Source organism: Kocuria rosea subsp. polaris, assembly GCF_001483755.1.
GTDB lineage: Bacteria > Actinomycetota > Actinomycetes > Actinomycetales > Micrococcaceae > Kocuria > Kocuria cellulosilytica.
Genome location: NZ_LQBK01000040.1, coordinates 1 through 56,607 on the forward strand (window position 1 = coordinate 1; position 56,607 = coordinate 56,607).

47 protein-coding genes, 1 tRNA gene and 1 pseudogene (1 of these 49 only partly in view) are annotated in these 56,607 nt (G+C 74.5%); 18 read left to right on the forward strand and 31 right to left on the reverse strand.

What is annotated here, in order from left to right:
- Positions 1-39: 39 nt before the first annotated feature.
- The 3 genes from AVL61_RS15170 to AVL61_RS15180 form a co-directional block, all read right to left on the reverse strand.
- On the reverse strand, positions 40-2,076 hold the full coding sequence (locus tag AVL61_RS15170) for an NADPH-dependent 2,4-dienoyl-CoA reductase (protein ID WP_058875166.1): 2,037 nt from the start codon (positions 2,074-2,076) through the stop codon (positions 40-42).
- A 73-nt stretch (positions 2,077-2,149) separates the two neighbouring features.
- Complete coding sequence (locus AVL61_RS15175; protein WP_058875167.1) at positions 2,150-2,698, reverse strand: hypothetical protein; 549 nt, start codon at positions 2,696-2,698, stop codon at positions 2,150-2,152.
- 25 nt (positions 2,699-2,723) lie between these two features.
- On the reverse strand, positions 2,724-2,948 hold the full coding sequence (locus AVL61_RS15180; protein WP_058875168.1) for a hypothetical protein: 225 nt from the start codon (positions 2,946-2,948) through the stop codon (positions 2,724-2,726).
- 245 nt (positions 2,949-3,193) lie between these two features.
- On the opposite strand from AVL61_RS15180, the gene AVL61_RS15185 reads away from it, so the two are divergent.
- Positions 3,194-3,757 (forward strand): Dps family protein, encoded by a 564-nt coding sequence (locus AVL61_RS15185; RefSeq protein ID WP_058875169.1) that lies wholly within the window; start codon positions 3,194-3,196, stop codon positions 3,755-3,757.
- Between the two features lie 83 nt (positions 3,758-3,840).
- Positions 3,841-4,608 carry an endonuclease/exonuclease/phosphatase family protein gene (locus AVL61_RS15190; RefSeq protein ID WP_058875170.1) on the forward strand — a complete coding sequence of 256 codons (768 nt, stop codon included), beginning with the start codon at positions 3,841-3,843 and terminating at the stop codon, positions 4,606-4,608.
- Positions 4,609-4,635: 27 nt separating this feature from the next.
- Here the strand turns inward: AVL61_RS15190 and AVL61_RS15195 are convergent, their stop codons facing one another.
- Genes AVL61_RS15195 through AVL61_RS15220 form a run of 6 tightly spaced genes read right to left on the reverse strand, consistent with a single transcriptional unit; the run spans position 4,636 to position 11,905 of the window.
- Positions 4,636-6,264 (reverse strand): SLC13 family permease, encoded by a 1,629-nt coding sequence (locus AVL61_RS15195; protein ID WP_058875171.1) that lies wholly within the window; start codon positions 6,262-6,264, stop codon positions 4,636-4,638.
- A gap of 38 nt (positions 6,265-6,302) precedes the next feature.
- A complete protein-coding gene (locus AVL61_RS15200; RefSeq protein ID WP_058875172.1) occupies positions 6,303-7,415 on the reverse strand; it encodes an ABC transporter ATP-binding protein in 1,113 nt (370 codons plus the stop codon).
- Positions 7,412-8,449, reverse strand: a complete 1,038-nt coding sequence (locus tag AVL61_RS15205) for an ABC transporter ATP-binding protein (RefSeq protein WP_058875173.1) — start codon at positions 8,447-8,449, stop codon at positions 7,412-7,414. Before AVL61_RS15205 ends, AVL61_RS15200 begins: the two co-directional genes overlap by 4 nt.
- Complete coding sequence (locus tag AVL61_RS15210) at positions 8,449-9,417, reverse strand: ABC transporter permease (protein WP_082697221.1); 969 nt, start codon at positions 9,415-9,417, stop codon at positions 8,449-8,451. Before AVL61_RS15210 ends, AVL61_RS15205 begins: the two co-directional genes overlap by 1 nt.
- The gene (locus tag AVL61_RS15215) at positions 9,414-10,370 is read right to left on the reverse strand and encodes an ABC transporter permease (protein WP_058875174.1); all 957 of its coding nucleotides are present in this window, start codon (positions 10,368-10,370) and stop codon (positions 9,414-9,416) included. The genes AVL61_RS15210 and AVL61_RS15215 overlap by 4 nt, the downstream gene beginning before the upstream one ends.
- Positions 10,367-11,905 (reverse strand): ABC transporter substrate-binding protein, encoded by a 1,539-nt coding sequence (locus AVL61_RS15220; RefSeq protein ID WP_058875175.1) that lies wholly within the window; start codon positions 11,903-11,905, stop codon positions 10,367-10,369. The genes AVL61_RS15215 and AVL61_RS15220 overlap by 4 nt, the downstream gene beginning before the upstream one ends.
- Before the next feature lie 241 nt (positions 11,906-12,146).
- On the opposite strand from AVL61_RS15220, the gene AVL61_RS15225 reads away from it, so the two are divergent.
- Positions 12,147-12,872, forward strand: coding sequence for a DUF1028 domain-containing protein (locus AVL61_RS15225; RefSeq protein WP_082697242.1), 726 nt, complete (start codon positions 12,147-12,149; stop codon positions 12,870-12,872).
- A 46-nt stretch (positions 12,873-12,918) separates the two neighbouring features.
- Positions 12,919-14,184 (forward strand): CapA family protein, encoded by a 1,266-nt coding sequence (locus AVL61_RS15235; RefSeq protein WP_231738442.1) that lies wholly within the window; start codon positions 12,919-12,921, stop codon positions 14,182-14,184.
- Between the two features lie 93 nt (positions 14,185-14,277).
- Here AVL61_RS15235 and AVL61_RS15240 read toward each other — a convergent pair whose 3' ends face one another.
- The 3 genes from AVL61_RS15240 to serA form a co-directional block, all read right to left on the reverse strand.
- A complete protein-coding gene (locus AVL61_RS15240) occupies positions 14,278-15,165 on the reverse strand; it encodes an endonuclease/exonuclease/phosphatase family protein (RefSeq protein WP_058875179.1) in 888 nt (295 codons plus the stop codon).
- A gap of 157 nt (positions 15,166-15,322) precedes the next feature.
- Positions 15,323-18,331 (reverse strand): glycosyl hydrolase family 65 domain-containing protein, encoded by a 3,009-nt coding sequence (locus tag AVL61_RS15245; protein ID WP_058875180.1) that lies wholly within the window; start codon positions 18,329-18,331, stop codon positions 15,323-15,325.
- Between the two features lie 54 nt (positions 18,332-18,385).
- A complete protein-coding gene (serA, locus tag AVL61_RS15250) occupies positions 18,386-19,582 on the reverse strand; it encodes a phosphoglycerate dehydrogenase (protein ID WP_058875181.1) in 1,197 nt (398 codons plus the stop codon).
- Positions 19,583-19,881: 299 nt separating this feature from the next.
- Between serA and AVL61_RS15255 the strand changes: the two genes are divergently transcribed.
- Positions 19,882-21,069, forward strand: coding sequence for a M14 family zinc carboxypeptidase (locus AVL61_RS15255; RefSeq protein ID WP_058875182.1), 1,188 nt, complete (start codon positions 19,882-19,884; stop codon positions 21,067-21,069).
- Positions 21,070-21,133: 64 nt separating this feature from the next.
- Here AVL61_RS15255 and AVL61_RS15260 read toward each other — a convergent pair.
- A tRNA-Leu gene (locus AVL61_RS15260) sits at positions 21,134-21,220 on the reverse strand.
- A 148-nt stretch (positions 21,221-21,368) separates the two neighbouring features.
- Here AVL61_RS15260 and AVL61_RS15265 point away from each other — a divergent pair.
- Positions 21,369-22,226 carry a formate/nitrite transporter family protein gene (locus AVL61_RS15265; RefSeq protein ID WP_058875183.1) on the forward strand — a complete coding sequence of 286 codons (858 nt, stop codon included), beginning with the start codon at positions 21,369-21,371 and terminating at the stop codon, positions 22,224-22,226.
- A 4-nt stretch (positions 22,227-22,230) separates the two neighbouring features.
- On the opposite strand, the gene AVL61_RS15270 is transcribed toward AVL61_RS15265, so the two are convergent.
- Positions 22,231-23,013: a metal-dependent hydrolase gene (locus AVL61_RS15270; RefSeq protein ID WP_058875184.1), complete on the reverse strand. Its 783-nt coding sequence runs from the start codon at positions 23,011-23,013 to the stop codon at positions 22,231-22,233.
- 164 nt (positions 23,014-23,177) lie between these two features.
- Complete coding sequence (locus tag AVL61_RS15275) at positions 23,178-23,465, reverse strand: hypothetical protein (RefSeq protein WP_058875185.1); 288 nt, start codon at positions 23,463-23,465, stop codon at positions 23,178-23,180.
- A gap of 45 nt (positions 23,466-23,510) precedes the next feature.
- Between AVL61_RS15275 and AVL61_RS15280 the strand changes: the two genes are divergently transcribed.
- A complete protein-coding gene (locus AVL61_RS15280) occupies positions 23,511-23,762 on the forward strand; it encodes a hypothetical protein (RefSeq protein ID WP_058875186.1) in 252 nt (83 codons plus the stop codon).
- A gap of 15 nt (positions 23,763-23,777) precedes the next feature.
- On the opposite strand, the gene AVL61_RS15285 is transcribed toward AVL61_RS15280, so the two are convergent.
- The gene (locus AVL61_RS15285) at positions 23,778-24,413 is read right to left on the reverse strand and encodes a YdcF family protein (RefSeq protein WP_058875187.1); all 636 of its coding nucleotides are present in this window, start codon (positions 24,411-24,413) and stop codon (positions 23,778-23,780) included.
- 180 nt (positions 24,414-24,593) lie between these two features.
- On the opposite strand from AVL61_RS15285, the gene AVL61_RS15290 reads away from it, so the two are divergent.
- Positions 24,594-25,067, forward strand: a complete 474-nt coding sequence (locus AVL61_RS15290; RefSeq protein WP_058875188.1) for an acyl-CoA thioesterase — start codon at positions 24,594-24,596, stop codon at positions 25,065-25,067.
- 27 nt (positions 25,068-25,094) lie between these two features.
- Here AVL61_RS15290 and AVL61_RS15295 read toward each other — a convergent pair whose 3' ends face one another.
- Both AVL61_RS15295 and AVL61_RS15300 read right to left on the reverse strand, forming a co-directional pair.
- On the reverse strand, positions 25,095-26,960 hold the full coding sequence (locus tag AVL61_RS15295; protein WP_058875189.1) for a bifunctional sugar phosphate isomerase/epimerase/4-hydroxyphenylpyruvate dioxygenase family protein: 1,866 nt from the start codon (positions 26,958-26,960) through the stop codon (positions 25,095-25,097).
- A complete protein-coding gene (locus tag AVL61_RS15300; protein ID WP_058875190.1) occupies positions 26,960-28,432 on the reverse strand; it encodes an MFS transporter in 1,473 nt (490 codons plus the stop codon). Before AVL61_RS15300 ends, AVL61_RS15295 begins: the two co-directional genes overlap by 1 nt.
- Before the next feature lie 172 nt (positions 28,433-28,604).
- Here AVL61_RS15300 and AVL61_RS15305 point away from each other — a divergent pair, with 172 nt between their 5' ends.
- Entirely contained in the window at positions 28,605-29,375 is a 771-nt protein-coding gene (locus AVL61_RS15305; RefSeq protein WP_231738443.1) for an IclR family transcriptional regulator, read from the forward strand.
- Positions 29,376-29,390: 15 nt separating this feature from the next.
- Here the strand turns inward: AVL61_RS15305 and AVL61_RS15310 are convergent, their stop codons facing one another.
- The 3 genes from AVL61_RS15310 to AVL61_RS15320 are packed head-to-tail and all read right to left on the reverse strand — an operon-like array spanning position 29,391 to position 31,379.
- Complete coding sequence (locus AVL61_RS15310; RefSeq protein ID WP_231738444.1) at positions 29,391-30,347, reverse strand: aldo/keto reductase; 957 nt, start codon at positions 30,345-30,347, stop codon at positions 29,391-29,393.
- Positions 30,344-31,072 carry a tetratricopeptide repeat protein gene (locus tag AVL61_RS15315; protein WP_058875191.1) on the reverse strand — a complete coding sequence of 243 codons (729 nt, stop codon included), beginning with the start codon at positions 31,070-31,072 and terminating at the stop codon, positions 30,344-30,346. Before AVL61_RS15315 ends, AVL61_RS15310 begins: the two co-directional genes overlap by 4 nt.
- Before the next feature lie 43 nt (positions 31,073-31,115).
- The gene (locus AVL61_RS15320) at positions 31,116-31,379 is read right to left on the reverse strand and encodes a PLDc N-terminal domain-containing protein (RefSeq protein WP_082697224.1); all 264 of its coding nucleotides are present in this window, start codon (positions 31,377-31,379) and stop codon (positions 31,116-31,118) included.
- Positions 31,380-31,525: 146 nt separating this feature from the next.
- Between AVL61_RS15320 and AVL61_RS18525 the strand changes: the two genes are divergently transcribed.
- Together AVL61_RS18525 and AVL61_RS15330 are read left to right on the forward strand one after the other, a co-directional pair.
- The gene (locus AVL61_RS18525; RefSeq protein ID WP_082697225.1) at positions 31,526-32,590 is read left to right on the forward strand and encodes a DUF2382 domain-containing protein; all 1,065 of its coding nucleotides are present in this window, start codon (positions 31,526-31,528) and stop codon (positions 32,588-32,590) included.
- Between the two features lie 207 nt (positions 32,591-32,797).
- Positions 32,798-35,044 (forward strand): catalase, encoded by a 2,247-nt coding sequence (locus AVL61_RS15330; RefSeq protein ID WP_231738445.1) that lies wholly within the window; start codon positions 32,798-32,800, stop codon positions 35,042-35,044.
- A gap of 99 nt (positions 35,045-35,143) precedes the next feature.
- On the opposite strand, the gene AVL61_RS15335 is transcribed toward AVL61_RS15330, so the two are convergent.
- On the reverse strand, positions 35,144-36,526 hold the full coding sequence (locus AVL61_RS15335; RefSeq protein ID WP_058875194.1) for a TIGR01777 family oxidoreductase: 1,383 nt from the start codon (positions 36,524-36,526) through the stop codon (positions 35,144-35,146).
- 152 nt (positions 36,527-36,678) lie between these two features.
- Here AVL61_RS15335 and AVL61_RS15340 point away from each other — a divergent pair, with 152 nt between their 5' ends.
- The 3 genes from AVL61_RS15340 to AVL61_RS15350 all read left to right on the forward strand — a co-directional run bounded on the left by AVL61_RS15340 (position 36,679) and on the right by AVL61_RS15350 (position 43,765).
- Positions 36,679-37,257 (forward strand): histidine phosphatase family protein, encoded by a 579-nt coding sequence (locus AVL61_RS15340; protein ID WP_058875195.1) that lies wholly within the window; start codon positions 36,679-36,681, stop codon positions 37,255-37,257.
- Between the two features lie 134 nt (positions 37,258-37,391).
- Positions 37,392-42,314 (forward strand): NAD-glutamate dehydrogenase, encoded by a 4,923-nt coding sequence (locus AVL61_RS15345; RefSeq protein ID WP_197412736.1) that lies wholly within the window; start codon positions 37,392-37,394, stop codon positions 42,312-42,314.
- Between the two features lie 8 nt (positions 42,315-42,322).
- Complete coding sequence (locus tag AVL61_RS15350; protein WP_058875196.1) at positions 42,323-43,765, forward strand: phytoene desaturase family protein; 1,443 nt, start codon at positions 42,323-42,325, stop codon at positions 43,763-43,765.
- Between the two features lie 7 nt (positions 43,766-43,772).
- On the opposite strand, the gene AVL61_RS15355 is transcribed toward AVL61_RS15350, so the two are convergent.
- Entirely contained in the window at positions 43,773-44,456 is a 684-nt protein-coding gene (locus tag AVL61_RS15355) for a lytic transglycosylase domain-containing protein (protein WP_082697226.1), read from the reverse strand.
- Between the two features lie 85 nt (positions 44,457-44,541).
- Positions 44,542-47,247 (reverse strand): multicopper oxidase domain-containing protein, encoded by a 2,706-nt coding sequence (locus AVL61_RS15360; protein ID WP_231738446.1) that lies wholly within the window; start codon positions 47,245-47,247, stop codon positions 44,542-44,544.
- A gap of 84 nt (positions 47,248-47,331) precedes the next feature.
- On the opposite strand from AVL61_RS15360, the gene AVL61_RS15365 reads away from it, so the two are divergent.
- Positions 47,332-47,832: a DUF456 domain-containing protein gene (locus tag AVL61_RS15365; RefSeq protein ID WP_058875197.1), complete on the forward strand. Its 501-nt coding sequence runs from the start codon at positions 47,332-47,334 to the stop codon at positions 47,830-47,832.
- Positions 47,833-47,935: 103 nt separating this feature from the next.
- Here AVL61_RS15365 and AVL61_RS15370 read toward each other — a convergent pair whose 3' ends face one another.
- From AVL61_RS15370 to AVL61_RS15395, 6 genes are all read right to left on the reverse strand, one after another.
- Positions 47,936-49,303, reverse strand: a complete 1,368-nt coding sequence (locus AVL61_RS15370) for a molybdopterin molybdotransferase MoeA (RefSeq protein ID WP_082697227.1) — start codon at positions 49,301-49,303, stop codon at positions 47,936-47,938.
- Positions 49,303-49,599, reverse strand: coding sequence for a DUF6457 domain-containing protein (locus AVL61_RS15375; protein ID WP_058875198.1), 297 nt, complete (start codon positions 49,597-49,599; stop codon positions 49,303-49,305). Before AVL61_RS15375 ends, AVL61_RS15370 begins: the two co-directional genes overlap by 1 nt.
- 38 nt (positions 49,600-49,637) lie before the next feature.
- Positions 49,638-50,231, reverse strand: a complete 594-nt coding sequence (gene mobA / locus AVL61_RS15380) for a molybdenum cofactor guanylyltransferase (RefSeq protein ID WP_058875199.1) — start codon at positions 50,229-50,231, stop codon at positions 49,638-49,640.
- Between the two features lie 4 nt (positions 50,232-50,235).
- A complete protein-coding gene (locus AVL61_RS15385) occupies positions 50,236-50,502 on the reverse strand; it encodes a MoaD/ThiS family protein (RefSeq protein WP_058875200.1) in 267 nt (88 codons plus the stop codon).
- Between the two features lie 6 nt (positions 50,503-50,508).
- Entirely contained in the window at positions 50,509-51,645 is a 1,137-nt protein-coding gene (gene moaA / locus AVL61_RS15390) for a GTP 3',8-cyclase MoaA (protein WP_058875201.1), read from the reverse strand.
- A gap of 125 nt (positions 51,646-51,770) precedes the next feature.
- A complete protein-coding gene (locus AVL61_RS15395; protein WP_058875202.1) occupies positions 51,771-52,106 on the reverse strand; it encodes a hypothetical protein in 336 nt (111 codons plus the stop codon).
- A gap of 62 nt (positions 52,107-52,168) precedes the next feature.
- Here AVL61_RS15395 and AVL61_RS15400 point away from each other — a divergent pair, with 62 nt between their 5' ends.
- Together AVL61_RS15400 and AVL61_RS15405 are read left to right on the forward strand one after the other, a co-directional pair.
- Positions 52,169-53,389, forward strand: a complete 1,221-nt coding sequence (locus tag AVL61_RS15400) for a molybdopterin molybdotransferase MoeA (protein ID WP_231738447.1) — start codon at positions 52,169-52,171, stop codon at positions 53,387-53,389.
- A 116-nt stretch (positions 53,390-53,505) separates the two neighbouring features.
- Positions 53,506-53,892, forward strand: a complete 387-nt coding sequence (locus tag AVL61_RS15405; RefSeq protein WP_058875204.1) for a hypothetical protein — start codon at positions 53,506-53,508, stop codon at positions 53,890-53,892.
- Between the two features lie 63 nt (positions 53,893-53,955).
- Here the strand turns inward: AVL61_RS15405 and AVL61_RS15410 are convergent, their stop codons facing one another.
- Positions 53,956-54,789, reverse strand: coding sequence for an alpha/beta fold hydrolase (locus AVL61_RS15410; protein WP_058875205.1), 834 nt, complete (start codon positions 54,787-54,789; stop codon positions 53,956-53,958).
- 204 nt (positions 54,790-54,993) lie between these two features.
- On the opposite strand from AVL61_RS15410, the pseudogene AVL61_RS17640 reads away from it, so the two are divergent.
- Positions 54,994-56,607 (forward strand): annotated as a pseudogene (locus tag AVL61_RS17640) (nitrate reductase subunit alpha); its annotated part runs 2,016 nt beyond the window's last position; the annotation flags it as partial.

The window sequence follows — 56,607 nt, forward strand, 5'->3', positions numbered from 1 at the left end:
CAGCCCAGCACCATCAGGCTGCAAAAGGAATCCTCACAGTCAGCCCAGGGCGGCGACGAGCTCCGTGGCCTGCCGGATCGCCCGCTTGGCGTCCAGCTCGGCGGCCACGTCGGCCCCGCCGATGAGGTGCACCGGGACGGCGCCGGTGTCGTGGCCGGCGTCGAGCAGCGCGTCGTGCAGCTCCCGCAGCGGCTCCTGGCCGGTGCACAGCACCACGGTGTCGACCGGCAGGACCCGCTCGGCCGGCTCCGTGCCGTCGGCTCCCGGCACGGTGAGGTGCAGCCCGTCGTCGTCGATCCGCCGGTACGCCACCCCGCTCAGGGTGCGGACGCCCCCGGCCCGGAGCGAGGCCCGGTGGATCCAGCCGGTCGTGCGGCCCAGCCCGGCCCCGAGCTTGCCGGGGGAGCGCTGCAGCAGCGTCACCTCGCGCGCGGGCCGGTCGGGGCACGGCGCGGCCAGGCCGCCCCGGGCGGACAGCGTCGTGTCGACCCCCCACGCGCGGTAGAAGTCCGCGCCCGGGGAGTGCAGGAGGAACTCGGCGACGTCGAAGCCGATGCCCCCGGCCCCGAGGACGGCCACCCGGCGGCCCACGGGCGCCCCGTGGTGCAGGACGTCCCGGTAGCCCACGACCGACGGGTGGTCGACCCCCTCGATCGCGGGCACGCGGGGCTGCACGCCCGTGGCGAGCACGAGCCGGTCGAAGCCGCCCAGGTGCCCGGGCCCGGCCGGCGTCCCGAGCCGCACGTCCACGCCCAGCTCGGCGAGCCGCACGCCGTAGTAGCGCAGCGTCTCCGCGTACTCCTCCTTGCCGGGGATGCGCAGGGCCATGAGGAACTGCCCGCCGATCCGGTCCTCCGCCTCGAAGAGGGTCACGGCGTGCCCGGCCTCCGCGGCGTTGACGGCGAAGGCCAGCCCGGCGGGGCCCGCGCCGACCACGCCGATCCGCTCGGCGCGGCGGGTGGGGCCCAGGCGCAGCAGGGTCTCGTGCCCGGCCCGGGGGTTGACCAGGCAGGACGCGGTCCGGCCCGCGAAGGTGTGGTCCAGGCACGCCTGGTTGCACGCGATGCACGTGTTGATCGTGTCCGGCCGGCCGCCCGCGGCCTTGGCCACGAAGTCCGGGTCCGCGAGCAGGGGCCGGGCCAGGGAGACCATGTCCGCGTCCCCGTCCGCCAGGATCCGCTCCGCGGTCTCCGGGGTGCTGATGCGGTTGACGGCGACCAGGGGGATCGAGACCTCGCCCTTGAGCCGGCGCGTCACCCACGAGAAGCCGCCGCGGGGGACCACCGTGGCGATGGTGGGGATGCGCGCCTCGTGCCAGCCGATGCCGGTGTTGAGCAGGGTGGCGCCGGCGGCCTCGACCGCCCGGGCCAGCGTCACGACCTCCTCCAGCGTGGAGCCGCCCGGGACCAGGTCCAGCATGGAGAGGCGGTAGACCAGGATGAACTCCGGACCGGTGCGCTCCCGCACGCGGCGGACGATCTCCACGGGCAGGCGCATCCGGTTCTCGAAGGACCCGCCCCACCGGTCGGTGCGGTGGTTGGTCTCGGCGGCGACGAACTCGTTGATGAGGTAGCCCTCGGAGCCCATCACCTCCACGCCGTCGTAGCCGGCCTCCCGGGCGAGCGCGGCGGTGCGGGCGAAGTCCTCGACGGTCCGCTCGATCTCCTCCGGGCTCAGCTCGTGCGGGACCACGGGGCTGATGGGGGCGCGCAGCGGGCTCGGCGCCACGGCGTCGGGCGTCCTCGCGTAGCGGCCGGCGTGCAGGATCTGCAGGGCGATCCTCCCGCCCTCGGCGTGCACGGCATCCGTGACCGTGCGGTGCCGGGCCACCTCCTCGGGCGTGCTCAGCACGGCCCCGCCGGCGTGCGTGGCGCCCTCGGGGTTCGGTCCGATGCCGCCGGTGACGATGAGCCCCACTCCGCCGCGCACCCGCTCCGCGTAGAACTCCGCGAGGCGCTCGAACCCTCCGGGCAGCTCCTCGAGGCCGGTGTGCATCGACCCCATGAGCACCCGGTTGGGCAGGGTGGTGAAGCCCAGGTCCAGGGGCGCGAGCAGGCGCGGATAGGGCACGGTCATGTGATACTCCTCGTCTCAGGTACTTGGGTCACCGTAGGCGAGGAGTGAGCCGCCTCACAAGCGCGGCGCGGCCTCAGAGGCGGGCCAGCAGGTCCTTCCAGGTCGTGCGCCACCGCGCGACGTCGTCGGCGGAGGCCAGCCCCTGGTGCGTGAGGGCCACCGTGGCGCGGCCGTTCCCCCTGGCGCCGATGGTCGCGGCGACCCGGGTCCCGTCGGCGAGCCGCACGCGCCAGTAGCGCCACCTCTCGGTCGCGGCGGTGGTGGGCGGCTGCCGGAACGGGACGCCGCGGACCTCCGTGCGCCCCGCCATGAGCTCGGCCCACCGGGCGAGCGCCTCGTCCGGGGTGCCGGCCACCGTGCGGCTCGCGCTCAGCCCGAAGCTGCCGTCCGCGGCCTGGCCGGGGCGGCGGGCTCCCGTGTGCTGCTCCCAGGCCACCGCGACGGACTGGCCCCACCACTCGTGGTTCTCGACGACGCCGTCCAGCTGCTCCGCCACGCGGCGGGCGACCTCGGCGTGGCTCATCTCCCGGGCGCCGAGCTCCTCGAGCCGCGCCGTCCAGGTCTCCCACGGGACGCCGGTGGCCCGGGCGATCCCCTCCGTGCTGATGCCGCGGGTGCTCACGGGGCCGTGGCGCCGCCGCGCCGGGTCAGTCCCCGGCCGTGGGGCCGGGGCCGCCCGCCCCGGCGCCGAAGTCCGGGTCGGCGGGGTCGGCGGCGTCGCCCGCGCTCGGGACGCGCTGGCCGGCGTTGGTCTGGCCCAGCGGGTCCTGCGCCGTGTCGAGGTCGCGGGCCGGGGTGTCCGGCACGCCGACGTCGTCGGCCAGGTGCGGGTCGTCGGGGAGCTGGTCGCCGGATCCGGGAGTCGTGTCCATGGCCCCAGCCAACCAGCGGCTCCCGGTCCTGGCAAGGGCCGCCGCGGCGGTGCCGGCACCGGTGCGGCCCCGGCCGGCGACGCCGGCGGGCCGGGACGCGGATATCGCGCTCAGCGAATCAACAGGGTGCTGACAGTCTGGGGGTGTCGTGCCATAGTGGGACGCAGAGGCCCGCTCCGGCGGGGCATTCATCGTTGTCGATCAAGGCCGCCGCCCGGCGGCGGCCGGAAGCAGGAGACGAACCCATGGCCACCCCGAACCAGCGCACCGCCCCCTACACCGTGCCCGGTCTGTCCACCGAGAACGGTCACGAGGTCGCCCAGACGCTGCAGCAGCGCCTGCACGCCCTCAACGACCTCCAGCTCACGCTCAAGCACGCCCACTGGAACGTGGTGGGCCCCAACTTCATCTCCGTCCACGAGATGCTGGACCCGCAGATCGAGCTCGTGCGCGGCTTCGTGGACGAGCTCGCCGAGCGCATGGCGACCATGGGCGTGGGCCCCAGCGGCCTGCCCGGCGACCTCGTCCGGGCCCGCACCTGGGATGACTACTCGGTCCACCGCGCCACCGGCGTGGAGCACCTCGCCGCCCTCGACCTCGTCTACAACGGCGTGATCGAGGACCACCGCGACGCGATCCAGAAGGTCGGCGAGCTCGACCCGATCACCGAGGACATGCTCATCGGCCAGGTCCGGGAGCTCGAGCTCTTCCAGTGGTTCATGCGCGCGCACCTCGAGAACAGCGGTGGCGACCTCCAGCACGGCGGCGCCCGCACGGAGCGGGGCGCGGCGGAGTCCGCCGCGCAGTAGCCCGCCCCGCGATCGTGGCAGCCCCCGCCCGTCCCGGCCCCGTGGACCCCCGTGGTCCGCGGGGCCGGGGCGCGTTCACGGCCATGACCTTCAACGTCCGCCGTCCCCTGGAGAGGTACCGGCGGGTGGCGCCGGACGCGTGGTTCACCCGGGCGCCCGCGGTGCGCGCGGTGCTCCGGACCCACCGGCCGGAGCTGGCCGCCCTCCAGGAGGTCCACCCGCAGCAGCTGCACCACCTGCAGCAGGCCCTGGGGGCGGACCACGTCCTGCTGGGGGGAGGGCGGGACGCCGACGGCCGCGGTGAGCGGTGCCTGCTGGCCGTGGACACGGCGCGCTTCGGCATCGAGCACTGGGAGCAGCGGTGGCTGTCCCCGCAGCCGGAGCTCCCCGGGTCGAAGTGGCCGGGCGACCTCTTCCCCCGCACCCTGGTGCTGGCCGAGCTCACGGACCGGCGCACGGGGGTGGCCTGGCGGGCGGTCGCGACCCACCTCGACCCGTGGCCGGAGCACAGCCGGCTGCGCCAGCTCGCCGCGCTGCAGCGCCGGCTCGTCGGCGGGGACGGGCCCCTGCTGGTCCTCGGGGACATGAACGCGGCCGCCGGCCGGTCCCGCACCTGGGACGCCGCGCTCGCCGGCGGGCTGCGGGACACCCTGCCGGCCGACGCCGCGGGGACCTTCCACCGCTACCGGCGGCCCCGTGCCCGGACCCCGCGCCTGGACTGGATCCTGTACGGCGGCCGGGTCCGCGTCCTCGACTCCCGTGTCCTGGCCGAGCGCCCGCGCGGGGTCTGGGCCTCGGACCACTTCCCGGTGCTGGCCGAGCTCGAGCACGACGACGGCCCCGCCGGCTGAGGACGGGGCCGCCGGTGCGCGGGCCGGTCAGTACACGATGCCGAACACCCACAGGCCGAGGGTCATCGTCACGAGGGTGATCAGGACGACGCCCACGACGTTCAGCCACAGCCCGCCCCGGATCATCTGGCCGATCGTCACGTAGCCGGAGCCGAAGGCGATGGCGTTGGGCGGGGTGGCCACCGGCAGCATGAACGCGCACGTCGCCGCCAGGGCCACCGGGATGGCCAGCAGCATCGGGTCCATGTCCAGGCCGAGGGCCACGCCCCCGGCCACCGGCAGGAACGTGGCCGCCGTGGCCGTGTTGCTGGTGAGCTCCGTCAGGAAGATCACGCCGGCGGCCACGACCAGGACCAGCACCAGGACGGGCACGGCGCCCAGCGCCTCGACCTGGGCGCCGATCCACTCGGTGAGCCCGGAGCCCGAGAACTGGGAGGACAGCGCCAGCCCGCCGCCGAACAGGAGCAGCACGCCCCAGGGCAGCTTGACCGCGGACTCCCAGTCCAGCAGCCGGACGCCGCGCTCGGCGCCGGCGGGCAGCAGGAACAGCAGCAGCCCCACGACCATGGCGATCCCGGCGTCGCTGATCGGCGGGGAGTCGAAGATCACGGGCACGAACACCCAGCTGAAGGCCGCCAGCGCGAAGATCGCCAGCACGAGCTTCTCGCCGGTCGACATGGGTCCGAGCTTGTGCAGCTCGTTGTCGATCAGCTTCCGGCCGCCGGGGATCTCGTCGATCTCCGGCTTGAACAGCACCTTGGTGAGCAGGAACCAGGCGATCGCGAGCATGACCACGGACAGCGGCACGCCCACGAGCATCCACTGGCCGAAGCCCACGGTGATGTCGTGGGCCTCCTGGAGGTAGCCGACCATCAGGGTGTTCGGCGGGGTGCCGATGATCGTGCCGAGGGAGCCGATGGACGCGGCGTAGGCGATGCCGAGCATCAGGGCGGTGCCGAAGTTCGAGGCGATGACGGCCTCCTTCACCTCCGCGCTCTGCGGGTCGGCGCCCGCCAGGTCGGTGTCGGCGGCGCCGGCCTCGGCGGCGGCGTCGGCCATCAGGTTGGGCAGCAGCAGCAGGACGGACACGCCGATGGGGATCATCATGACGGCCGTGGCGGTGTTGGAGACCCACATGCTGAGGAAGCCGGTCGCGATCATGAAGCCGGCCACCATCTGGGCCGGCTTGGTGCCCATGACCCGCACGGTGCGCAGGGCGATCCGCCGGTGCAGGTTCCAGCGCTGCATCGCCAGGGCCAGGAGGAACCCGCCCATGAAGAGGAAGATGATGTTGCTCCCGTAGGAGGCGCCGACGTCGTCCACGGCCACGTCCGGCGCGAGCACGGGGAAGATGATCAGCGGCAGCAGGGCGGTGGCCGGGATCGGGATGGCCTCCGTCATCCACCACACGCCCATGAGCCCGGCGGTGGCGGCCGTGAGCCGGGCGTGCTGGGCCAGGTCCGCGGGCAGGAGCACGTAGATCAGCAGCGCCAGGACCAGTCCTGCGACGAGCCCGCTCCACTTGATCCGGTGGGTCTTGTGGTGCTCCGCGGGGGCCCGTTCTCCCGGCGACCGGTGGTCGCTCTCCTGCGCGTGGCCGGGTCCCGGGGCGTCGTCCTCCAGGCGGGGTCCGCCGGCCGATGGCGTGCTGCCCATGTCTCCTCCAGGTGTGCTCGTGGTGGGTGCGCGGTGCGTCATGTTCCGGACGTCCCGCCGGCCCACGGCGCGGTGCGCCGGGAGCCCGTGCGGCTGCCGGCCGCGGCTGGGGTCTCTCCGCTGGTGGCCTGCACCACCGGCAGCCGGATGCAGGCGGCGAGGTGCTCCCGTGAGGTCTGCCGCCCCGCCGGGGGGCTGCTGCCGGTGCCCGGTGGCGGGACGGGCGGCGGGACGGTCTCCGCGCACTCGTCGGCCGCCCACGGGCACCGCGTGCGGAACACGCACCCGGACGGCGGGTCGAGGGGGGAGGGCACCTCGCCCTCGAGCGGGGCGGTCCGGCGGCGGCGCTCCGCCACGGGGTCGGCGGACGGGGCGGAGGCCATCAGCGCCTTGGTGTAGGGGTGGGCGGGGGCGTCGAAGAGGTCCCGGACGTCCCCGTCCTCCATGAGCCGGCCGAGGTACATCACGAGGACGTGGTCGCTCATGTGCTCCACGACGGCGAGGTCGTGGGCGATGAACAGGTACGTGAGCCCCAGCTCGTCCTGCAGCCGGTTGAGCAGGTTCATGATCTGCGCCTGGACGGAGACGTCCAGGGAGGCGGTCGCCTCGTCGAGGATGACGAGGTCCGGTTCTCCCGCGAGCGCCCGGGCGATGGACACGCGCTGGCGCTGCCCGCCCGAGAGCTCGTGCGGGTACCGGTCCAGGAAGCGCCGGGAGAGGCCCACGAGCTCGAACAGCTCCGCGACCCGGCGGCGGCGCCCCTCCCTGTCCCCGCCGAGGCCGTGCACCTCGAGGGGCTCCGACACGGCCCGGGAGACGTGCTGGCGGGGGTCCAGGGACGCGAACGGGTCCTGGAAGACCATGGCGATCCGCCGCCGCAGGGCCTTGAGCTCACGGCCCCGCACGGAGGTGATGTCCTGGCCGTCGAGCAGCACGGTCCCCGCGCTGGGCTCCACCAGGTGCATCAGCGCGTTGGCCACGGTGGACTTGCCGGAGCCGGACTCGCCCACCAGGGAGACCGTCTGCCCCCGGTGGACGTCGAAGTCGATCCCGGCCACCGCCTGCACCACGCCCTTGCCGCGGTCGGTGGTGACGGGGAAGCGGACCTGCAGGTCCCGCACGCTGAGCAGCGGCCCGTGGTCGTCGGTCATCGGGGGCCTCCTCGCCGGTCGGTGCCGTCCGCGCTCCCGCCGTAGAAGGTGCGGACCACGTGCTCCGGGCCCACCGGGGTCTCCGGCGGGCGCTCCGTCTCGCAGCGGGGGTCCCCGCGCACGGGGCAGCGGTCCCAGAACAGGCAGCCCTGGGGCAGGTGCTTCGGGTCCGGCGGGCTGCCGGGGATCACGGCGAGCTCGCCCTTGCTGCCGGCCGTCTGCGGCCGGGAGGCCATGAGGCCCCGGGTGTAGGGGTGGCGGGGGTCGGTGAAGAGCTCCTCGAGGGGCGCGGACTCCACGATCTGCCCGCCGTAGAGCACGGCCACCCGGTCCGCGATGCCCGAGACCACACCGAGGTCGTGGCTGATCCAGATCACGCTCATGCCGCGGGACTCCTGCAGCTCCTTGACCCGCTCGAGGATCTGGGCCTGCGTCGTGACGTCGAGCGCGGTCGTGGGCTCGTCCGCCACGAGCAGCTCGGGGCCGCAGGCCAGGGCCACGGCGATCATCACGCGCTGCTTCATCCCGCCCGAGAGCTGGTGGGGGTAGGAGGAGAGGCGGGTCGGGGGGTCGGGGATGCCGACGGCCTCGAGCAGCTCGAGCGCCCGCCGCCGCGCGTCGCGGCGGGTGAGGCCCAGGTGGAAGCGCGGGGCCTCCGTGAGCTGCTGCTCCACGGTCAGCACCGGGTTCAGGGACGTGGAGGGGTCCTGGAAGATGAAGCCCACCCGCCTGCCGTGGACGCCGCGCAGCTGCCGGGGAGCCATCGTCACGATGTCCTGTCCGTCCAGCAGGGACCGTCCGCCCACCCGGGCGGGCGGGGAGTCGATCAGGCCGGTGGCCGCGAGCACCGTCATGGACTTGCCGGACCCGGACTCGCCCACGATGCCCAGGGTCCCGCCCCGGGGCACGGTGAAGGACACGCCGTTGACGATCTCCGCGGGGCCGATCCGGACGGTGAGGTCCTGGACGTCGAGCAGCACGTCCGGGTCGGCGGCGGCCGGGTCGGTGGGGCGGCGGTGCTCGGTCGTGCGCATCAGGCGCTCCTGCGGATCTCGTCGGCGGTCCGCTGGCGCGGGTCGAGGACGTCGCGCATGCCGTCGCCCACCAGGTTGAACGCCAGCACGGTGAGGAAGATGGCCAGGCCCGGGAACACGCTCATCCACCAGGCGTCGTAGATGAAGGCCTGGGCGTCGTAGAGCATCCGCCCCCACGAGGGCTCGGGCGGCTGGACGCCCAGGCCCAGGAAGGACAGCGCGGCCTCGGAGAGGATCGCGAAGGCCAGCGAGAGGGAGGTCTGGACGGTGATGGGCCCCATGATGTTCGGCAGCACGTGCCGGCGCAGGATGAGACCGTCGGACGCCCCGACGGCCTGGGAGGCCTTGACGTAGAGCTCCTCGCGCACGGCGAGCGTGGAGGCCCGGGTGATGCGGGCGAAGATGGGCGTGTAGACCACGCCGATCGCGATCATCGCCGTGGTCAGCCCGGGGCCCAGGACGGCCACGATGGCCATGGCCAGCAACAGGATGGGGAACGCGAAGAGCACGTCCGCGCTGCGCATGATCACCGTGTCCGTCCAGCCGCCGAAGAAGCCGGCCACGAGGCCCAGGGCCACCCCGACCACCAGGGCGATGCCCACGGCCACGAGCCCCACGGTCAGGGAGATCCTGGCGGAGAGCACCACGCGGGAGAACACGTCCCGGCCCAGCTCGTCGGTGCCGAACAGGTGCGCGCCCGAGGGCGGCTGCAGGGCGTTGACCACGTCGATGTCGTTCGCCCCGTACGGGGCGATCCAGCGCCCGAGCACGGCGAGCAGGACCACGAGCACCAGGATGGCCAGGCCGGCGGCCGTGACCTTGTTCGAGACCAGCATCCGCAGGGTGCCGGTGCGGCTGACCTCCTCCGGGGTCTCCGCCGGCTCGGCGGGCCGCGGGACGGGCCCGGTCCGGCCGTTGCCGGCGCCGGGGGCGCGGGGGTCGGGCGAGGGCGTCTCAGGGCTGCTCATGACACACGGATCCTCGGGTCGACGACGGCGTACAGGATGTCCACCAGCAGGTTGATCAGCAGGAAGATCAGGGCGATCAGCAGCACGGTGCCCTGGACCACCGGGTAGTCGCGGGCCGCGACGGCGTCGAACACCAGCCGGCCCAGACCCGGCCACGCGAAGACCACCTCGATGACGATGAGCCCGCCGAGCATCGTGGCGGCCTGGACCCCGGCCACCGTGAGGATCGGCACGAGCGCGTTGCGCAGCACGTGCCGGCCGACCACCGTGCGGCGGGGCAGGCCCTTGGACCGGGCGGTGCGCACGTAGTTGGAGCCGACGACGTCGAGCACCGCGGAGCGCACGTACCGGGTCATGATGGACCCGGAGACCACGCCCACGGCGAGCCCCGGCAGGACCACCCGCTGGAGCCAGCCCCACGGGTCCTCCGTGAAGGGCACGTACCCGGACGGCGGCAGCAGCCCCAGCATCGTGGAGAACACGATGATCAGGAGCAGGCCGAGCCAGAAGTCGGGGACCGAGACGCCGAACTGGCTCACGGCCCGGATCCCGCCGTCGGCCGCGGAGCCGCGGCGCAGGGCCGCCCAGGTGCCGAGCGGGAACGCGATGAGCAGCGCGATCGTGATGCCGGCGAGGCCGAGGGACACCGTGGCGGGCAGCCGGTCCAGCAGGATGAGGGTGACCGGCTCGCCGCTGCGGAAGCTCACCCCGAGGTTCCCGGTCAGGGCGTTGCCGATGTAGGCGAAGAACTGCACGAGCAGGGGCCGGTCGAGTCCGGACGCCTCCCGCAGCGCGTCGTAGGACTCCTGGGTGAAGCGGGTGCCGAGGGCCACCCGCACGGGGTCCCCGGGGACGAGCTGGAGGAGGGCGAAGACCACGACCAGCACGCCGAGGAGCACCACCGCGGTGTGCAGCAGGCGCTTGACGAGGAATCTCAGGAACGGGCTGGTCATTCCGGGTCCTCCTCGAGCCGGACGTCGTTGAACCGGACGGCCCGGTCCGGCCGGGGCTCGTACCCCTCCAGCTCGGGGACCCACGCCTGGACCACGTCGGGGTTGTAGAGGTAGACGTAGCTGGCGTCGTCCACGATCTGCTCCGCCGCCCGGTCGTAGAACTCCTTGCGGGCGTCCTCGTCGGTCTCGGTGCGCCCCGCGTCCAGGAGCCGGTCGACCTCGGGGCTGCTGTAGCCCTGGGCGTTGTTCGAGCCCTCGGAGTGGTGCTGGTTGTAGTAGTAGTCGTTGACGTCCACGTTGCCGAGCCAGCCCAGGAGCAGCATGTCGAAGCTCCCGCGGGCCTGCTCGTCGAGCCAGGTCGCGAAGTCGAGGGTGCGGATGTCCGTGGCGACCCCGATCTCGGAGAGGTTGGCGGCGATCACCTGGGCCGCCGTGACCGTCTCCGGGAACTCGTTGGTGACCATGAGGTCGACGGTCTCCCCGGCCAGGCCCGAGCTCTCGGCGAGCTCGCGGGCGCGGTCCAGGTCCTGCTCGAACGGCGCGTACTCGTGGTGCCAGACGGACGTCTCGGGAACCGCGGTCTGGTTCACGGTGGCGTTGCCGTACCAGGTGACCTGGGCGATGGCCTCCCGGTCGATGGCGTGGGCGACGGCCAGGCGTGCGTCGAGGGAGTCGAAGGGCGGGCGCTGCTGGTTCATGGTCACGTACCAGTAGTCCGTCGAGGGGACGCTCGCGACCTCGACGTCGGGGTTCTGCCGCAGCGAGTTCACTCGCTGCGGCGGGATGGAGTCGGTCCAGTGCACCTCCCCGGCGGTGAGGTCCGCGAGCGCCGTGGTGCCCTCCGAGATGAACCGGTAGACGACCCCGGGGACGTGGGGGCCCTCACCCCAGTAGTCCTCGTTGGCCCGCAGGGTCACGGCCGTGCTCGCGGAGTTGCCCACCACCTCGAACGGTCCCGTGCCCACCGGGTCGAGCTGGACGTCCCCGCTCTCCACGTTCTGCCGCTCGACGATGGCCATGCCCTTGTACCCGCCGATCGCGGCGAGCAGCGCGGGGGTCGGCTGGGACACGTCGATGCGCACCGTGTGCTCGTCCACCGCGACGACGTCCTCGACGGCGGAGAGGCGGTAGGCGTTGGCCAGCTGCTCGTCGATGATCCGGTCGTAGGAGTACACGACGTCCTCGGCCGTGAACGCGGAGCCGTCGTGGAACGTGACGCCCTCCCGGAGGCGGAACGTCCAGGAGAGCTCGTCCTCGCTGACCTCCCAGGACTCGGCGAGGGCGGGCTGCATCTCGAGGTTCTCGTCGGGCTGCACCAGGGTGTCGTAGACGTTCTCGAGGATCTGGAAGGAGAAGTAGGCGCTCGTGTTGTGCGGGTCGAGCTGGTCGGGCTCCCCGGCGATGGCCACCCTGAGGTAGTCGTCGGTGTCGACCTCGCCGGCCCCCGCCAGGTCCACGCCCTCGCCCGCGGAGCAGGCGCCTAGGGCGAGGCACACGGCACCTCCCAGCGCGACGATCCGTGCTCCGCGTGCCATCCGCCGCCTCCGGTGGTAGGAATGAGCCGTCCGCCCGGGAGGACCCGGCGGGTGCCCCGTTCGGCCGCCCTGCCGGTGCGCACCCGGTCGTGGGTGTCGTCCCACCCTATGCATCCGGGACTGCCCACCACCACACCCGCGGCACCGGCGTGCCGGGACGGGCGGCGTCCGCCCCGGTCAGCGCGGGGACAGCCATCGACAAGGAACCGGTCGTCACGGACGTGACGGCCAGGAGGTGATCGTGACCTACACCGTGATCGCCCGGAGCGCGGACTCCCGTCTGCTCGGGGCCGCCACGGCGAGCTGCTCGCTCGCCGTGGGCAACGCCGTGCCGGCCCTCGTGCCCACCGCCGGGGTGGTGGCCTCCCAGGCGTGGACCAACCGGCGGCTGCGCTTCGAGATGCTCCGCACCCTGCACCACGGGGGCACGGCCGAGGAGGCGATCGCGGCTCTCACCGACGCCGACCCCGACCTGGCGCTGCGCCAGGTGGCGGTCCTGCCCGTGGCGGGGCCCGGGGCGCACCTCACCGGCAGCCTGTGCACGCCGTGGGCCGGGGGCGTGGCCGGGGCGGACTTCGTGGTGATCGGCAACTACCTGACCGGCCCGGAGGTCGTCGAGGCGATGCGCGCCGCGATGGACGAGGCGCTCGCGGTGCCGGGGCCCACCAGCACCCAGATGGGGCGGGCGCTGCTGGCCTGCCTGCGCGCGGGCCAGGACGCGGGCGGCGACAGCCGGGGGCAGCAGAGCGCCGCGGTGCTCGTGGCCGACACGCTCGCCGGCTTCCAGTACCCCGTGCTGCTCGACGTCGACCTGCGCGCCGACAACTCGCCCACCCCGCTGGACGACCTCGAGGAGATGCTCGCCCTGAAGGGCCGGGCCCACCCGGCGCCCGCCGAGGTGGTGCCCAGCACCGAGGTCCCGCACCGGCCCGAGGACGAGGGGCTCTGGTCCACGGTCCTGTCCTGACCGGCCCGGGGTGGGCGGCCCCCGCCGGGTGGCCTACCCTCGGTCCATGACCACTCGAGCTCCGCTCCCGCCGGTGCGCCGCGGCCCCGCAGCGGGGCTGGCCGCGCTCCTCCTCACGGGAGCCACGGTCCTCGCCGGCTGCTCCCCGCAGCCGGCGGGGACCGCCCCGGACGGCGCCGGGGCGTCGTCCCCGTCCTCGACGCCGTCCCCGTCCACCACGGCGGCCGCGTCCTCGACGCCGGGCCCGGCGGCGGCTCCGGACCGGGTGGAGGTCGTGGTCACGGGCGACGTCCTGCTCCACCCGGGGCTGTGGGCGCAGGCCGAGGCCGACGGGGGCGGGGAGCTGGACTTCGGCCCGCTGGTGGAGGGCCTGCGCCCGTTCACGGAGGGCGCCGACCTCGCGGTCTGCGACATGGAGACCCCGCTCGCCGCGCCCGGGGGGCCCTTCTCCGGCTACCCCTCGTTCGAGGTGCCGCCGCAGATCGTCCCGGCACTGGCGGAGATCGGCTACGACGCGTGCACCACGGCCACGAACCACGCCCTGGACGCCGGCCCGGAGGGCCTCGAACGGACCCTCGACGTCCTGGCGGACGCCGGCATCGCCACGACCGGCACGTACCGCTCGGCGCAGGACGCGCAGGAGCCGCTGGTGCTGGACGCCGGCGGCGTGCGTGTCGGGCTCGTGACGGGGACCTACGGGCTCAACGGCAACGTGCCGGACGCCGCGTGGCGCGTGGACCTGCTGGACGTGCCCGAGATGGTCGGCAAGGCGCGCCGGGCCCGGCAGGCGGGGGCGGAGATCGTGCTGGCCGCGGTGCACGCCGGGCAGGAGTACTCCTCGGCACCCGACCGGCAGCAGCTCGAGGTCACGCACGCGCTCGCCGACAGCGGGGAGTTCGACTTCGTCTACGGCCACCACACGCACTCGGTGCTGCCGATCGAGAAGCACGGCGACACCTGGATCGTGCACGGGCTGGGCAACAGCCTCTCGGAGCACGCCACCCGGGTGCCGGTGAACAACGAGGGCCTGACGGTCAGCATGTCCTTCACCCGTGAGGACGGGCAGTGGGTCGCGGGCGACCCGGTGTGGACCCCGCACATCCTCACCCTCGACCCGATCCGGTGGTGCGCGCTGCCGGCCGAGGACGTCTGCCGCTCGCGGGAGGAGGACGCGGCGTCCCTGGCCCGCACCGCGCGCACCGTGGGGGCGATGGGCGCCGAGGCCGACGGCGCCCGCCCGTGGCGCCCGCTCACGCTCTCTCCCGCGGGACCGCAGGACCCCGCAGGAGCGCAGCGTCCCGCGGGGCCATAGCGCCCTGCAGGACCGCGGCACCCCGCGGAACCACGGCGCCCCGCGGGGCCGCGGCACCCCGCGGAACCGCAGCGCCCCGCGGGGCCGCGGCGCTCAGTCCTCGCCGAGGGCGACGAGCGCCTGCACCGGGGCGTGGTCGCTGGGATGGCCCCCGGCGAAGCGGGCCGGGTTGATCGCGCTGCGGCTCACCCGGACGTCGGGGCTGGCCAGCACCCAGTCGATGCGCTCCTCGCCCAGCACCGCCTCGCGGTAGTCCGGGAAGGTGCCCCACTCGGGGGTGAGCCGCTCCTCGGCGGCAGCCCAGGTGTCCTCGAGCACCCCGGAGCCCACGAGCGTGGTGTAGGCCCCGGAGTCCTCCGCCACCGCGTTGAAGTCCCCGGTGACCACGGTGGGGGTGTGCGGGCGGAAGCTGTGCACGAGATCGACCAGGGCCTCCGCGCTGCGGTCCCGGGCGTTCTCGGAGTCGTGGTCGAAGTGGGTGTTGACGAGCACGAGCTCGGCGCCGGTGCCGCGGTCCAGGAAGCGGCCCCAGGTGACGATCCGGGGGATGTCGTTGCCCCACGTGGTCGAGCCGATGAGCTCCGGGGTGTCGGAGAGCCAGAACTGGTCCCACTCCAGCAGCTCCAGGCGCCGTGCGTCGTAGAAGATCGCGGAGTACTCGCCCTTGCTGCCCCCGGCGCGGCCGTAGCCGACCATCCGGTAGCCGGCGGGCAGCGCCTGCTCCACCGCCGGCAGCTGGTGGTGCAGGGCCTCCTGCACCCCGAGGAGCGTGGGCTGCTCGAGCTGCAGCAGCCGCGCCAGCCGGGGCGCGCGGTCGGGCCAGTGGTCCGGCTCCCCGGTGCGCGTGCCGCTGTGGTGGAAGCGGATGTTGTAGCTCATCACGTGCAGGGCGCGGCCCGTGGCGGGCCCGATGAGCGGCGCCGCGGGATCGGCGACGCCGGGAGTCGTGCAACGGTCGAGAAGGACGGTGTCTGGTGACATCACTGCTCCAGGGTGGGGGAGTGCGGGGGCGTCGTGGTCCCATGGTGGACCGGGCGGTCCGACCGCGGAGCCACCGCAGGGGAACCCCGGGTGGCCGTCGGATGAATTCGCGGCGTCCGCCACGGGGGACGCGGCCCCGTGGCTGCCGGTGCACGGCTCAGGCATCGGAGGCCGCCACGGGGAACTGCCGGATCTGCCCGGCCGCGAGCTCGTGGACCCGGCCGTCCACGCACACGCGCACGGGCTCCGCGGGGCCCGGACCGAGGTAGAGCCGCAGCGCGGAACGGGTGACCTCGACCTGGATGGGCTGGTTCCGGTAGCTGATCGAGAAGGACACCCTGGGCAGCTCGGGCGGGATCGCCGGGTGCAGCCACAGCATGTCGTCCCGCACCTCCAGGCCCGTGTAGCAGCGGGTGAGGATGTCCACGGAGCCGGCCATGGCGCCCAGGTGCACGCCCTCGCGGACGGTGTCCCCCTGGGCGTCGACGAGGTCGCTGTTGAGCGCCCGCGTCAGGAAGGACCAGGAGCTGCGCCGGTCCCGGCGGGCCTCGACCCAGGAGTGCACCACGTCGGAGAGCGTGGACCCGTGCGAGGACCGGTCGCAGTAGAAGGCCACGGTGGCCCGGACCGCCTCCGCCGGGAAGTCGTAGCCCATCTGCCCCAGCAGCTCCCGCAGCTCCTCCGCGGAGAACAGGTACAGGAGCATCAGGACGTCGGCCTGCTTGGCCAGCCGGTAGTCGTTCGTGGACAGCCCCTCGGCGTCCAGGATGAGGTCGAGGCGGCCGATGTACCCGTAGCGGGCCCGGTAGTCCTCCCACGCGAACTCCGGCAGCTCCTCGTAGCCCTCGAACTGGGCGAGGACGCCGTCGGCCAGGAACGGGACGCGCAGGCGCGTGCGGATCTGCTCCCAGCGGGCCAGCTCGTCCTCCCGCAGGCCGAGGCGCCGCCACAGGGGGCCGCCGTAGTCCTGGCCGAGGCGCTCGACCATCTCGGCCGCCCGCGCGAGCAGCCAGGCCGTCATGACGTTCGTGTAGGCGTTGTTGCGCAGCCCCGACCCCGGGGCGCCGGGGTAGCCGTCGTGGAACTCGTCCGGGCCCATCACCCCGGTGATCACCCACCGGTCGTCCTCGGGGTCGTGCACGGCCAGGCTCGCGAAGAACCGGGCGATCTCCACCACGAGCTCGGCGCCCTCCTCGATCAGGAAGCGGGTGTCGCCGGTGGCCTGGTAGTAGTGCCACACGCTGTGCGCCACCGCCAGCCCCACGTGGCGCTGCAGCCGCGAGTGGTCGGGGATCCACCGGCCGGTGCGGGGGTTGAACAGCGCCCGCGGGGTCTCGTCCCGGCCGTCGCTGCCGCTCTGCCACGGGAACATGGCGCCCTCGTGGCCGGCCGCGCGGGCGGCCGCCCGCGCCTCGGGCAGGCGCCGGTACCGGTAGGCGAGCAGCGCCCGGGTCCACTCGGGGCGCCGGAGGGTGAGCATGGGGTAGACGAACATCTCGTCCCAGAACACGTGGCCGCGGTAGCCCTCGCCGTGCAGCCCGCGGGGCGGGACGCCGGCGTCCAGGTCCGGGTGCGCGGCCGCCACCGACTGCAGCACGTGGAAGGTGTTGAGGTTGACGGCCAGGCCCTGCTGACCGCCGGTGTCGGTGGCCACGGCGAACGCCGACCACAGGGCCTGCCACGCCACCACGTGCGCGGAGAGCAGCTCGTCGAAGCCGCCCGCCCGCTCCAGCAGCGTGGTCGCGGCGAGCGCGGGCGTGGAGATCGCCCGGTCCTGCGAGGTCACCAGGGCCACGACCTTCTCGATTCGCACGGCCCGGCCGGGGTCCATCCGCAGCCGCAGCTCGTGGCCCACCACGCCGGGGGCCGGCCGGGCCGGGACCCGGGAGAGCAGCCGGTCCTGGGAGCCGCTGCGGAGCACGCGGGTGCGGGCGGCCACGGCGATCCGGACGCCGGACTGGGACGTGGTGGCCTGGACCCGCACGGTGCCGTGGCCCAGGTCCTCGAGGAGGGCGTCGTCGAGGTGGCGGCCGGACAGGGCGGCGTCGTCCGCGACGTTGCGGTTGTGGACGTCGGCGTCCACGAGGCTGCGCACGGTCAGGGTCCCGCTCCAGTCCTCGGCCTCGAAGACCGTCTCCTGGCCGGCCAGGTGCCGCTGGTCCTGGGAGACGAACCGGCGGGTGGTCACACGGGTGGTGCGCCCGGCCTCGTCCCGGAAGCGCAGGGCGCGGGTCAGCACCCCGGTGCGCAGGTCGAGGTCCTGGTGGTGCTCCAGCACGTTCTCCGGGGCGGGCTCGAACCAGTAGCCGTCCTGGACGCGGTACTGCACCAGCAGCCAGTTGGGGGCGTTGACGAGGTCCTCGTGCTCCAGGACGAGGCCGGTGACCTCGGAGCGCAGCCGGTTGTAGACGCCCGCGAGGTAGGTGCCGGGGTAGTGGCTCCCGCCGGCCCGGGACTCGCACGCGGCGCCGCGCACCGCCATGTACCCGTTGCCGAGGGTGCACAGCGACTCCCGCATCCCCTCGCGCGGCGGGTCGAGGCACGAGTAGGTCAGGTTCCACGGGCTGTCCCCGCCGGAGCCGCCGCCCCACTCCGTGTCCTCGGGGGACGCGGCCAGCGGGATGTCGAGGTCCGTCAGGCTGTCCACCACGAGGTGGGCGCCGGCGGCGAGGAGCCGGCCCCGCCGGCCCGCGCCGTCGAGCCCCACGACGAGCCCGAAGCCGTGGGCCACGGCGGCCCGGAGCAGGCGGTCGCTGTCGCTGACCACCACGATGTGCTCGGGCTCCACCGCGAGCCGGCGGGAGGCGAGCAGCAGGGACGCGGCCGGCGGGTGCCGGTCCGGCCCGCCCGGGCGCGAGGCCCCCTCCGGTGCGGGCTCGGCCGCGACCACGATGTCCGCCGGAGGCCCCTCGGGCAGCTCCGGGTGGGTGGTGATCAGCGCGGTGAGCACGCCCTCGGTGTGCAGACGGGCGAAGAGCTCGGCGGCGTCGGCCCCGTGGCGCGGGTGCCGGCCGCCGATCGGGGGTATCGGGACGGGGGCGGGGTCCTCGCCCGCGCGGGCGGCGTCGTCGGGGCCGGGCGCCGTCCCCGACGGCGCGAGGGCGAGCACCACCGCTCCGTAGGTGCTCCTGCCGTGGACGGCAGGCTGCTCCAGGACGCCGCTCATGCGGTCATTGTGCCACCTGCCTCCGTCAGGTGCCGGAGGCGGGCCGCGCGGGGGTCAGTTGATCGTGCTCAGGCGGATGGTCTCGGGCAGCCCCAGGATCTGCTCGATGACCTCCCGGGTCACGCCGTTGCCGGCGTCCGTCACGAGGTAGCCGGTGTCCCCGCGGGTGGACAGCTGCTGGCGGTCGATGTTGATGCCGTGGCCGCCCAGGACGCTGTTGACGGTCGCCAGCACGCCGGGGACGTTGCGGTGCAGGTGCAGGATGCGGGTGCCGCTGACGGCGGTGTCCAGCTGGACCTGCGGCATGTTCACCGACAGGGTCGTGGAGCCCGAGGTGACGAAGGACGAGAGCTTCCCGGCCACGAACCGCCCGATGTCCACCTGCGCCTCCTGCGTGGAGCCGCCGATGTGCGGGGTGAGGATCACGTTGGGCAGGCCCTGCAGCACCGAGCTGAACGGGTCCCCGGCCACCTTGGGCTCGTTGGGGAAGACGTCCACGGAGGCGCCGGCGATGTGCCCGCTGACCAGGGCGTCCCGCAGCGCGTTGTAGTCGACCACCATGCCCCGGCACAGGTTGAGGAACAGGGACCGGGGGCGCATCCGCTCGAACTGCTCCCGGCCGAAGAGGTTGTTGTTGCTCGAGCGGCCGTCCACGTGCAGGGAGACGGTCTCGACCCGCTCCAGCAGCTCCTCCAGCGTGTCGCAGCGCTGGGCGTTGCCCAGCGGCAGGCGGTCCACGACGTCGTAGTAGTAGACGCGCATGCCGAGGGTCTCGGCGAGCACGGACAGCTGGGAGCCGATGTTGCCGTAGCCCACGATCCCGAGGGTGCGGCCGCGGACCTCGTGGGCGCCCTTGGCGGACTTGTCCCACACGCCCTCGTGCATGGCCTTGTTCTTGTCGGTGAGGTGCCGGGCCATCGAGATGATCTCGGCGATCGCGAGCTCCACCACGGACCGGGTGTTGGAGTAGGGCGCGTTGAAGCACGTCACGGCGTGCTCGGTGGCGGCCGCGAGGTCGATCTGGTTCGTGCCGATGCAGAAGGCGCCCACGGACAGCAGCTGCGGGTGGGCCTCGAACACCTCCCGGGTCACGTGGGTCTTCGACCGGATCCCGAGCAGCTCGACGCCCTCGAGGGCCTCGACGAGCTCTCCGGTGTCGAGGGCGCCCTTGCGGGTCTCGACCTCGATGCCCCTCTCGGACAGGATGCGTTCGGCCTCGGGGTGGACGTTCTCCAGGAGCAGTGCTTTCACAGTGACCCAGTCTATGGCTCCGGCGCGGGCGCCGACGACGCCGGGCGTCACCCCGGGGGCGGATGTGGTGCACATCACCCCGCCCTCGCGGAGCCCGAGGGGCGCGCGGACGCCGGCCGGCCGGTGCGGAGCCCGTGGACGTTCCGCTCCGGGCCGGCGCGCTATCGAGCAGTACTTCCACTGTTGTCCGCCGGCCGGTGACGGACGTGTGCGATCGTGATTAGCATCACCACCACCCCCCGCTCCGGCGCGGCCCGTGCCGCGCCGGAGCCAGCCTCATCCCCCAGGAGGACCAGCACGTGATCCCTCAGCACCAGGACCCCGCACGCGCCACGGACCGTCCGCGCCGCCGGCGCCGGACCGCGGCGGCGCTCGCGCTCGCCGCAGCCCTTCCCCTCGGCGCGGCCGCCCCCGCCGCCGCGGACGCGAACTTCCCCTCCACGGAGGGGCGGACCAGCACCTCCAGCATCCTGACCCCCGACGACGTGGTGCAGGAGCTGCAGAAGCTCGAGCGGACCAGCCGCTACGGCGTGGACGCCTTCACCCTGGCGGAGGCCGGGACGGCGGTGAGCACCTCCGAGCAGGGCCGGGACCTGTGGGTCGCGACCGTCGGCTCGGGCGAAGAGCACGTGTGGCTGCAGGGCCGCATCCACGGCAACGAGCCCTACGGCACCGACTCCCTGCTGAGCCTGCTCAAGGACCTCGGCACCAACGGCTCGGCCGAGTACGAGCTGCTGCGCTCGACGTTCACCTTCCACGTCATCCCCATGTACAACCCGGACGGCGCCGAGGCCAACATCCGGCACACCGTCCTGTGGGACCAGGTCTCCGGCGCGCCGGAGGGCGGGACCCCGCAGCGCATCGACCTCAACCGCGACTGGACGGCCGAGGGCTTCGCGGCCGACGAGTCCCGCGCGTTCTACGAGTACTGGACGACCGTCGACCCGGCGTGGGGCGTGGACATCCACCACCAGGGGCTCAAGAAGGAGTACGGGACCGGCGACGACGTCACCCTGTCCCTGGGCATCTCCCTCGCCCCCGGCGGTCCGACCCTGCCCGGGCTCGAGGGCGGGGCCTACGACCGGCTCACCCGGCAGATGAACGTGCACGTCTACGACGAGCTCTCGAAGTACGGCTTCGTCAACATCGACCGCTACCAGGTCGGCGGCAGCCACGAGATCGACATCAAGGGCGGCGTCGTCTCGGCGATGATGCTCGGCCTGGACCACGGCGGGCTCAACCCCGAGGGGCACTCCCACCCGGTGGTGTTCTTCGAGACCTCGGGCAACTCCTCGGACGGCAGCCTCGGCCAGAAGGCCCGCGGCAAGAGCGTGCGGCAGAACGTGCTGGCGCTCGAGGAGCTGCTGCTCGGCCTGGCCACCGGCGAGGTCCAGCAGGAGGACCCGGAGCGCTGGGACGAGATCCCGCACGCCCCGGTCACGGGCTACCAGACCGACTACGCGGGCCTCCTCCCGGTCGGCGGCTGACACCGGGCCGGGGCACGGAAAAGGCGGGGCGGGACATCCTCTCGGATGTCCCGCCCCGCCTGCGTGGTGCGCGAGGGGGGAGTTGAACCCCCACGCCCTCTCGGGCACACGGACCTGAACCGTGCGCGTCTGCCTATTCCGCCACTCGCGCTCGTCGACCACCGCGGCGGACCGCTGTGGGCAACGACGACAAGCCTACCCGGACTCGTCCCCGATGGCCAATCGGCGACCGCCGGTCGTCCGTCAGTAAGCTTGCCGCATCCCGGGCAGGGACCGACGACGGCACACAGGGAGCGCGGATGGAACCGGACAGCAGCAATCTCGAGGAGAAGCGCAAGGAGCTGGGGCGGACCGACGAGCCGCTCGAGGACGAACTGGTCGAGGAGTTCGACAACACCGTCACCGAGGGCGCGGAGCGCCTGACCCGCACGTGGCGGGCGCTGGCCATCACCGGGCTGTTCGGCGGCATCGACGTGGGCGTGGGCATCCTCGCCTACCTGGCGGTCAAGGAGGCCACGGGCTCCGACCTGCTGGCCGGGGCCGCGTTCGGCTTCGGCCTGCTCGCCCTGCAGCTCGCCCACTCGGAGCTGTTCACGGAGAACTTCCTGGTGCCCATCTACGCGGTCGTCTCCCGGCACAGCACCTGGCTGCAGCTGGGACGCTTCTGGACGGTGACCCTGCTGACCAACCTCCTGGGCGGATGGCTGTTCACGTGGTTCGTGGTGGCGGGGTTCCCGCAGTTCCACGACACCCTGGAGAAGTCGGCGAGGCAGTACCTGGAGGGCGGGCTGACCCTGGAGTCGGCCGCCCTGGCGCTGCTGGCCGGCAGCACCATCACGCTCGGCACGCGGATGGCCCAGGGCTCGGGCAGCGAGGTGGTGCACACCTTCATCGCGCTCATCGACGGCCTGCTGGTCGTCGGCCTGGGCATGCTGCACGGAGCGCTGAACTCGGCCATCATCTTCGGGGCGATGCACGCGGGCGCGGACATCTCCTACACGGACTGGCTGCTGTGGATGCTGTGGGTCATCCCGCTGAACATGGTGGGCGGGCTCGTCGTCATCACCCTGCCGCGGCTCGTCCGCACGCTCGAGCTGATCAAGAAGGAGCGCGCGGAGCAGAACCGCCGGCACGCCGAGGACGGACGGGTGGTCTGAGGGCTCAGCCGACCACGAGCCCGGTGGTCAGGGCGAACGCCCCCCACAGGCCCGTCAGGGCGAAGAGGGTGATCGGGGCGAGCAGCGCGATCTCCGCGGCCGAGCCGGCGTTGCCGATCAGCGGCACCGTGAGGAAGGAGCGGTTCTTGTACACCGACCGGGGCAGGGGCAGGGGCATGCGCAGGGGATAGAGCAGGTGGATCCCGCGCGTGGTCACCAGGTCCCCGGCGAGGTGGGCGACCACCCCGGTGGCCACGGCCGCCGGGAACCACCACTCGTGCGCGGGCGGGTGCAGCCCCACGACGACGCCCAGCCCGATCCCCACGACCCAGTTGAGCTTCGCGACCCGGTCCGGCACGAAGGCGAGCACCTGCACCGCGAAGGCGATGAGCAGCACGGACATCACCGCGGCGAGCGGCCACACCCAGCCCAGGCCCTCCACCGGGATCCCGATCTTCTGCGCCGCGGCCGCCAGCGCGGTGAACACCGCCACCCCCAGCAGGGAGTGGGTGCCCCGCCGGTGGCCGCCGGCGAGCCGGCAGATCCCGCGGGCCAGCCACGTGGACAGCGGGCGGAGGGACCGGGCCACGGTCCCGTCCGGGTGGTCGAGGTCCGGGAGCAGCGCCGCCCCGGCGGTGACGAGCGCGCCGGTGAGCACACCGGTGTCGCCGACGTCCAGGACCCCCCAGCCGATCGGGACGGTGAGCTCCTGCAGGCGCAGTTGGTAGTCGGCGGTCAGCGCCACCCACGCGGCCGCCCCGCAGGCCGCATGGCTCGGTCCCATCATGAGATCGACGTCCTCCTCGGACTCCCGGTTCCGGCGGGCCGGTCGGCACCACCAGCGGAAACCCTAGGGCCCGGCCCGGACAGCGCAGCGGGACCGCCCGGGCGGGCGGTCCCGCTGCCGTCGTCGTCCCCCCGCCGCGGCCGCCGCGGCCCGCGTGCTCCGCGTCAGGGGGCGGGCACGGCCCGCCACCCCGCGGAGTCCACCTCGACGACGACGGGCGCCCGCCCGCCCATGCCCCGCCGCCGCAGTGCCTCCGCGATGTCACCGGCGGGGGCCGCGACCACGAAGGTCTCCCCGCGGAACAGGTCGGCCGAGTCCTCGACGAGCGACGTCAGCTCCCCGGCGCCGCGGGCCGTGAACCGCTCGGCCACGCGCAGCCGGGCCGTCCACGGCGGGGGAGGGGCGGCGTCGTCGAGGAGCACGGCGGTGGCCGGGCACTGCAGGTCGGTCATGGCCCCAGTCTTCCCCCGGGGGCGCGGCGGGGGAAGACTGGGGCCATGACCGACCCCGTGGACCCGATCACCGTCGCGGCCGCCCGGGCCCGCCTGGCCGCGGACGCCCACCGCGGCGTGGAGTCCGACGCGTGGGTCGCGGGCCTGGCCGCCTCCGGCGGCCCCCACCGGCCGGGCACGCCGCGGCCCTCCCCGGGGGACGTCCTCTCCGGGCGCGACGACGCCCACAGGGCCTCCTCCGAGGGCGACCGCCGGTCCGCCGAGTGGGTCCGCGACCTCGCCGACCGGGGCGGCTGACGCGGTCCCGGCCGGTCAGTCCGCGGACTTCGGCTGCCCCGGCAGCTGCTGCGCGCAGCCGGGGGTGAGCCAGGCCTTCACGTAGCCGCCGGACTGGTAGGCGAACTCCCGCAGCGGGCCCCGCGGCACGTCCGGGTAGTCGAAGGAGAGCACGTCCAGCCGCCCCGCGAAGCAGCGCTCCAGCAGCAGGCGGGAGCGGGCCACGTGCTGGCGGTAGGTGAGCACGCTGACGTGGTCCCACCCCCGCTGCTCGCTGAGCGCGCGCAGCTCCATGGCCTCGCCCTGGGTGGTCGAGGGATCGGGCCGGAAGCAGATCACCTCGTAGTCCCGGCCGCCGTCCTCCGCGCAGGTCTGCGCGGCCCGGGCGTAGTACACCCGTCCCGAGGCGTCGCCGAGGTCGCGGGTGCCGGGATTCGCCACGACCAGCACCGGCGCCATCCCGGCGTCCATGAGCCGCAGCGCCTCCGCCATGCGCGTCCGGTCCGGAGGACCCAGGACGAGGAGGGCGTCCGAGCGCGACGGGGCGTCGGTCCGGGGGTGCTGGAACACGACCCAGCCGGCGATCAGCCAGGCCAGGCCCAGGGCGAGCACCGTGACGAGGGCGCGGGTGACCCACGCGGAGCGCGGGGTGGTGCGGGCACTGCGGGGCATCGCGCCGCTCCTCGCCGGTCGTCGGGGCAGGGTCCGGATCAGCCGACATTGTCGCACCCGCCGCTGGGCGCGGGCGCCGTGTGACGGGCCGGGGCCGCCCGGACGGGGCGGCCCGGGCCTACGATGTAGGACGCCGGTGCCGCGTGCACCGGGGCCCGACGACCGAGGAGGACGGACCGCATGACGGTGGAGGACGAGTCCGGCGTGCTGTGCCGGGTGCCCATGCGCTGGGGCGACATGGACCCGTACGGGCACGTGAACAACGTGGAGGTCGTGCGGCTGCTCGAGGAGGCGCGGATCGCGGCCCTGGGCGTGCCCGTGGGCACCGGCGACCAGGTGGAGCCCCCGCTGATCCCCTTCTTCTCCGCGCTGCCGGAGGGCACCCAGGCGCTGATCACCGAGAACCGGATCAAGTACCTCCGTCCCCTCGAGTACCGCAACACCCCGGTGGAGGTCCGGGTGTGGGTCGTCTCGGCCCGCGGCGGTGCCCTGACGCTGGGCTTCGAGATCACCGACGTGGTCTCCCGCCGGGCGTGCGTGCGGGCCGAGACGCGGCTCGCGTTCTTCGTGCCCGCCACCGGGACGGTGCTGCGCATCTCGGCGGAGCAGCAGGAGCTCCTGGCCCCCCACGGGGGCCCGCTCGTCTTCCGCTGACCCGCGCGGGGGCCCGCCGGAAGCCGGTCAGGCCTCCGTGCGGGCCCGGTGGGCCGCCTGCGAGCGCCGGTACTGCGCCGCGAGGCGGACGGGGGCGTTGGGCGCGCCGAAGCCGGAGTAGCCGCGGCGGCGCTCGACCACCTCGAAGAACACCGTGCCCAGGGTCTCCGTGTAGAAGTGCAGGAACTCGCCCTCCGCGTCCCGGTCGTAGAGCAGGTGCAGCTCCTGCAGGGAGGCCACGAACCCGGGGTCGAGGTCGAAGCGGGCGTCGAGGTCCTCGTAGTAGTTCTGCGGCACGGGCAGGAACCGCAGCCCGCGCCGGCGGGCCCGCCGGGCCACGGCGACGACGTCCGTGCAGGACAGCGCCACGTGCTCGGGATAGGCCGCGCCCACGAAGGAGCCCTGCTCGGCGGCGGTCGGGGCCACGTTGAGCGGCATCCGCACCGCGCCGTTGGCCGAGCGCATCACCTGGCTGCGCACCAGCCCCGAGGGGCCGGGGACGTCCTGGGAGGACTGCGCCTCGAGGGCGAGCACCGAGGTGTAGAACAGCACGGCCTCGTCGTAGTGCTGCCACGGCTGGGCCATGTTGAGGTGGTCCACCCCGGTGACCAGGGCCCCGGGCTCGAGCTCGTCGTCCGCGCCGAACTCGCCCAGCCACGCCGGGACCCCGTCCGCCGTGCGCTCGCAGAAGAAGATCTCCGTGCCGTCCGGGGCGAACACCCCGCGCAGCACCTGCTCGCCGGGGCCCTGGGCGCGCGGCACGGGCAGGGCCTTGAGCCGGGCGGCCCGCTCCACGGCGGCGTCCGGGTCCGCGACGTCGAAGCCGAGCGCGGCGACCTCGGTGGGGGACCCGTCCGGGACCGCGTCGTTGACGACGACCCGCACCGGTCCCTGCACCCACACCTGCACGTTCTCCTTGGACTGGTGGTGACCGCCCAGGGCGAAGCCGAGCTGGTGCAGGAGCCGGGTGGTCTCGCCGAGCCGCCCGGTGCGGATCTCCACGAAGTCGTAGCCGGCCGGTTCCTCGACCGCGGGCAGCGGCTGGAGCCCGAGCGTGTCCCGGGTCCGCTCGCCGGCCAGGGCCCGCCGGGTCTGGTCCTCGAGCCAGCGCAGGGAGCGCAGCCCGTCCACCGCCGTGCGGTTGACGTCGGCCTGGCGGAAGGCGTCGTTGAAGATCTCCAGGGACACCGGCCCGTCGTAGCCCGCGCGGACCAGGTGGGACATGAACCCGACCATGTCGAAGTCGCCCTCCCCGGGGAACACCCGGTGGTGGCGGGACCAGGACAGCACGTCCAGGCTCAGCAGCGGGGCGTCGGCCAGCTGCACGAAGAAGATCTTCTCCGCCGCGATGCCCTCGATGGGCGCCGGGTCCCAGGCGCGGGAGAGGATGTGGAAGCTGTCGAGGCAGGTCCCCACGGCCGGGTGGTCGGCCAGGTCCACGATCCGCTGGGCGTGCTCGAAGTCGTCGACGAACCTCCCCCAGGCCAGCGCCTCGTAGGCCAGCCGCACCCCGTACCGGGCGGCGAGCTCGCCGAGCCGGCGCAGCTGCCCGGCCACGACATCGTCGTCGTCGATCACCGCGGTGGCCACGTTGGAGCACACGAGCACGGTCCGCACGCCGAGCCGGTCCATCAGCCGGAACTTGGCCTCGGCGCGCCGCAGGTTCGCGGCGAGCTGCTCCGGGCCTACGGCCTCGAAGTCCCGGAAGGGCTGGTAGAGGTCCAGGCTCAGGCCCAGTTCCGCGGCGAGCTCCCGGATCTGCTCGGGGGAGGAGGGGGAGACGACCAGGTCCTGCTCGAACACCTCGATCCCGTCGAAGCCCGCCGCCGCGGCGGCGTGCATCTTCTCCTCCAGGGTGCCCGAGAGGCAGACCGTGGCGATCGAGGTGCGCATCAGCGTCCCGCCCCGGAGACGGCCGGCTCCGCGGCGGCCTGCTCCTCGGCGACCGGCTCCGCAGCGGTCCGCCCCGGGGCGTTCCGGCCCTCGGCGCCGAGGGCGCGCAGCTCGGCGGCCTCGGTGCGCGAAGTGTGCAGCGCGTCGATCTCGTCGAGGGTCTTCTTTGCCGTCTCCCTCGCCGTCAGCGCGGCGCCGCCGGAGATCACGCACGCCACCGTGACGAACACGGCCACGCCCAGCCAGTTGTCGCCGGCGGGACCGGCCACGGCAGAGGCGAGCACGGGCGCGAAGCCGCCCGAGACCGCGAAGCCGATCTGCGTGCCCAGGGCCAGCCCGGTGACCCGCACCCGCAGCGGCAGCATCTCGGCGTAGAACGAGGGCCAGATGCTGTTGGCCATCGAGTAGGCGCACCCGGACATGACCGCGCCGAGCCCGAAGATGAGCGGCCAGTTCCCGGCGTGGACCGCCGAGAGATAGGGGTACATCAGCACGGCGGGGCCGAGCACCCCGGCGAGGAAGACGGGCTTGCGGCCGATGCGGTCGGCGAGCACGGCCACGACCGGGATCACGAACAGGGCGACGGCGTTGGCCAGCACGGAGACCCACAGCATGGTGGAGCGCTCGAGGCCGACCACGGAGGTGGCGAACGAGAGCGACCACACCGTGAACACCACGTTGACGGTGTTGATCATGGCGGCCGCGGCGATCCGTAGCACAGCGGCCCGGTGGTGCCTCAGGAGCACCCGCAGCGGGGACTCCGGCTCCTCGGCGGGCTCCTCGGCGCGGGCCTCCCGGAAGGCCGGCGGCTCCTCCAGGTGGCGGCGGATCAGGTAGGCGGCCACCACGACCACGGCGGAGAGCCAGAACGGCACGCGCCAGCCCCAGCTGAACAGCGCCTCCTCCGGCAGCAGGGTGAAGGGAATGAACACCGCGGTGGCCAGGAGGGTCCCGAACTGGGTGCCCTGCAGGGTCCAGCTGGTGGTGTACGCCCGCCGGTCCTCGTCGGCGTGCTCGAGCGACATGGAGATGGCGCTCGCCTGCTCGCCCGCGGCGGACAGGCCCTGGACCACGCGGCACAGCACGAGCAGCGCGGGCGCCAGCATCCCCACCTGGTCGTAGGTCGGGAGGCACCCGACGGCGAAGGTCGCCCCGCCGATCATGAACAGGGTCAGCATGAGCACGAACTTGCGGCCGAACCGGTCCGCCAGGGGGCCCATGACCAGCGCGCCCAGCGGCCGGACGGCGTACGCCACGCCCACGGTGCCCATGGCGAAGAGGATCGCCACGCCGGGGGACGTCTCGGCGGGGAAGAAGAGGTGGTTGAGCACCAGGGCGGCGGCGGTGCCGTAGACCGCGAAGTCGTAGTACTCGAGGGCGCTGCCGATCCAGCCGGCGAGGGCGGCCTTGCGGGGCGTCCTCGCGGACGGCGGCGGGGCCGTGGTCTCGGCGGTCGTCGCTGCTGAGCTCATGGGGATCCTTCGTTCGGAGTCCACAACACATCTAGCTCTCATATTGTGGAAACAACTTCTGTTGTGTGACTATGGTCTCTGTGAGCTGGTCCACATGTCAACCGCACAGCGAACGGAGCACCGCAGTGAGCACACCCGACCGGAACGTCGTCCTTCCTCCCCGGTGCCTCCGGTGACGGCCGCGGAGCAGGCGGGCACCGCCCGTCCGGACATGGTGGGCAAGGCCCTGCGGCTGCTCGAACTGCTGGGGGAGCACCCCGGCGGGCTGACCGCGGCCGAGGCGACCAGGATCTGCGGCTACCCCTTCAGCACCACGTACCGGCTCCTCAACGCGCTCGTCCGGGACGGCTTCGCCGAGCTGCAGGAGGACCGGCGCTACGTCCTGGGGCTGAAGATCTTCCGTGCGGCCCACGGTGTGGCCCAGCGCCTCGGGATCACCGGGACGGTCGTGCCCGTGCTGCGGCGGATGGTGGAGCGCACGGGCGAGTCCTGCCTGTTCGCCGTCCTGGACGGCGACCGGTTCCACACCCTCGCCAAGGAGGACGGCCCGGACTTCCGGGTCACCTCCGACCCCGGCTACCGCGGCGCGCTGCACTCCTCGGCCCTGGGGCTGTGCCTGCTCGCGTTCGCCCCGGACGAGGTGCGCGAGCACCTCCTCGAAACGGTCGAGCTCGAGCCGCGCACCCCGAGCACGCTCACGGACCGGGACGAGCTGCGCCGGCGGGTCGAACGGATCCGGCGTGCGGGCTGGGCCACCCAGGACCAGGAGCACGACGTGGGCATGGTCGCCGTCGCGGTGCCCGTCCTGCGGCCGGGCGGGGGGTGCGTCGGCTCGCTCGCGCTGTCCGCACCGGTGTTCCGCCACCGGCTCGAGGACCTCGTGGACATGGTGCCGGCCCTCCAGGAGGCGGCCGGGGAGCTGGGCGCCCGGCTCCCCGGCTGACCGGCCGGCGCACGCTCAGGGGACGGAGTCGCCGCGCGCCGCCGTGAGCAGGGCGTACCAGTCCTCGTGGTCCAGCCGGGACGCGAGCTCCTCCGCTCCGGCGCACGCGGCGATCCGCTCCGGGTCGGTGGTGCCCAGCACGGGACGGATCCCGCCGGGGTGCCGCATGAGCCACGCGAGGACCACCGCCTCGCCGGAGGCACCGTGCGCGGCGGCGACCCGGTGGACCGCCGCCGCGGTGGCCGCGGCGTGCTGGTCCTCCGGCGGGATCGGCGCGCCGGTGTACAGGCCGCGGGCCAGGGCGCCCCACGCCTGCACCTCGATGCCGTCCGCCGCGCAGTACTCCAGGAGACCCTCCGGGAACGAGTGCTCGGCACCCCCGGGGTGGTTGACGAGGATCTGCTGCTCCACGAAGCTGCGGTGCCGCAGGCTCAGCTCGAGCTGCACCGCGGTGACGGGCGTGCTCAGCAGCTGCTGGTAGCGGGACACCTGGCGGGTCGACATGTTGGACAGGCCCACGGAGCGGATCAGCCCCTCCTTGCGCAGCTCGTCCAGTGTCCCCGCGACCTCCTGGAGGTCGGCCAGCGGGTCGGGCCGGTGCAGCATGAGCCGCTCCACCGAGTCCACGCGGAGCCGGCGCAGGGAACCCTCGAGGCCGCTCCGGATCGTGTCCCGGTCCAGTCGGTAGTGGGTCGGCGCGCCGGGCGCGGCGGTGTTGCCGGGCAGGCGCACCCCGCACTTGGTCTGCAGGGTCGTCCTGCGCCCCAGCTCCGGGTCCTCGGCGAGCAGCTCGCCGAAGACCGCCTCGGACTTGCCGTTCGCGTAGATGTCGGCGTGGTCGAAGTCGGTGATGCCCGCGTCCAGCGCGGCGTGCACCGCGGCGCGGGCGCGGTCCACGGTCGCCGCGCTCGCCGGGGCGTCGTCCCAGGACCCGCCGATGGTCATGCAGCCGTAGATCAGGCGGGAGCTCACGGGCGGTCCTCCCCCTCGGGCACCCCGGCGTCCCGGGTGGGGCTCTGCTGCTCCGGGCTCTGCTGCCCGGTGCCGTGCTGCTCGGTGCCCCGCTCCTCCAGGCGCTGCTGCTCCGCGGACCAGCGCAGGCGGGCGGCCGCCCCGTAGGCGGCTCCGGACTCCTGCATCCGGCCCGCGCGCTCGTAGAGCCGGCCCAGCGCGGTGAAGCACTCGGCCTGCTCCGTGGCGGTGGCCTCGGTCTCCTGGTAGAAGTCCAGTGCCCGGTTGTACGCGGTGATGGCCTGGGTGTGCCGCTCGCCCAGTTCGTACACCCGCCCGAGGTTGACGTGGCACTGCGCCTGGTCCTGCGCCTCGTGCGGGGCGTCGAGGTACTGGCCCAGGGCGTCGAGGAGGTGCTCCTCGGCGTCGTGGGCGCGGTCCAGCTCGAGCAGCAGGCTGCCCAGGATCAGGTGCGTGCGGGCCTTGTGCTTGCCGCTGCCCGGGATGCGGCCGAAGAGCCCGAGGGCGTGCTCGTAGGCGGTGAGGGACCGGCCGGGACGGTTCATCCCGAGGTAGAGGTGGCCCAGGTTGTAGTGGCAGGCGGCCTGCTCCTGGAGGGAGTCGCTCTCCTCCTCGAAGAGCGCGATGGCCTGCTGGTAGGCGGTCTCGGCCTCGTCGAGCCGGCCGCGGTCCTCGGCGTCGAGGGCCCGGGTGAAGAACCCGTGCCCGTCCTGGGGATAGCTCATGCGGATTCCTTTCTCGGCCGGGTCTCCCACGGGGTGGCGGGGGCTACGCAGGGTGCGGGTCCCGTGGACGGGGGGTCCGCCGGCCCAGCGCGAACCACAGTCCCGCGCCGGCGACGGGGAACGCGAGGATCACGAGCAGCCACAGCAGGCGCAGCACGGGGTCCGGGGCCGGGCTGCGCAGCAGGGAGACCGAGGCGGCGACCATCAGCGCGACGACGACCGCTCCGGCCGCCGTCGCACCGCTCTCCCACGCTCCCGTCCGCACGGCCTCGGCGCCGCCGGCCGCGAGGACGGTCAAGGTGCTCATGCATCGATACTGGCACCGCGGGGGCGGGTGGACAAGGGCGGGCGCCGGGCCGTGCCGGTGTCCGGTCCCCCGTAGAGTGGGCTCCGTCACCGCTCAGCACGCTGATAAAATATGCAGGACGATCGCAACCCCGAGGAGAGTCCACGATGTCCACCTCCGACGACCGCCCGTACGACCAGGAGTCCGCCCACGAGGAGCCCGCGGCCGGGCGCTCCGGCGGACCGGACACCGACGACACCGGGGTGGAGCGCCACGCGCCCAGCTCGGCGACCGAGCTGTGGGACCACAACGCCTACGGGCGGGAGGACGGCGACATCGGCGGGTCCGCGACCTCGAGCCCGGCCGACACCCGGGACCCGCGCGGCGGGGCCCCCGCCTACAACATCGACGCCGGGGACGACGACGCCGTCCGGCACGGCGACGACTCCGGCCGCGACGACGGCACGGACGTGCGCCGGACCGGCGAGTCGCTGACCGGGGCGGACGCGACCGCCGGTGACGGCCGGGCGAGCGTCGGCGACGAGGGGCCCGAGGCCCGGCGTGCCGGCCGGCCGGACGCACCGTCCGGCACCGGCGACCAGGCCTTCGACCAGGAGGCGGCCGACCGGGAGGGGGCCGTGCAGGAGGCCAGCGCCCGGGACGCCACCGTGCCGGAGGCCAGCGCCCGGGACGCCACCGTGCCGGAGGCCGGCGCCCGGGACGCCACCGCCGAGGACACCGGCCGGGGCCCGGCCACCCCGGACACCGGCGGCCGGGGCCCGGCGGGGCGCGGTGCCGGCCGCCACGCCGCCGGGGACGAGGACCGCGGTCCCGGGGACGCGGGATCCCTGCGCGGTGCGCAGCCGGGGCAGAGCCCCTCCGTGGTCCGGCACGAGGAGCGCCTGCAGGTCGGGACGGAGCGGGTCGAGACCGGGCGGACCCGGCTGCGCAAGTACGTGGTGGAGGAGCCGGTGCGCGCCGAGCAGACCCTGGCGTCCGAGGACGTCGAGGAGATCCGCACCCCCGTCACCGAGGAGGAGCGCGAGGCGTTCCTCGGCGGCGCGGAGCTGCCGGTGGGGGAGGACGAGGTCATCCTCTACCGGGAGGTGCCCGTGGTGCGGACGGTGCGCGTGCCCTACGAGCGGGTGCGCCTGGCGGTGCGCCGCACGGAGCGCACCGAGGTGGTCGAGGAGACCGTGCGCAAGGAGCGGATCGACGTCGAGGAGGACTGATCCCTCCCGGCACGGACGCGCCCCGGCCACCGGCCGGGGCGCGTCCGTGCCGGTGCGGATCGGGTGTTCACCCAGCGCGGAGCCGCTCCCGGGGGCTTGTGCCCCGCCTCACGGGAGTGCAGTAATGATCAGTGAGCTGGTCGTTCCGGTCCGTGCGGTCCGGGACCGACCGGTGCCGACGACGTGACGACGACCGGGAGGTCCACCATGCGCAAGAGGCTGAACAGGATGCGGAAGAGGACCGGGGAGCAGGCGCCCATGGCCCCCGGCGTCCCCGGCAGCGAGACCGCCCCGGTCGCGGAGCCCACGACCCCCCGCCCGCCGCTGCCGCCCAAGCCGGACCAGGGCACGCCCGAGCCCGTGAGCCCCACGGGCCAGGACACCGGGGCCGACCCGACTCTCAACGCCCAGGGCGGGGAGTACCTGACCACCGCCCACGGCGCCCGGCGCAGCGACACCGACCACTCCCTGAAGGCGGGCCGGCGCGGGCCCGTGCTCCTGCAGGACCACCACTTCCGGGAGAAGGTCAGCCACTTCGACCACGAGCGCATCCCGGAGCGCGTGGTGCACGCCCGCGGCGCCGGCGCCCACGGCGTGTTCCGCTCCTACGGCACCGCGAGCAGGATCTCCTCCGCGGCGGTGTTCCAGAAGGACGTCGAGACCCCGGTCTTCGTGCGGTTCTCGACCGTGCTCGGCTCGCGCGGCTCCGCCGACCTCGCCCGCGACACCCGCGGCTTCGCCACGAAGTTCTACACCTCCGAGGGCACCTGGGACCTCGTGGGCAACAACATCCCCGTGTTCTTCATCCAGGACGCCATCAAGTTCCCGGACGTCATCCACGCCGGCAAGCCCCACCCGGACCGGGAGATCCCGCAGGCGCAGTCCGCGCACGACACCTTCTGGGACTTCGTCTCCCTGCACACCGAGGCCCAGCACCACACGATCTGGAACATGTCGGACCGCGGCATCCCCCGCTCCTACCGCACGATGGAGGGCTTCGGCATCCACACCTTCCGGCTCGTGGACGACGCGGGCCGCAGCGTGCTCGTGAAGTTCCACTGGAAGCCGAAGCTGGGCGTGCACTCGGTGCTGTGGGAGGAGGCCCAGATCGCGATGGGCATGGACCCCGACGTGCACCGCCGGGACCTCGCCGACGCCATCGAGGCCGGGGCCCACCCCGAGTGGGAGCTCGGGGTCCAGGTCTTCGAGGACAACGAGGAGCAGACGTTCGAGGGCATCGACCTGCTCGACCCCACGAAGATCGTCCCGGAGGAGCTCGCCCCCGTGGAGCCGGTGGGGCTGATGACGCTCAACCGCAACCCCTCGAACTACTTCGCCGAGACCGAGCAGGTCGCCTTCAACCCCAACAACCTGGTGCGCGGCATCGACGTGACCAACGACCCGCTGCTGCAGGGCCGGCTGTTCTCCTACCTGGACACCCAGCTCAGCCGGCTGGGCGGGCCCAACTGGACCCAGCTGCCGATCAACCGCCCGCACGCCCCCGTCAACGACATGCTCCGGGACGCGATGCACCAGACGGCCGTGCACTCCGGGGTCGCGCCCTACCACCCGAACTCGCTGGACGGGAACAACCCCTTCCCCGCCGACGAGCCGGCCCGTCCCTTCATCGACCACCCGGCCCCGGTCGCGGAGTCGGTCAAGGAGCGCGGGAACCCCGTGTCCTTCGAGGACCACTACACCCAGACGCGGCTGTTCTGGCTGTCGATGAGCGACGTGGAGAAGGAGCACATCGCGCAGGCGTACACGTTCGAGCTCGGCAAGTGCTGGGAGCAGTCCGTCAAGGAGCGCCAGCTGCAGTCGCTCGCCAACATCGACGAGAAGCTGTGCGCCGTGGTCGCGCGGGGACTGGGGCTGCCGGCGCCGAAGCCCACCGTCAAGCACGGGCGGATCACGCCCAGCCCGGCCCTGTCCCAGGTCGGCGGGCAGTGGCCCCTCGACGGCCGCCAGGTGGGCATCGTGGTGGGCCCGGACCCGGACGAGAACGACCTCGCGGCCGTGGTCTCCGCGATCGACGACGCCGGGATGGTGCCGCTGGTCGTCGCCCCGCACGGCGGGCCGGTGGGGCGCGGCGGGAAGCTCGTGGCCCACCGGACCTATCTCACGGCGCGCTCGGTCGAGTTCGACTCGGTGCTCGTGGCCGGCGCCGTCCCCCCGGCCCCGGACGCCCAGCAGGGCCTCGACGCGAAGGCCGGGGCCGTCTCCGCCGGCGGCGTGGACCCGCGCGTGCACCTGCTGCTCGGCGAGGTGTTCCGCCAGGCCAAGGCCATCGGCTCCTGGGGCTCCAAGGGGCAGGTGCTCGCCGCGGCGGGCCTGCCCGAGGGCGCCCCCGGCGTGGTCTCCGGCAAGGACTCCGCCGCCGTGGTCGAGCAGGTGGTCACGCTCATGAAGAGCCACCGCGCCTGGGAGCGGTTCCCGCTCTCCGGCCGCCTCTGACCCGCCTTCCTTCCGCGAAGTCATCGCTTCTGCCCGAGACCGCCGTCGACCTGCGGTGTCCTCGGGCAGGAGCGGTGACCTCGGCGGTCGGGGAGGGGCTCAGAAGCGGCCCAGCTCCTCCCGCAGCGCGGAGCCGAGGTCGGGGTGGCGGAACCGGTAGCCGCGGTCGATGGCCCGGTCCGCCGAGACCCGCTGGTCCGCGAGGGCCATGAGCTCGGCGCCCTCGGACCCGAGCACCAGCTTCGGCCCGAACCCCGGCGTGGGCAGCAGGGCCGGCCGGCCGAGGACCTTCCCGAGGGTCCGGGCGTAGTCGCGGCCCGTCACGGGCATCGGGGCCACGGCGTTGACGGGCCCGTGCAGGCCGGGGGAGAGCACCGCGTGGGCGAACAGGCCCACCACGTCGTCCAGCGAGATCCAGCTCAGCCACTGGTCCCCGGAGCCGAGCCGTCCGCCCAGCCCCGCGAGGAACAGCGGCAGCTGGGCCTTCAGGGCGCCGCCGGCGGGGCTCTGCACCACTCCGGTGCGCATCGTGACCACGCGGGTGCCGATGGCCTCGGCCTCCTGGGCGGCCCCTTCCCACGCGGTGCAGACCTCGGCGAGGAAGTCGTCGCCCGGCGGGGACTTCTCCGTGACGGTCTCCCCGTGCGTGTCCGCCCCGTAGTACCCGATCGCGGAGCCGTTGACCAGCGCGGACGGGGCCTCGTCGCCGAGCGCGGTGAGGGCGCGCACCAGCAGCCGGGTGCCCAGCACCCGCGAGTCGTGGATCTGCTCCTTCGCCGCGTCCGTGAGCCGGCCGCCGATGTTCCGCCCGGCCAGGTTCACCACGACGTCCACGCCCCGCAGCGCGGCGGGGTCCAGCGTCCCGGCCGCCGGGTCCCACGAGATCTCGTCGGGGGTGCGCGCCTCGCGGCGCACGAGGCGCAGGACCGTGTGGCCCCCGGTGCCGAGCAGCGCCGCCAGCTGGACGCCGATGGTGCCCGAGGCCCCCGTGACGGCGACGGTCAGGGGCCGGCCGGGATAGCGGCCGTGGAAGTCGAGATCGGCGGCCAGCCGCCGGGAGCGGGCCTCGAACTGGCGTCCCAGCGCCGGGCTCATCAGCCGGTCCCCGAACGCCCTGCTGCCCGGCAGCGCCGCGTACTCCACCGTGTCGGTGACCAGGGTGCCGCCGTGCCCGTCGTCGTCGAACCGGTGGTGGTGCTCCCACGAGGCGAGCGGGCCCTTCACCATCCGGTCCCGGAACTCCCGGCCCGGCACGAAGCCGTGGTGCTCGGCGGTCCAGGGCACCGAGGCCAGCCCGTAGGAGCCCGGCACGGCGACCCGGAGCCGGGACCGCGTGCCGTCCCGCAGCGGGGGCGAGGACTCCTCCACCACGGACCCCGTCCAGGCGGGGGTCAGCCGTGTGAGCGCCCCCGGGCGGGCGTGCCAGGCGAAGACGTCCTCGACGGGGTGGGGCACGCGGGAGCTGAACGTGAAGGTGGTCATGCTTGCCACTCAACCCGCAATGCCCCGGTTCGTCCAGGACCTGGCGCCGCGGGCCGTCCGTGTCCCGCTCCGGGCCGCGGGGCGGGCGCCCCTGCGCCCGGGCCCCGTGCCGCCCGCTTGCCCCGGGGCGGGCCGTCGCCCAGAGTGGGGACGTGCAGACCCCCGGACGCATCGCGCTCATCCGCCACGGCCAGACCGACTGGAACCTCGAGGAGAGGCTCCAGGGCGCCACGGACGTCCCCCTCAACGACACCGGGCGGGAGCAGGCCCGGGCCGCCGCCCGGCACCTGCGAGCCGAGGCCCTCGGCTGGGACGTGCTGGTGTCCTCGCCGCTGGGCCGGGCCGTGGAGACCGCGCGGATCATCGGCGGGGCCCTGGGCCTCGAGCTCGCGGCGACCTACGACGAGCTCGTGGAGCGCGGCTTCGGCCCGCACGAGGGCTCACGCCTGGCCGGCCTCGAGGGGGCCGCGCGGGAACGGATCCTCTCCGCGGGGGAGCCGGCGGAGGCGGTCGCACGCCGCGGCCTGGCGGCCCTGCGCCGGATCCGCGACGACCACCCCGGGCGCAGCGTGCTGGTCGTGGCGCACGGCTCGCTCATCCGGCTGACGGTCTCCGAGCTCAACGGGGAGGCCCATCCCCGGGTCCGCAACTGCGAGGTGGTCCCCGTGCGGACGGAGGCCCTCGGCGCCGCGCGCCTGCGAGATGACGTGTCGGAATCCACCGCACCCTGACAGCCCCGGCTTCGTTCAATAAGCTGAGGCCATCAGGGACGGTCCCACGAGGTGCCGTCCACCCCCTGCGGCGGCGACGGTGGCGCACAGAACGCGCCCCCGGCCGCCCACGGCGACGAAGGCGTGATGCGGCTGTGGCCTCTGACCAGTACACGATCCCCGACGAGGACCGGACCGAGGCGATCCGCGTGATCCCGAGGGCCCCCGAGTGGACCGGGGACCGGGAGTGGATCAACGAGTACTACCGCCACGTCCCGCAGGACGACCTGCTGGCCCGCACCGAGGACCAGCTGCGCGAGCGCGCCGAGCACCACCACGACGTGGGCCGGACCCGGGCGCCGCGGGAGATCGCCGTGGGCGTGCGCCAGGAGGACTCGACCTCCGTGGTCTTCGTGGTCACCGAGGACGTCCCCTACCTCGTGAGCACCGTGTCCGCGGAGATCGCCGCCAAGTGGGGCGGCGCCCGCCTGCTCATCCACCCCGTGCTCGTCGCCGCCCGGGACGCGGAGACCCACGAGCTGCGCCGGCTCCAGCAGGTGCCGGACTTCTCGGCGACCTCCAGCGGCGACACCACCGCGCTGCCCAGCCTGGCCGGCTTCCGCTCGGACGGCTCCACCACGCACGTCGTGGAGTCCTGGATCTCCGTGGAGCTGTCCCGGCAGATCTCGGACGACACCGCCCAGGAGCTCGTGGACCGGCTCTCGAGCCTGCTCGAGGACGTCCGGCGGGTCGACGACGACCAGGTGGAGCTCAAGGAGCGCGTCGGGCAGCTCGCGGACGAGCTCGACCGGCTGCGGCAGCTGGACCTGCCGGAGGGCGGGCACCCGCCGCTGGTCGGGCCGTCCCAGGAGTTCCTGCGCTGGCTGCCCCGGGGCAACTTCATCCTCATGGGCTTCAAGGAGTACGACCTCGAGGACACCGGTGACGGGCTCTCCCTGGTCAGCCGCCCCGGGACCGGCCGGGGCCTGCTCGTGGAGCACGACGCCAGGCCGCACCGGCAGGTCCTGACCGGCCTGGGCCGGGAGCACGCGCGCGAGGCCGGCACGCTGTTCATCACGAAGGCCAACCGCCGCTCGTCGATCCACCGCCGGGAGTACCTCGACTACATCGGCGTCGCCAAGTACGACGACGAGGGCCGGATCGTGGGCGAGTACCTGGTGCTGGGGCTCTTCACCCGCCGCGCCTACAACACGCCGGCCCGCGAGACGCCGCTGATCAAGGAGAAGATGGCGGAGGTCGCCGAGCGGTTCGGCTTCCTCGAGGACTCGCACTCCGCCCGGGACCTCATGGGCAACATCGAGGACTACCCGCGCGACGAGCTGTTCCACATGACCGCGGACGAGCTCTACGACATCATGCGCGGCGTCATGGGCCTGGACGAGCGGCGCCAGACCCGCCTGTTCCTGCGCCAGGACCACTTCGGGCGGTTCATGTCCGCGGTCGTCTTCCTCCCCCGCGACCGGTACAACACGTCGGTGCGCCGGCGGATCGAGGAGGAGCTCGAGCGCACCTTCGACGCCGAGTCCATCGACTTCGACGCCCGGCTGTCCTCCTCGACGCTCGCCCGCCTGTTCTTCCGCATCCGGCTGCCGTACACCGGTGAGGTGCAGTCCTTCGACCGGGAGGGCCTGGAGGCGCGGCTGCGGGCCGCGGTGCGCTCCTGGCCGGAGGCGCTGGCCCGGGCGATCCACCGGAACTTCCCGGAGGAGCTCGCGCGCACCCACGCCGAGAACTGGGCGGAGGCGTTCCCGGACGCCTACCGGGCGGACTACGAGATCGAGGAGGCGCTCCTGGACCTCCAGCGCTGCGAGGAGCTGTGGGGACGGGACCCGGACCTGCCCGCGGAGGTGCGCGTCGTCGACGACCCCGCGGGCGTGCGGCTGAACATCTACCTGACCCGTTCGCTGTCCCTCACCGCGCTGCTGCCGATGCTGCAGAACCTCGGCCTGACGGTCCTCGACCAGAAGCCGTACGAGGTCGCCCCCGCCGACGGCCGGCACTTCCAGCTCTACGACTTCGGGGTGCGGCTGCCGGAGGGCGTGGACGCGACCGGCCCGGAGGACGCCAAGACCGAGGACCTCATCGAGGACACCCTGTGCGCGGTGCTGGCCAACCGCTCGGAGTCGGACTCCCTGAACCGGCTGGTGCTGACGGAGCGCATGACGTGGCGGACCGTGGCGGTGCTGCGCTCCTACGTCCGGTACCTCCTGCAGCTGGGGCACCCCAACTCCTTCGACTACATCGCGGACACGCTCCTGGCGTTCCCCGAGGTCACCCGGGCGCTCGTCGAGTTCTTCGACGCGAGCTTCAACCCGGCGCTCGACGACGCCGTGCGCGCCTCCCAGCGCGACGCCGCGCAGGGCCGGCTCACCGAGGCCCTGGACGAGGTGCCGACCCTGGACGCGGACAAGCTGCTGCGGGCCCTGGCCGAGATCATGGCCGCGACCCTGCGCACCAACGTGTACCGGCACCGCCCCACCATGGCGTTCAAGCTGGACCCCCGGCGGATCAGCACGGCCCCGCTGCCGCACCCGATGTTCGAGGTCTGGGTGTGGTCCCCGCGGGTCGAGGGCACGCACCTGCGCTTCGGGCCGGTGGCCCGCGGCGGCCTGCGCTGGTCGGACCGCCGCGAGGACTTCCGCACCGAGGTCCTGGGCCTGGTCAAGGCGCAGATGGTGAAGAACTCCGTGATCGTGCCCAACGGGGCGAAGGGCGGGTTCTACCCCAAGCAGCTGCCGGAGCCGGCCGTGGACCGGGACGCCTGGGTGGCCGAGGGCCGGGAGGCCTACAAGCTGTTCATCGCCTCGCTGCTGGACATCACCGACAACCTCGTCCGGGACGAGTCCGGCCGGGACGTCGCCGTGCACCCGGAGCAGGTGGTGCGCCGCGACGGGCAGGACTCCTACCTGGTGGTGGCCGCGGACAAGGGCACGGCGTCCTTCTCGGACACCGCCAACGCGATCTCCGCGGAGTACGGGTTCTGGCTCGGGGACGCCTTCGCCTCGGGCGGCTCGGTGGGCTACGACCACAAGGCCATGGGCATCACCGCCCGGGGGGCCTGGGAGTCGGTGAAGCGGCACTTCTTCGCCCTCGGCGTCGACACCCAGACCGAGGACTTCACCGTGGTGGGCGTGGGCGACATGTCCGGCGACGTGTTCGGCAACGGCATGCTGCTCTCCGAGCACATCCGGCTGGTCGCCGCGTTCGACCACCGCGACATCTTCCTCGACCCCGACCCGGACCCGGCGGTCTCCTACGCCGAGCGCGAGCGGCTGTTCGGCCGCCCCCGGTCCTCGTGGCAGGACTACGACCCGGAGAAGATCTCGGCCGGCGGCGGCGTGTACTCGCGCACCGTGAAGTCGGTGCCGATCTCCCCGCAGGTCCGCGAGGCCCTCGACCTCGAGGACGGCGTCGAGGAGCTCTCCCCGATCGAGCTGATGCGGGCGATCCTGACGGCGCCCGCCGACCTGCTGTACAACGGCGGGATCGGCACGTACGTGAAGTCGGCGCAGGAGACCTCCACGGACGTGGGGGACAAGGCCAACGACGCGATCCGCGTCGACGGCCGGGACCTGCGGGCCAAGGTCGTCGGCGAGGGCGGGAACCTGGGCTGCACCCAGCTCGGCCGGGTGGAGGCCGCCCTGAACGGGGTGCTGATCAACACGGACGCGATCGACAACTCCGGGGGCGTGGAGTCCTCCGACCGCGAGGTCAACATCAAGATCCTCGTGGACCGCATGGTCGTGGCCGGGGAGCTCTCCGCGGACGAGCGCGCGGACTTCATCGAGGCCATGACCGACGAGGTCGCCGGGCTGGTGCTCGAGACCAACGTGGCGCAGAACGTGCTGCTCACCACGGAGCGGGCCCGCGTGCGGTCCCTCAACGAGGCCTACATCCGGTTCATGCACTGGCTCGAGGAGGCGGCCGACCTCGACCGGGAGATCGAGTTCCTGCCCACCGACGAGCAGCTGCGCGAGCGGGTCCGCACGGGCCACGGGCTCACGTCCCCGGAGCTGTCCGTGCTGGCGGCCTACGCCAAGATCCAGCTCTCGGAGGCCCTGGTGGAGGGCGGCCTCGCCGAGGACCCGTGGTTCGTGGAGGTCCTGGAGGCCTACTTCCCGGAGCAGATCACGCGGCGCTTCGGCGAGCTCGTGGGCACCCACCCCCTGCGCGCCGAGATCATCGGCACGGTCGTGGCCAACCAGATGGTCAACTACGGCGGCATCCCCTTCGTCTACCGCGTGATGGAGGAGACCGGGTGCGGGCCCGTGGAGGTGGCCCGCGCCTTCGTGGCCGCGGTGCAGATCTACGAGATCGACCGCTACGCCCACCAGCACCGGGAGCTGCCCGCGGACGTGCCCACCGAGATGTGGGACCGGATGTTCCTGGACATGCGCCGCCTGCTGGACCGCGTGGTGCGCTGGCTCATCAACCGGGAGGAGACCGCCAACCCGGTCGCCGAGGTCATCGACCGCTACAAGCCCACGGTGGACATCCGGTTCCTCGAGGACCGGCTGCTCGGGGAGGACTCCCGGCAGCGGGTCGACTCCCGGGCGGAGGCCGCCGAGCGGCAGGGCGTCCCCGGCCCGCTGGCCACGGAGTGGTCGCAGCTGCTGGACGCGTTCGCGCTGCTGGACGTGGCCCGCCTCGCCCATGCCTCCGGGGAGGCGATCGCCGAGGACGGCAGCCTCGACGAGGAGCAGATCAAGACCATCGCCAAGGTCTACTTCCGGCTCTACGACCGCTACCGCATCGAGAGCCTGCTCAACCGGATCACCGGCCTGCCGCAGACCACGCGCTGGGAGAACCTGGCGCGGATGTCCATGCGGGAGGACGTCTACGCGACCCTGGTGGCCCTCGCCGACCAGGCCCTCGAGGCGCCCGGGCAGGACGCGCGGCAGAAGGTCGAGGCCTGGGAGGCCAGCAACGAGTCCCGGCTGAGCCGGCTGCGGGAGGTGCTGGGGGAGATCGAGGCCGAGGACACGGGCGAGGCCTCCGCCGAGCTCGCGTCCCTGTCCGTGGCGCTGCGGACCATGCGCAGCGCGCTGGCCGGGTAGGACGGCCCGTGCGGGGAACGGCCGCGGTCGTCGGCTCGGGGCCCAACGGGCTGGCTGCGGCCGTGGTGCTGGCCCGTGCGGGGCTCGACGTCACGGTCCACGAGGCGGCGGGCGCGGCCGGGGGCGCGGCCCGCTCCGCCGCCGCCCTCGGCCCCGGCACGGTGGTCGACCTCGGCTCCGCCGTGCACCCCTTCGGCGTGGCCAGCCCGCTGTTCGCCCGGCTGGGCCTGCACCGGCACGGCCTGGAGTGGCTGCACCCGCCGGTCGTCGCGGCGCACCCGCTCGACGACGGCCCGCCGGGCCTGCTGCACCGCTCGCTCGAGCGCACGGCGGCGGGGCTGGGTCCGGACGGCCGGGCGTGGTCCCTGCTGCACCGCGGCGTGGTGGAGCGCTGGGAGGAGACGGTCGAGTCCGTGCTGGGCCCGCTCGTGCGCGTGCCCGAGCACCCGCGGGCCCTGGCGTCCTTCGGCCTGCGCGCGCCGTGGCCCGCCGCGGCCACGGCGCGGGCGCTGTTCCGCACCGAGCAGGCCCGGGGGCTCTTCGCCGGGTCCGCCGCCCACGCGGTGCTGCCCCCGCGGCACGCCCTGACCTCCGCTTTCGGGACGCTGTTCGGCGCCGCCGCCCACGCCACCGGGTGGCCGGTCGCGCGCGGCGGCTCCCAGGCCGTCGTCGACGCCCTCGTGGCCGACCTCGAGGAGCACGGCGGCCGCGTGCTCCTCGGCTCCCCGGTGACGGACCTGGCCCGGGTGCGGCCGGCCGACGTCGTCCTGCTGGACCTCACGCCCCGGCAGGTGCTGGGCCTGCGCGGGCTCGAGCTGCCGGGCCGGTACCGGCGGGCGCTGGCCCGGTGGCGCTACGGCACGGCCTCCTACAAGGTGGACCTGCTGCTGGACGGCCCCGTGCCCTGGCGGGACCCGCGCGTGGCGCAGGCGGGGACCGTGCACGTGGGCGGGACCCTCGCCGAGATCGGCGCCGCGGAGCAGCAGGCCCGGGCCGGCCGGCTGCCGGAGCGCCCGTTCGTGCTCGTGGCGCAGCAGGGGGCGGCCGACCCGTCCCGGGCGCCCGCGGGCCGGGAGGTGCTGTGGGCCTACGCCCACGTCCCGCACGGGTGCGACGACCCCCGCGCGGGGGAGCGGGTGCTCGGCCAGCTCGAGCGCTTCGCCCCCGGGGTCCGCGACCGGGTCCTCGAGCGCGTGGACACCTCACCGGCCCGGCTGGAGGCGTGGAACGCGAACCTCGTGGGCGGGGACATCGGCGGCGGCTCCCTGGACGGGCTGCAGCAGGTGTTCCGCCCGGCCGTGCAGGCCGATCCCTACGCGACCGGGGTGCCGGGGGTCTGGCTGTGCTCGTCGTCGACCCCGCCGGGCGGCGGGGTGCACGGCATGGCCGGCTACCACGCCGCCCGCAGGGCGCTGCGGGGCCTGGCGCGGAGCCGGCGGGCCGCCGGCTGACCGGGGCTCAGGCGCCGATGCCGGCGTACGTCGTGGCCGCGAGCTCGCGGATCTGCGCCACGTAGCCGCGGGTCTCGGCGAACGGCGGGATCCCGCCGTGCCGCAGGACCGCCGTGGGCCCGGCGTTGTAGGCGGCGAGCACCAGGTCGATCTCCTCCTGGGCCGAGGCGGGCGCCAGTCCCCGCACCATGCGCCGCAGGTCCTTGAGGTAGACGCCCTGGGCGCGGATGGCGGCCCGCGGGTCGAAGGGGTCGCCGCGCCCGTAGCGCTCCCACGTGTCCGGCATGAACTGGGCGAGACCCTGCGCGCCGGCGTGGCTGACGGCCCGCGGGTCCCACCGGCTCTCGACGTCCAGCTGGGCGGCCACGATCTCGGGCGGGAGCCCCGAGAGCTCGGCGGCGGCCAGGACGTCGTCGCCCCACGGCTCCGGCACGGGGGCGGTGCGGCTCGGCCCCTCGTCCGCGGGCGTCCCGCAGCACCCGGGGGTGTTGGCGTGGAAGAGCCCGCCGGTGCCGATCAGGAGCAGCACCACGGAGGCCAGCAGGAACCACGGGGAACCGCGCGGGGCAGGTTCCGCCGTGCGGGCTCCTCGGCCGCGGGCTTTCTCGGCGCGGGCTTCCTCGGCGCCGGCAGTATCGGCGCCGGTTCCTTCGGCGCCGGGGCGCGCGGGGTCCAGGACGGTGGTGGCCATCCGTTCCAGGCTAGGAGGACCCGGCCGTCCCGGTCTGCGGCCTCTTGGGGGGACAGCACCCGTCCCGCCCGGCGGGCGGGACGGGTCAGCCGATGACCTCGATCAGGCCGCGGGCTCCCCGCTCGGCCTCCACGAGGGAGTGGTTGACGAAGGGGTAGGTGCCCGGCTCGGTGAACTCCAGCTCCACGAAGCCCCCCTGGGCGGGGGCGAGGTCGAGGGCCTGGGCCCCGCCGGACCCCGCGCCGCCGGGCTCCAGGAGGTAGGCGCCCTCCTTGTGCACGGTGTCGAACTGACCGCCCACCACGTGGAAGCTCAGCCCCGTGGACGGACCGGCCGCGAGGACCCGGATCCGCACCCGCTCGCCGGTGCGGGCGGTCAGCGGCTCGTGCAGGTACTGGGTGGCGTGCCCGTTGAAGACCGTCAGGCTGGGCACCCCGCCCGGGATCCTGGCGGGGTCCACGACCGCGTCCACCCCCACGCCGGCCCCGTCGCCGGCGGTCTCCTCGGGCGGGCCCAGGTACGTCTCGTTCTGCACGAGGAGCCAGTCGTGGTCCACCTCGGGGAGCCCCGGCGGGTCGATCACCACGGCGCCGAACATGCCCGCCGCCACGTGCGTGCTCATCGGGGCGGTGGAGCAGTGGTAGAGCCAGATGCCCGAGCGCACCGCCTCGAAGCGGTAGACGAGGGACTCCCCCGGGGCGACGGTGCGCATGTTCTCGTCGGGCGCCACCGTGCCGGCGTGGAAGTCCACCGAGTGCCCCATCGTGCCGCCGTTGCGCAGCGTGATCTCGAAGACGTCGCCGACCTCCCCGTGCAGCGTGGGGCCCATGTAGCGGCCGTTGTACGTCCACGCCCGCATGCGGACGCCGGGGGCGATCTCGTGCTCGCCCTCGGAGACGTCGAGGTCCACGCGGTGCACCCGCCGGCCGTCCTCCAGCACACCCTCCCCGACGGGCTCGAGCACGGGGGAGCGGACCTCGGCGTCCGCTCCCGGGGCGGCCGCGAGGTCCGCCCCGGCGGCCGGATCGGTGCCGGCCGGGACCGGTCCGGGCGCGCCCTGCTCCGGTCCGGCCGCGGCGCCGGGAGCGCCGTCCGCGCCGACCGCGACCACGTCGAGGGTCATGCCCATGCTGCGGTGCCCGACGATCGAGCACCACCCCTCCAGGGAGCCGTCGACCACGCCGGCCTCCACGGTCACCGTCCGCCCGGGGGCGACGCGCCCGGAGCTCGTGCCGGAGGCCAGGACGAGGTCGTGGACGTTGGTCGGGTCCTCGTTCGTGAGCTCGATCACGAGTTCGTCGCCGAGCGGGACCTCCACCGTGGCGGGCTCGAAGCGCATTCCCTCCCGGGCGCTGACCTGCACGGTGGTCGTCCCGCCCGTGGCCGGGACCCCGGAGCCGCCGCCGCGCAGGTCGAAGCCTGCCGCGGCGGGGTTCGCGGCGATGCCCGCCGCGACGCCCAGGGCCACCACCAGCACTCCGGCCAGCGCCTCGCGGGCCGGCCGCGGAGGCGCGGCGGGGGCGACGGCCTCCGGTGCGGGCGCCGGCTCCCCGGTCCGGCGGGCCACGGCGGCCCGGCGCCCCGCCACCGAGATCCGGGCGGCGGAGACCATGAGCGGGACGAACGCGAAGAGCGCCGCGGCGCCCAGGAGGGAGACCACGGCCCGGACCCAGGAGGGCACCGTGCCCGGTGGGAGGGCGAAGAGCAGCACGCACAGGTTGACGACCACCACGCGGAACGTCCCGGCGCGGTTGATGGCCCGGTGGGCCGCCCGCACGGTCGCCGGGCCGCCTCCCATGGTCACCGGCAGGAGGTAGCTCATGGCCCCCAGCAGCACCTGGACCAGGAAGCCGGCCACGAACGGGACGGTCAGCTGTCCCAGCGCCGCCGCGTCGAACCCGCGCAGGCCCACGACGAGGGCGGCCGCGACCGTGGTGGCCGCCCACCACAGGACGCCGGCCGCCACGGACCAGCCCGCGTAGTCGGCGGGGCGGGCCCGCCCCGCGGCCTGCGCGAGCACCCCGACCACGGCGCCCAGCCCCGCCGCGTACACGACCAGTCCCGCCGCGGCGAGCGCGGAGGACCCCGCCAGCGCCGCGGTCCCGGTGAGCACCAGCCCGCCGGCCAGCACGGGCAGCGCGGCGGCGCCGACCCGGGTGGAGCGCTCCGGCAGGCGCGTGCGCAGGATCGTGGGCCACAGGGTGAGCACGGTCCCGGCGACGGTCAGGCCCACGAAGCCCAGGACGTTGACGGCCTCGTGGGCGAGGAGCAGGCGCGCGTGCCGGCCGGCGGCGGGGCCGGCGGCCAGGAGCGCGCCGAGGACGGCGCCGACCGGCAGCAGGAAGGCCGCGGTCACGTAGTAGCGCACGGTCACGGCGAACCGGGACGGCAGCGCCGTGCGCAGCTGCCGGAGCAGGGACGCGCCGTGCCAGGCCACCGCGGCGCCCACGGCGGTCGACGCGACGAGCACCAGGCCGTACCAGCCGGTGAGGAGGCCCACGACCAGCAGCGCGGTGCCGGCGTTGAGCAGCCCGATCCGGGCCAGCTGCCGGCCCCGGGCGTCGTCGGGCACCCGGTTCTTCAGCAGGGAGTCGGTGAAGTGCTGGGACCACACCAGGATCGAGTTGGTGACGAGCCCCAGGGTGACCACGTGCACCAGCAGCCACCGCGTCTCCGGGATCCAGCGGTGGAAGAGGACCACGAGCAGCAGGACCGCCATCCACAGGCGGACCGGCCGGCCGGCCCGGCGGTGCCAGGAGGACCGCCCTCCGGGGCGTGCGGATGCGTGCACGGTACTCACCTGCTCTGCTAATTTGCGGATCAGATACCAGTATAGAGGGCGGTCGCCGCCGGACGTGCCGCCTACGATGGGGGCGTGACTGCCGAGATCATCGCGACCCTCGTCGCCGCCGCCCTGCTCGTCGTCGGGTGCCTCGGCGTCGTGGTGCCGGTGCTGCCGGGGTCGATCCTGATCGTGGTCGGGCTGCTGGTCTGGGCGCTCACGGTCCAGGCCGTCGAGGGCTGGACCGTCCTGGCCGTGGGCTCCGCGCTGGCGATCGCCGGGATGGCCGCGAGCGCCGTGCTCACGGGGACCCGGCTCAAGCGCCGGCAGATCCCCAACCGCTCCCTCCTGCACGCCGCGGCCGGCGCCGTGGTGGGGCTGTTCGTCATCCCGGTGGTGGGGATCTTCGTGGGGTTCTTCGTGGGCCTGCTCCTGAGCGAGACCGCCCGCCGGCGCGACCTCCGGGCGGCGCTGGACGCCAGCTGGGCGGGCCTCAAGGCGGCCGGCCTGGGGATCGTCGTGGAGTTCGCGTGCGCGCTCGCCGCCTCCACGGTGTTCGTGCTGGGCGCGCTGGTCCTCTTCACGACCGCCTGAGCCCGGGCCGGGTCCGCGGTGCGGGCGGGACGGGCCGAGGGCCCGGACACCACGGGTGTCCGGGCCCTCGGCGTGCCGCGGCGGCTGGGTGCTCTGCGGCGGCTCAGCGCCAGGGCAGGGGGACCACCTCGACGTCCTGGCCGGCGGCCACCCCGCCCGGCGGGACCACGGCGATGACGTCCGCGTGCGCGAGCCCGCGCAGCATGTTCGCGCCGACCCGGTCCCGGGGGGAGACCGTCCCGTCCCGGAGGTAGCCGGGCACCAGGGCGGTGACCTTCTGGCCCGGCAGCTCCTCGGTCGCGGGCAGGGTGCGCGTGGCCGGGGGCTGGTCGCCGTGCAGCTTGGCCAGCAGGGGCTCGGCCACCGTGAAGATGCTGGTCATCGCGGCCAGCGGATTGCCGGGCAGGCCGACGACGAAGGGACCGTCCTCGGGCAGCCGGGCCAGGAAAGTGGGGTGCCCGGGGCGCTGGGCGAGGCCGTCGAGCAGGAAGACCGCACCCAGCTCCAGGAGCGCGGAGCGGACGTGGTCGGCGTCGGAGTGCCCGGTCCCCCCGGTGGTGATGACCACCTCGGTGCGGGCGTCGAGCACCGAGGCCATGCCGGAGGGCGCCTCGGTCAGGGCGGAGAGCATCGCCTTGGCGGTGTCCTCGACGCGCCGGAGCTGGTCCACCGACCCGCCGAGCATCTCCACGAACGTGGGCAGCTGGGGGCCGAAGGCGTCCCGGACCTGACCAGGCTCGGGGATCCCGTCCTCGACGACCTCGCTGCCGGTGAGCAGGATGGTCACGCGCGGACGGCGCCGGACCGGGAGCATGTCGTGGCCGCTGACGGCGGCGAAGGCGATGTGCGCCGGGTTGAGCAGGCACTCGGCGTGCAGGATGACGTCCCCGGCCGCGACCTCCTCGCCCGTGCGGCGGATGTTCTGCCCGTAGGGGATGTCCTCGGCCGAGGGGGCGTGGGCGGCGATCGTGAGCACGGTCCCCTCCTCGGACAGGTGGGCGTACTCGTCCCGCAGCACGGCCCGGGCCCCGGCCGGCACGAGGCCGCCGGTGACGATGCGGGTGGCCTCTCCCGGCTCCAGGTTGAGCACCGGCCGGTAGAGCTCCTTCGGCGGGATGGTCAGCATCTTGCGGGGATCCGTCTCGACGGGCTCGGGGAAGACCACCGTCCACGGCTGGGGGCCCGCCACGGCGTAGCCGTCCATGGCGGAGGAGGCGTAGTGCGGGACCGGGATCGGCGCGGTGACGTCCTCGGCCAGGACCTCGCCGAGCGCCTCGTGCAGGGGCAGCCAGTGGCTGGGCAGCGCGGCGGCGATCTCGTAGGAGAACTGCCGTGCCCGGTGCCACTCGGCGTCGTGGAGGGTCTCCACCTCCTCCGGGGCGCTCTCGGGCGTGCCGCTGTCGTCCTCGATGACGGGCAGCGCGTGCGTGTAGGGGCTGTTGGTGTCGTGGGGCAGGGGCAGTCCGGACATCAGTTCTCCTCGGGGGATCGGCGGGCGGCGGCGACGAGGCCGTCGACGGTCTGCAGGGCGCGTGCCAGGACGAGCTGCTCGTCCTCGCCCGCGGCCGCGGCACGGCCCACGTGGTAGCCGAGCAGGTAGGCGGTGGCCGGGACGGCGGGGCGCACGGTGCCGTGGGCGACCCGGCCGCTGAGGCCGAGCACGGCGTCCAGGGGGAGCTCGGTGCCGGGCACGTCCAGGGCTCCGCGCACCGTCGTGATCCACCGCTCCAAGATCTCGTTCTCGGCCGGGCTCAGGTCCTCGGGCATGCGCTGCTCCTCCCGGGCGGTGGGCCGCCCGCTCGTGGTCAGGTCAGGTGGTGCCTCTGCACATCGTCCCACGTATCGACGTCCGCGGTGGCGTCCTCGGGCACGGTGACGTCCCGCAGGGGGAGCTCGCGCACGAAGGAGAACACGGACCGGTCCGCGGCGTCCCGCCCCGCGAACGCCCCGCGCAGCGCGTCGCTGCGGTAGAGGGCGGCGAGGGGCTGGCGGTGGCCGCCGGGCGGGACGCAGACGTGGCCGGCGGCGCCGGGCTCGCTCCGGGCGGCCGCCAGCAGGAGGGGCACCGCCCGCGACACCCCGGGCATGTCGCACGCCAGCGTCATGGTCCAGTCCGCGCCGGGCAGGTCGCCGAGGGCCCGCAGCCCGGCGGCGATGCCGGCCGCCGGCCCGGAGAACGGGGGGTCCTCGCGGGTCAGCAGCACGCCCTCGGGAAGAGCCAGGTCGGGGGGCCCGACGACGACGACGCCCGCCGCCTCCCGGACCGCGTCCAGGGTGAGCTCCAGCAGGGTGCGTCCTTCCCGCCGCAGCCGGGCCTTGGGCCGTCCGCCCAGGCGCGCGGAGCGGCCGCCGGCCAGGACCACGGCGTGGAAGACCGGGGTCGGACCCGGGGCGCTCATCCGGTCACCCGCCCGAGAAGGGCGGGAGGACGTCGAGCACCGCCCCGTCCGGGACGGGGGCCTGCGGGTCGGGGCAGGCCACGCCGTCGAGCAGGTAGCTGGACCGGGCCAGCACCTCGGCCAGCGGCGGCTGCCCCGGCGGAGGCTGCGGGTGCCGCCGCGCCAGCAGCTCCTCCACCTCCCGGCGGGACCGGGCGGGCCGGTCCAGCGGCACGGTCTCGGCCTCGGTCCCGGCCGCGGCCCGGGCAGCCGCGAAGTAGCGCACCAGCATGTCGCCTCAGCCCCCGATCGCGCTCATGGAGCGCTCCGGCTGGACGTAGTCGGCGGAGTCCAGGCCCACGTGGTCCATCCCGTGGGCGGCCGGCTTGGCCCACATCGCGGCCCGCCAGCGCTCGGCCAGCTCCACGTCGCTCGCCCCGGCGCGCAGCAGCGGGAGCAGGTCGACCTCCTCGTGCGAGAACAGGCAGGACCGCACCCTGCCCTCGGCGGTGATCCGGGTCCGCTTGCAGTCGGCGCAGAAGGGCTCCGTCACGGACGCGATCACCCCCACGGTGCCCAGCGGCTCGTCCCCGGCACCGGGGTCCCCGCCACCGGGGTCCTGCGCGGGGTCCGCGGCGGAGGCCGCGGGGCGCACGTCCCACAGCTCGGCCGGGGCGCCGTCGCGCCGGCCCGGGTGCGGGGACAGCCGGAACCGCTCGCCGAGCCGGTCGCGGATCTCGGCGGCGGTGACCATGTCCGCCCGGGTCCAGCCGTGGTCGGCGTCCAGGGGCATCTGCTCGATGAAGCGCAGCGCGAAGCCGCGCTCGAGCGCCCACGCGAGCAGGTCGGCGGCCTCGTGGTCGTTGACCCCGCGCATCAGCACCGCGTTGATCTTCACCGGGGACAGCCCCGCGGCGGCCGCGGCCTCGGCCCCGGCCAGGACGTCGGCGAGGCGGTCGCGGCGGGCCAGGGCCCGGAACGTCTCGGCGCTGAGGCTGTCCAGGGAGATGTTGACCCGGGTCAGTCCCGCCTCCGCGAGGCCCCGGGCGCGTCCGGCCAGGCCGATGCCGTTGGTCGTCAGCGAGACCGGCAGCGCCGGGTGCGCGGCGCGCACCCCGGCCACGATCTCCTCGAGGTCGCGGCGGACCAGGGGCTCCCCGCCGGTGAGGCGCAGCTCGGCGATCCCGAGCTGCGCCACGCCCACGCCGACGAGCCGGACGATCTCGTCCGCGCTCATCAGCTGCGCGGCGGGCAGCCAGGGCAGGCCGTCGGCGGGCATGCAGTAGGTGCAGCGCAGATTGCACTTGTCGATCACCGACAGCCGCATGTCGGTGGCGCGGCGGCCGTGGCGGTCCACGAGCCCCGCCTCGGCCGGGGCGCCGCTCGGCGCCGGACCGGCACTGCGGACCTGCGGAAGTCCCAGGGAAACGCTCATGTCACCGCCTCGGTGGTTCCGTCCGGCACGCAGGGCTCCGGCGCCGGGATGTCCGCCCAGTGTATGCAGGCCCCGGCACGCCGGGAACGCCCCGTGCCGTCCCGGGCGTCATCTCCGGCGCACGGTCAGCCGTCGTCCCGCTCCGGCGGGGCCAGCGCGTCCAGCTGCCGGAGGGCCGCGGACCACCGGCCCTTCCGCTCGTCCGGCGTCTGCTCCCACCACGGCGTGCCGCGCTCGCCGAGGCCCAGCTTCGCGAGCCCCACCCGGTCCCGGACGGCCCGCAGCTCCTCCTCCGTGCCGTCCCTGCGCACCGTGCGGACGGCCGCGCGGGCCCGGCCCAGGTGGGACCGCAGCCGGGCCGCCGCGTCCGGGGGCAGGGCGGGGTCCTGGCGTCGCCACCGGCGCCCGTCCACCACGACCCACCGGCCGTCCGGCGTGTGCTCCACGTCCCGTCGCGTCATGGCCCCGATCCTGCCAGGCCGGGCCCGGCCCCGGCACCTACCCTGGGGGGATGAGCAGGCACGTGCAGCACCCGGTCCGCAACGTCGACGAGCACCGCCGTGCGGTCGTGGACGCCCTGCGCGGCCTGCGGCCCCGGACGGAGACCGTCCCGCTGGCGGCCGCGCCGGGCCGGGTCCTGGCCGCGGACCTCGTGGCGCCCCTGAGCCTGCAGCCCTTCGACAACTCCCAGATGGACGGCTTCGCGATCCGTGCCGCCGACAGCCGGGCGGCGCCGGGGGAGGACGGGCGCACGCCGTTCGCCGTCGTCGCCCCCGTGCCCGCCGGCCACGTCCCCGGGCCGCTGGCCCCCGGGGAGGCGGCCCCCGTCATGACCGGCGCGCCGCTGCCGCCCGGTGCGGACGCGGTGGTGCCCGTCGAGGAGTCGCTGCCCGGGGGGTTCCCCGCACCGGGGACGCTCGTGCGGCTCCCGGCGGACCAGCCCGCCGGGCGGTTCGTCCGGCGGGCGGGCGAGGACGTCGCCGAGGGGGCCACCGCGCTGGTCGCGGGGCAGCGGCTCACGCCCGCCCGGATCGGTCTCGCGGCCGCCCTGGGGCTCGCGGAGCTGACCGTGCGCGCCCGCCCCCGGGCCGTGCTCTACACGACGGGCGACGAGGTCGTCGCCCCCGGCGCCGCGCGCGGACCCGCCCAGATCTTCGACGCGAACGCGGCGATCCTGCGCGCCCAGCTCGCCGAGGCGGGCGTCGAGGTGATCGGCGCCCATCTGGTCTCCGACGACGCGGGCGCCTTCGCGGCGCGCCTGACCGAGGACACGGCGGCACGGCCCGACCTCTTCGTCTCCTCGGGCGGGGTCAGCGAGGGCGCCTACGAGGTGGTGCGGCAGGTGCTGGCGCCCCACGGGGAGTTCGTGCACGTCGCGATGCAGCCCGGCGGGCCGCAGGGCCTGGCGGCGCCCGGCGGCGTGCCCTTCGTCTGCCTGCCCGGCAACCCCGTCAGCACCCTCGTGTCCTTCGAGATGTTCCTCCGCCCGGCCCTGACCGAGGTCGTCGGCGCCCCGGCACCGCGGGCCCGCGCCACGGGCCTCCTCGCGGAGGCCGTGCGGCCGCTGCCCGGCCGCACCCAGGTGCGCCGTGCCGTCTGGGACGGCGCCGAGGTGCGGATGGCGGGCGGGCCCGGCTCCCACCTGCTGGCCGCGGCCGCCCGGGCCAACGCCCTCGTGCTCGTGCCGGCCGGCGGGACCGAGCTGCCGGCGGGCACCCGGGTGGAGCTGCTGCTGCTGGACTGATCCGCCGGGCCCGGCCCGCCGCCGGACGGCCCGGGGCCGGGGGCGCCTTGGTGTGCTGCCGCCGCTCGTTAGACTGGTCCGCGCCCCGACCGGACGATCGCACAGAACAGGTCCCCATGACGTCCCTGCTCGCCCCGCTGCTCCTCGCCGCCACCGCCGTGATCCAGGCGCTCGGCCGCTACGAGTACCACCAGAACGGCATCACCGTGGTGGGCCAGATGCTCTTCCCGATCTTCTTCGCCGTCCTGGCGATGTTCCTCGCCCGCCGCGGCGAGCGGGGCTCCTTCGGCACCGCGCACCTCGGTCTGCTCGTGGCCGGCGCCGTCCTGTTCGTGCTCACCCTGGTCGGGCAGAACGGCACCGTCCCCCAGCTCTACCCCTCCGTGTGGATCTACTACGCGGCCTTCGCGCTGCTGGCGGTCCAGGCCGCGCTGCGCATCGCGGGGACCCCCGGGCGCCGGCGCGGGGACGCCCCGGCCGAGGACCCCGCCCCGCGCGGCTGACCACCGCGGGGCCGGCCACCGCGCGGCTGACCACCGCGGGACCGGCGGCCGCGGGGCGGAGCGCTACCCGGCGGCCGCGGCTCCGCCGACGCGCTCGAGCACCAGTTCCGCCAGCTCTCCGGCCCGGGTCTCCGGCAGCCAGTGGCCGGCGTCGAGCTCCACGAACCGGTAGGGGCCCCGGACCTGCTCGGCCGTGAGCTCGGCGGCCCGCCGGCCCAGGGCGGGGTCCCGGCTGCCCCACGCGTACGTGGTCGGGACGTCGACGGGCCCGGTGCGCAGCCGGGACAGCGGCAGGGCGCGGTACCAGTTCAGGGCCCCGGTGAGCGCGCCGGGCTCCTGCATCCGGGCCGCGTAGCGGGCGGCGTCCGCGGCGGGCAGGCCGGACCGGCGCAGGAGGTCCTCGAGGCGCGGGCCGAGCAGCGCCTCGGGCAGGAGCGGCAGCTGGAAGGCCCCGACGTAGGCCGAGCGCAGCGCCTGCGGCGAGCGCGTCAGGGAGCGTGCCAGGGCCCGGGGGTGCGGCACGGAGACCGCCGTGAGGGACGCCACCCGGTCCGGCCGGCGGGCCGCGAGGGCCCACGCCACGATCCCGCCCCAGTCGTGGCCCACGACGTGCGCGCGCTGCACGCCCGCGGCGTCGAGCAGCGTCACGGCGTCCTGGACGAGCAGCTCGAGCCGGTAGGCGCGGCGGCCCCGCGGCCGTGCGCGCCCGGCACAGCCCCGCTGGTCGGGCACGAGCGTGCGCAGCCCCGCGCGCCGCAGCGCGGGCGCCACCCGGGACCAGCACGTGCCGTCCTGCGGGAAGCCGTGCAGCAGCAGCACGGGCGCACCGTCCCGGGGTCCGTCGTCGCGCACGTCGAGGTGGAGGCCGCCGGAGGGGCGGCGGGTCGGTCGGTCCATCCCGTCAGGCTAGCCCGGCGCCGTCCGCGGACGGCGCCGTGGCGGTGTGCTCCCCGTTCCGGCGAGGAAAGCAAGGAAATAGAAATTCATGACGGACCATGAATTCTGCGATTGATGCGTCATGAATTCTTTTTCACCGAATAGGCATTCATTGGTGCAGGAAAAAATCTCAATTCCCGATGCCTAATTGGATAGGTTGGCACCATGGTTGCCAGCCAGACACCGCCGGGCACCGACGGCCCCGCGTCCAACGCCCTGCTCAAGCTCGGGAAGTTCTTCACCCGCTGGGAGGAGTCCCCGGACGGCCGGGCCGTCTACCGCGAGGGCGGACGGGCCGGGGACGCCTTCTACCGGAACCGGTGGAGCCACGACAAGGTGGTCCGCTCCACGCACGGCGTGAACTGCACGGGCTCGTGCTCGTGGAAGGTCTACGTCAAGGACGGGATCATCACCTGGGAGGCGCAGGAGACCGACTACCCGTCGGTGGGCCCGGACCGCCCGGAGTACGAGCCCCGCGGCTGCCCCCGCGGCGCGGCCTTCTCCTGGTACACCTACTCGCCCACCCGGGTCCGCTACCCGTACGTCCGCGGGGTGCTCCTGGAGATGTACCGCGCGGCCAAGGAGCAGGTGGGCGGGGACCCCGTGCTCGCCTGGCAGGAGGTCGTGAACGACCCCGCGAAGCGCCGGGCCTTCCAGCAGGCCCGCGGCAAGGGCGGGCTGGTGCGCTCGAGCTGGCAGGAGGCCCTCGAGATGACCGCCGCCGCCCACGTGCACACGGTGAAGACCTACGGCCCGGACCGGTGCACCGGGTTCTCCCCGATCCCGGCGATGTCCATGGTCTCCCACGCCGCGGGGGCCCGGTTCATCAACCTCATCGGCGGCGTGATGAACAGCTTCTACGACTGGTACGCGGACCTGCCCGTGGCCAGTCCCCAGGTCTTCGGCGACCAGACGGACGTCCCCGAGTCCGGCGACTGGTGGGACGCGACCTACCTCATGATGTGGGGCTCCAACGTCCCGGTCACGCGCACCCCGGACGCGCACTGGATGGTCGAGGCCCGCTACCGCGGCACGAAGGTCGTCTCCGTCAGCCCCGACTACGCGGACAACACGAAGTTCGCCGACGAGTGGCTGCCGGCCCAGGCCGGCACGGACGCCGCCCTGGCGATGGCGATGGGCCACGTGATCCTGCGGGAGAACTTCGTGGAGCGGCGGGTGCCGTTCTTCGAGGACTACGTCCTGCAGTACACCGACCTGCCCATGCTGGTCACCCTCGACGAGCGGGAGGACGGCGCCGTGGTGCCCGGCAAGTTCCTCACCGCCGCCGACCTGGGCGGGGACGAGGCGGGAGCCTCCGACGCCGCGTTCAAGACCGTGCTGATCGACCGCGACGCGGGCACCCCGGTGGTCCCCAACGGGTCCATGGGCTTCCGCTACAACGAGCAGGACGAGGGGAAGTGGAACCTCGACCTGCAGGGCGTGCGCCCGGCGCTGTCCGTCACGGACGCCACCGCGGGGGCGGGGGCCACGAGCGTCGTGGACCTGCCCGCGTTCACCGACGCCACGGGGGAGGGCTCGGTGCTGCACCGGGGCGTGCCCGTCACGGAGGTCGCCGGGCGCAAGGTCACCACGGTCTTCGACCTCATGCTCGCCCAGTACGGCGTGGGACGGGAGGGCCTTCCGGGGGACTGGGCGGCCGGGCTCGACGACGTCGCGACCCCCTACACCCCGGCGTGGCAGGAGGAGATCACCTCGGTCCCCGCGCAGGCCGTGATCCGCACCGCCCGCGAGTTCGCGGCCAACGCGGAGAAGTCCGGC

Excerpts from the sequence above, each read along its gene's own strand:
- AVL61_RS15170 (WP_058875166.1), bottom strand. The coding sequence starts at position 2,076 with ATGACCGTGCCCTATCCGCGCCTGCTCGCGCCCCTGGACCTGGGCTTC.
- AVL61_RS15180 (WP_058875168.1), bottom strand. The coding sequence starts at position 2,948 with ATGGACACGACTCCCGGATCCGGCGACCAGCTCCCCGACGACCCGCAC.
- AVL61_RS15185 (WP_058875169.1), top strand. The coding sequence starts at position 3,194 with ATGGCCACCCCGAACCAGCGCACCGCCCCCTACACCGTGCCCGGTCTG.
- AVL61_RS15190 (WP_058875170.1), top strand. The coding sequence starts at position 3,841 with ATGACCTTCAACGTCCGCCGTCCCCTGGAGAGGTACCGGCGGGTGGCG.
- AVL61_RS15195 (WP_058875171.1), bottom strand. The coding sequence starts at position 6,264 with ATGGGCAGCACGCCATCGGCCGGCGGACCCCGCCTGGAGGACGACGCC.
- AVL61_RS15200 (WP_058875172.1), bottom strand. The coding sequence starts at position 7,415 with ATGACCGACGACCACGGGCCGCTGCTCAGCGTGCGGGACCTGCAGGTC.
- AVL61_RS15205 (WP_058875173.1), bottom strand. The coding sequence starts at position 8,449 with ATGCGCACGACCGAGCACCGCCGCCCCACCGACCCGGCCGCCGCCGAC.
- AVL61_RS15210 (WP_082697221.1), bottom strand. The coding sequence starts at position 9,417 with ATGAGCAGCCCTGAGACGCCCTCGCCCGACCCCCGCGCCCCCGGCGCC.
- AVL61_RS15215 (WP_058875174.1), bottom strand. The coding sequence starts at position 10,370 with ATGACCAGCCCGTTCCTGAGATTCCTCGTCAAGCGCCTGCTGCACACC.
- AVL61_RS15220 (WP_058875175.1), bottom strand. The coding sequence starts at position 11,905 with ATGGCACGCGGAGCACGGATCGTCGCGCTGGGAGGTGCCGTGTGCCTC.
- AVL61_RS15235 (WP_231738442.1), top strand. The coding sequence starts at position 12,919 with ATGACCACTCGAGCTCCGCTCCCGCCGGTGCGCCGCGGCCCCGCAGCG.
- AVL61_RS15240 (WP_058875179.1), bottom strand. The coding sequence starts at position 15,165 with ATGTCACCAGACACCGTCCTTCTCGACCGTTGCACGACTCCCGGCGTC.
- AVL61_RS15245 (WP_058875180.1), bottom strand. The coding sequence starts at position 18,331 with ATGAGCGGCGTCCTGGAGCAGCCTGCCGTCCACGGCAGGAGCACCTAC.
- AVL61_RS15265 (WP_058875183.1), top strand. The coding sequence starts at position 21,369 with ATGGAACCGGACAGCAGCAATCTCGAGGAGAAGCGCAAGGAGCTGGGG.
- AVL61_RS15270 (WP_058875184.1), bottom strand. The coding sequence starts at position 23,013 with ATGATGGGACCGAGCCATGCGGCCTGCGGGGCGGCCGCGTGGGTGGCG.
- AVL61_RS15275 (WP_058875185.1), bottom strand. The coding sequence starts at position 23,465 with ATGACCGACCTGCAGTGCCCGGCCACCGCCGTGCTCCTCGACGACGCC.
- AVL61_RS15280 (WP_058875186.1), top strand. The coding sequence starts at position 23,511 with ATGACCGACCCCGTGGACCCGATCACCGTCGCGGCCGCCCGGGCCCGC.
- AVL61_RS15285 (WP_058875187.1), bottom strand. The coding sequence starts at position 24,413 with ATGCCCCGCAGTGCCCGCACCACCCCGCGCTCCGCGTGGGTCACCCGC.
- AVL61_RS15290 (WP_058875188.1), top strand. The coding sequence starts at position 24,594 with ATGACGGTGGAGGACGAGTCCGGCGTGCTGTGCCGGGTGCCCATGCGC.
- AVL61_RS15295 (WP_058875189.1), bottom strand. The coding sequence starts at position 26,960 with ATGCGCACCTCGATCGCCACGGTCTGCCTCTCGGGCACCCTGGAGGAG.
- AVL61_RS15300 (WP_058875190.1), bottom strand. The coding sequence starts at position 28,432 with ATGAGCTCAGCAGCGACGACCGCCGAGACCACGGCCCCGCCGCCGTCC.
- AVL61_RS15315 (WP_058875191.1), bottom strand. The coding sequence starts at position 31,072 with ATGAGCTATCCCCAGGACGGGCACGGGTTCTTCACCCGGGCCCTCGAC.
- AVL61_RS15320 (WP_082697224.1), bottom strand. The coding sequence starts at position 31,379 with ATGAGCACCTTGACCGTCCTCGCGGCCGGCGGCGCCGAGGCCGTGCGG.
- AVL61_RS18525 (WP_082697225.1), top strand. The coding sequence starts at position 31,526 with ATGTCCACCTCCGACGACCGCCCGTACGACCAGGAGTCCGCCCACGAG.
- AVL61_RS15330 (WP_231738445.1), top strand. The coding sequence starts at position 32,798 with ATGCGCAAGAGGCTGAACAGGATGCGGAAGAGGACCGGGGAGCAGGCG.
- AVL61_RS15335 (WP_058875194.1), bottom strand. The coding sequence starts at position 36,526 with ATGACCACCTTCACGTTCAGCTCCCGCGTGCCCCACCCCGTCGAGGAC.
- AVL61_RS15355 (WP_082697226.1), bottom strand. The coding sequence starts at position 44,456 with ATGGCCACCACCGTCCTGGACCCCGCGCGCCCCGGCGCCGAAGGAACC.
- AVL61_RS15370 (WP_082697227.1), bottom strand. The coding sequence starts at position 49,303 with ATGTCCGGACTGCCCCTGCCCCACGACACCAACAGCCCCTACACGCAC.
- AVL61_RS15375 (WP_058875198.1), bottom strand. The coding sequence starts at position 49,599 with ATGCCCGAGGACCTGAGCCCGGCCGAGAACGAGATCTTGGAGCGGTGG.
- mobA (WP_058875199.1), bottom strand. The coding sequence starts at position 50,231 with ATGAGCGCCCCGGGTCCGACCCCGGTCTTCCACGCCGTGGTCCTGGCC.
- AVL61_RS15385 (WP_058875200.1), bottom strand. The coding sequence starts at position 50,502 with ATGCTGGTGCGCTACTTCGCGGCTGCCCGGGCCGCGGCCGGGACCGAG.
- moaA (WP_058875201.1), bottom strand. The coding sequence starts at position 51,645 with ATGAGCGTTTCCCTGGGACTTCCGCAGGTCCGCAGTGCCGGTCCGGCG.
- AVL61_RS15395 (WP_058875202.1), bottom strand. The coding sequence starts at position 52,106 with ATGACGCGACGGGACGTGGAGCACACGCCGGACGGCCGGTGGGTCGTG.
- AVL61_RS15405 (WP_058875204.1), top strand. The coding sequence starts at position 53,506 with ATGACGTCCCTGCTCGCCCCGCTGCTCCTCGCCGCCACCGCCGTGATC.
- AVL61_RS15410 (WP_058875205.1), bottom strand. The coding sequence starts at position 54,789 with ATGGACCGACCGACCCGCCGCCCCTCCGGCGGCCTCCACCTCGACGTG.